Here is a 55,031-nt window from a genome sequence, read left to right as displayed (position 1 = left end):
GGGTACCAGGGGCGGGCAGGGCCCGCAGGGAAGCGGTGAGCCACCCGGTGACCAGCTCGTTCTGGTGGATGCCCTAAGGCGTTCTGAGTTCCACGATTGCATGGTGGGCGGCGATTCTTGCTCGGCGTACTGCGCGGTCGAGGTCGCGGAGGGCCTCGTTGCGGGTGGTGAGTTGGCTGGAGGTGAGGCCGCGTTCGTCGGCGAGGCGGAGGGCGAGGGCGAGGCGGGCGGCCAAGGCGCCCAGGCGGTGGGCGCGGCCGGGGTAGCCGGGGGCGAGGGCCTCGTCGGCGCTGTCTAGGGACGGGAAGCCTTGGGTGGGGCCGTCTACGCCGATCAGGGCGTCGGTTGCGGAGCGCATGGTGAGGGTCAGGGCGCGTTCGGCTTCCGCCAGTTGGGGCACGTCGGCGTCGGTGGTCGCGGCGGGCATGGTCGCCCACCGTACCCCGGAATAGGACGAACCGCGGCGGTCCTCGGCGGGCACCAGGCCGAGCCGCTTCCCGGCCAGTACGGCGATCGCCGCCTGCTCGGCCGCCACCGCCGAGCGGGTGAACGCGGGCGGCCCGGTCAGCCCCAGCGGATCCCCGGGCGCGGGCAGCGCCAGCCGGAACGAGGTCAATCCTTCGCCGCGCAGGTCCGCCAGGAAGCCGCGCAACGGCACGTCGGCCAGCTCGGCGGCGGACGCGGAAACCTCGGCGGGCAGCGGCGAACCGGCCGCCTCGGTGGTGGATGCGGCGTCCACGGGCACGGCCACGAGCTGCGGGCCCGCGGCGCGTTCCACCCGGTCCACGGCCTCGTCAAGACCGACGTGCCCGGTCAGCCAGGCGTTGCCCCAGGCGACAAGGGTGGCGGAGATCGGTGAATCGGTGCGCACCCGATCCACGATATGCGCTCGTCCTCCGTTAGGTTTTGTCTGAGCGTGTTCGAACGGGAGGGGGACTGTCGTGGGCGGTCAGGTGCTTCGGCTGCAGGACGTGGCCGTCCGGAGGGACGGCGCGACGCTCTTGGGCGGCATCGAATGGACCGTGCGCGAGGACGAACGTTGGGTGGTGATCGGTCCCAACGGCGCGGGAAAAACCACGTTGTTGCAGGTCGCCGCCGCGTTGTTGTTCCCCACCGAGGGTTCGGTGGAGATCCTCGGCGAGCGCCTCGGCCAGACCGACGTCTTCGAGCTGCGGCCCAGAATCGGGTTGGCCAGCTCGGCGCTGGCCGAACGGGTGCCGCCCGAGGAGAAGGTCATCGACCTGGTCATCACCGCGTCGTACGCGATTCTCGGGCGCTGGAACGAGGAGTACGACTCCAACGACGTGACCCGCGCGGTCGAATTAATCGATCAACTCGGCTGCGCGCACCTGATCCGGCGGCGGTTCGGCACGTTGTCCGAGGGCGAGCGCAAACGCGTACAGATCGCTCGGGCCCTCATGCCCGACCCGGAGTTGCTACTGCTGGACGAGCCGGCCGCCGGGCTTGACGTGGCCGCCCGGGAAGATCTGGTACGGCGGCTGTCCGCGCTGGCCCTGGACGCGAAGTCGCCGACCATGGTGCTGGTCACGCACCACGTCGAGGAGGTGCCGGCCGGGTTCACCCACGTGATGCTGCTGCGGCATGGATCGGTGGTCGCGCAGGGGCCGCTGGAGCAGGTGATGAACTCCGACAACCTGTCCAAGACGTTCGGGGTGCCGCTCAGCCTCGATCGCGGTGATAACGGCCGGTGGTACGCGCGCCCGTACTGATAGCAATGGCTCGGCCGCTCCGTTAAGCCGCCGCCCTCCTCCGCAACGACGAGGTGATGCAGCCGACCGCGTCACCGTGGGCGACGCCTTTCTCGTCCCCCGGAGCCCGTGTCTTCGCTCGTCTCGCGTTTCCTCGGTACGGACGCAGGCGGCCGAGTCGTTCTGATATGTGGTCTTAATCCACGCGTATGGGCAAAACCAAATAGCATTCCAGCCGGGGTCAAAGACTGGAGTGAGAGCATGGTTGAGCTCATCGCCGCCCTGATCGTGGTCGGTGTCGCGGGATTTGCCCTGGCCAGAACGATCAGAATCGTGCCGCAGGCCACCTCCAGGATCGTGGAGCGTTTCGGTCGCTACCACCGGACCCTCAACGCGGGTCTCAACATCGTGGTGCCGTTCATCGACCGGATCAAGGTTGAGGTCGATCTCCGCGAGCAGGTGGTGACGTTTCCCCCGCAGCCGGTGATCACCTCGGACAACCTGGTCGTCTCCATCGACACGGTCATCTATTTCCAGGTCACCGACCCGAAAGCGGCCACGTACGAGATCGCGAGCTTCATTGTCGCGGTGGAGCAGCTGACCGTGACGACGCTGCGGAACGTGGTCGGCGGGATGGATCTGGAGCGGACGCTCACCTCGCGCGAGGAGATCAACACCGAGCTGCGCGGGGTGCTGGACGACGCGACCGGCAAATGGGGCATCCGCGTCAACCGGGTCGAGCTCAAGGCGATCGATCCGCCTGCCTCCATCCAGGATTCGATGGAGAAGCAGATGCGCGCCGATCGCGACAAACGCGCCGCCATCCTCACCGCGGAAGGCAACAAGCAGTCCGCCATCCTCACCGCGCAGGGCGAACGCGAAGCCGCGGTCCTCAAGGCCCGCGGCGAAGCCGAAGCCGCCGTCCTCCGCGCCCAGGCCGAAGCCGAAGCCAAGGCCATGCGCGCCAAGGGCGAAGCCGACGCCATCGCCATGGTCTTCAAAGCCATCCACGAGGGCGCCCCCGACGACCGCCTCCTCGCCTACCAGTACCTCAAAACCCTCCCCGAAATCGCCAAGGGCGACGCCAACAAACTCTGGATCGTCCCCTCCGAAATGGGCCGCGCCCTCGAAAACCTGGGCGGCCTCTTCAGCCCCCCAAGAGAAGCGGTCGAACCCCCACGCGACGGCGAAATCGGCCGACCCTCCGGCCCTGCCTCCCCTCAGGGGCAGTAACGGACGGCCGAGCTGGCCAGCCCACATCCCGTGAGGTGGACGGAGGAAGCCCGGGCCAGCGTCGCCGCCGAACTCGTCCGCATTCCTCAGGGGTCGTGACGGATGGTCGAGTCGGCCAGGCCCGCATCCCTACGGGATTGAGGCGGACCCGCCGAACTCGTCCGCATTCCTCAGGGTCGTGACGGATGGTCGAGTCGGCCAGGCCCGCATCCCTACGGGATTGAGGCGGACCCGCCGAACTCGTCCGCATTCCTCAGGGTCGTGACGGACGGTCGAGTCGGCCAGGTCCACATCCCACGGGTTGAGGTGGACGGGGGAAGCCCGGGCCAGCGTCGCCAGCGAATTCGTCCCTGACGGAGGGCCGAGCCGTCCGGCCAGCCTTGGCGCCGGTACGGCGAGAAACTGGCTTGGGCGTGAACGGCGCCGGATAACGGCGAGCAACCGGCTTTCCGGCTTAAGCGGCAGGGGTGCCGTCTACCGGGTGCTCGACCAGGGCGAGGATGCGGTTGGACATGAAGCGGGCGGTGCGGACGGGGGTGCCGTTTCGGGTTACTTCGCTTACTTCGACGATGCTGCGGCCGGTGGTTACCTCGACGCGGCGGCCGGCTTTGGTCGCGACGACCTCGTAGGTGCGCGGGGTGCCTCCGGCGTCGATGACGATTTCTACTCGATCCCCTTTCACGCCTTAGTCATACCCACATTCGAGCATTTGTACGCATTTTTCAGGCTGTCAGGAGTTTGACGATGGCCGTGACGCCGACGATGACGATCACGGCGCGCAGGAGGGGAGCGGGGAGTTTCCGGCCGACGCGGGCACCGATGAATCCGCCGAGCGCGGACCCAACCGCGATCAAGGCCACCGCCGTCCAGTCGACCTCAGCGATCACCACGAACAGCACTGCCGCCGATGCGTTGACCAGCAGGGAGAGCAGATTCTTGGCCGCGTTGACCCGCTGCAAGCTCTCATCGAGGAAAACGCCCAGCAGCCCGATCAGCACAACCCCCTGCGCTGCCCCGAAATATCCCCCATACACCCCAGCCCCGAACACTCCCAGCCACAACCACGGCCCTCCATGTGGATGCGCGAGCGGCCGCCGCTCAGCCAGCCACACATTGAGTTTCGGCTGCGCCACCACCATCACACACGCCACCGCGATCAACACCGGCACGATCACCTTGAACGCCTGCTCCGGCAACCACAGCAGCAGCAACCCCCCGACCAGCGCCCCCATCACCGACCCGGCGCCCAACCGCAGCAACCGCTCCAACTGCCCCTGCAACTCGGCCCGATACCCGAGCACGCTGGTAATCCCGCCCGGAACCAGCCCAATGTTGTTGGACACATTCGCCACAACCGGCGGATACCCCACCGCCAGCAACGTCGGAAACGTAATCAACGACCCTGACCCGACCACGGCATTGATCCCCCCGGCCCCAACCCCAGCCGCAAAAACCGCGACCGCTTCCAGCGGTGTCACCAAGATCTCCTCAACATGGCGAGTCGTTCAGTTACGCGCCGTATTCCGGCGCCGTTCACCTCCGACCCCGGTTCTCGCCGTACCGGCGCCAAAAGCGCTCAGCTCAGAGTGGCAGCACCCCAAGAGCCGGCCTTGCCCGCCCCCATCCCAAGCCATGACTACAGATGGTGGTGTATGCCGGAACGCGGCTCCGTCACCGTCCTCGGGGCCGTGGTTACGGCCGTGGAAGGTGGTGGGTCGGGACGTGGCTCTGTCGCTGTCTTCGGGTCCGTGGTTGCGGCCGTGGAAGGTGGTGGGTCGGGACGTGGCTTCGTCGCTGTCTTCGGGTCCGTGGTTGCGGCCGTGGAAGGTGGTGGGTCGGGACGTGGCTCTGTCGCTGTCTTCGGGTCCGTGGTTACGGCCGTCGAAGGCGGTGGGTTGGAACGAGGCTTGTGTCCGTTTCGTGGTCGCGGTCATGTCCGTGGATGGTGGAAGACCGAACGCGGCTGAGGCCAGGGGTTGCCGGTAGCCGCCGCGTACGCCTGTTAGACACAGACCTGGACTATGCCATCCTCGCTCAGGCGGGTTTGCAGGGAGGGTTGGGGAGCGGTGGCGGGCCCGTGGACCACGGAGCCGTCGGTGAGGCGGAAGACGCTGCCGTGCCAGGGGCAGATGACGCAGGGGGTGCCGTTGTCGACGGCGATGCGGCCCTGGTGGAGCGGGCCGGCCAGGTGAGAGCAGCCGTCGGCGAGAATGGCGACCGTTTCGCCCAGGCGGAGGACGAAAAGGTCGATGTAGCCGAGGCGGCGCATGACAGGGCGGCCGTTGGGGAGCTCGCGGAGGGCGCACAGGTCGTGCCAGCCGGTCGGGACCAGATGGGTGACCGATTCGGCGTGATTGGCTCCGGCGGCTTGGCGATGCGCCAGGTGCCCGCCGAGATATCCCGCCAGGCTCGCGGCCCCGAAACCCAGAAAGGACAGGGTCCGGCCGGTTCGGGCACGGCCGGTGAGGCGCATGAGGAGCGAGGTGGTGTAGAGGCTGAGAGCGGTCACATTGGCCACCGCGTGGACGAAGCCGACCCGCTGCTGTTCCCGATGCAGCGACGACCAGTCGGTGATCCCGGCCGCCGCCGTCGGCAGCGCGGCCGCCAGCCCCGTCGCCAGAAGCACGCGCGCCGCCCGTGGATCAGCCGAGGTCAGGTCGAGCACGGCGGTCCCCGCCAGGGACCCCAGCGTGAACGTGGCCAGCGACGGATGAAGCGGATGCCCGATCGGCACTCCGTGCAGAATGTCCCGCAAACGCCCCGGCCGGATCCTGGCTCGTACGGCTTTCGCCAGCGCCCGTATCGGCGGATCAAGCCGACTACTGTGCTCCAACCGGTCCAAGGCCTCCCCAGGCGGAGCGATGAGACGGTTTGCCCGGCGCGGTTCGGTCGATTTATCCATCGATTTCACCCCCTGACCGACCTACCCCCGCCTCCGCAAGGCGAACATCCGGGCCGCCAGACCCCGGAGCCAGGGCGAGAGATGCCCACGTCAGTTGCCCCCCGGGTCCAGGCGTCGAAGTGCGAGATATCCCGGGCGTCAGGGCACCAGGCGTCCCTGCGTCACAGATGTCTCCACGAACTCCACCGCGAACGGCCCCAGGCGTCGAAGTGTGGGATGTCCCGGGTGTCAGGGCGCCAGGTGTCCCCGCGCCACAGATGTCTCCACCAGGTCCACCGCGAACGCTCCCAGCGTCGCCGACCCATCCGAGATGATCGCGACCTTCTCCCGAACCTGCCGCGCCGTCACCTTGTACAACGCCCAGGTGCCGCCCTCATTGTGATGATTGGCCATGATCGGAGCCAGCCGATCGAGCGCCTTCGCGAACCGCGCCTCCGGGGTCTCGCGCGCCTCGAACTCATCCCACAACGCCCGGAACTCGGTGGCCTGATCACCAGGCAGCAGCCCGAAGATGCGATCCGCCGCCGCCCGCTCGGCCGCCTCCTGCGCCTCCACCGCCACCACGTCGTAGATGAACGTGTCCCCGGCGTCGATCTCCACGATGTCGTGCACGAGCAGCATCCGTACCACCCGGTCCAGATTCACCCCAGGCTCGGCATGCTCGGCCATGACCAACGCCAGCATCCCGAGATGCCAGGAATGCTCGGCGTCGTTCTCCCGCCGGGAGCCGTCGATGAGCAGGTTGCGCCGCAGGACGCGTTTCAGCTTGTCGATCTCCAGAATGAACTGGATCTGGCCCGACAGGCGGTCCTCGTGATGCGCGGTGGTCACCTGCGCAAGCCTAATCGGACGTGATCACCCTTAGCGGCCGAGTTGGCAAGATCATCGTATGGCCAAACTCACCGGAACCCCGTTGAACACGGCATTGCCGGACAGCGGGTCGATCACATCCTCGTCGGTGAGCACGTTTACGCTCACCCCCGCGTTCTTGGCCGCGACCGCCTGCGCGCTGCCCTCGTGCCCCCAGCCGTGCGGCAGGCTCACCACCCCTGGCATGATCGTGTCAGTCGGCTCCAGCGGCACGGTCAGCTCGCCCTTCGCCGACCGCACCACCGCCTCCCGCCCAAGCCCCAGCCGTGCCACATCCGCCGGATTGATCTGCAACGTGCACTGATTGCTCCCGCCCACCAGCGGTCCCACGTTGTGCAGCCAGCTGTTGTTGGACCGCAAATGCCGCCGCCCAATCAGCAAAAATTCCGGTATTTCCGCAGAAAGCCGCGCGCGGAGCCGTACCAGATCGGCCATGATCCCCTCCGGGGCCAGCTCGATCATGCCGGAAGCCGTCGCCAGGTTGCCCGGAAGCCGGGGCTCCAGCGGGCCGAGATCGATCCCGTGCGGATGCTCGCGCAGCTTGCGCAAGGACAGGTCACCACCCCCGGACCACTCGCCATACGGGCCCAGCCGCAGCATCGCGTCCAGCCGCAGTTCGGCCCCCGACGAGCCGTCCAGCGCGGCGCGCCGTTCCGGGGACTGACCGAGCAAACCGTCCAGGATGAGCTCGTCCAGCAGCGCCGGATCCGCGTCCGCCCCCTGCCCGGACGCGATCATCGCCAGCCGGGCCAGGATCTCGGTCTCCGGCGGCGCGCCGTCCAGGGGCAGCGCCGCAGGCGAATACCTGACATAGTTGCGCACCGCGAACCCCAGCAACGCGAAGTCGAAATGCCCAGAGTTGAGCATCCGCGGCGGCGGCAGGATCACATGCGCGTGCCGAGTGGTCTCGTTCAGATACGGATCCACGCTCACCATGAACTCGAGCCCCCGGAACGCCCGATCCAGCCGAGCCCCATTGGGCGCCGAAAGCACTGGATTCCCGGCGATCGTGATAAGCGCCCTGACCTGCCCCTCACCCGGCGTCTCGATCTCATCGGCCAGCGTCGCCACCGGCAACTCGCCGTTGGCCTCCGGCAGCCCGCGCACCCTGCTGTGCCACCGCCCCGTCCGGTACGGCTTGCGCCGCCCGGCCTTTTCGGTAGCCGGCCGAGCGAACATGGCCCCACCAGGCCGATCCAGGTTGCCGGTCAGCACGTTGAGCACGTCCACCAGCCACTGGGTGATCGTCCCGAACTCGGCCGTACAGGTGCCAAGGCGGGCGTACACGGCGGCGCTCGGAGCGGCGGCAAGCTCACGCGCCAGCCGTACGATCACGGCGGCGGGCACCCCGCACGCCCGCGCGGCGATCTCGGCGGGGAAGTCGCGGAGCGCGGCCTCCACCTCGGCCAGGCCGTTGACCGGCGTGTCCACCGTGACCAGACCCTCGGCGAACAGCGTGTGGGCGATCCCCGCCAGCAGGTACGCATCCGTGCCGGGCAGCACGAAGACATGCTCGTCGGCCAGGTCGGCGGTGCGGGTCCGGCGCGGGTCGACCACGACCAGACGCCCGCCCCGCTTCCTGATCGCCTTCAGGCGGCCGGGGAAGTCGGGCGCGGTGCAGAGCGAGCCGTTGGACTCCAGCGGGTTGGCGCCCAGCATGAGCAGATAGGCGGTGCGGTCCAGGTCGGGCACCGGGATGGCCAGCGGGTTGCCGAACATCAGGCCGCAGGAGACGTGCTTGGGCATCTGGTCGGCGGTGCTGGCGGAGAAGACGGCGCGGGTGCCGAGGCTACGGGCGACCGCCGAGCCGTACAGCGCGCCGGCCATCGTGTGCGCGCTCGGGTTGCCCAGGTAGATGGCCCTCGCCGGGCCGGGCACGGCGGCCAGGCCGCGTTCGACGGCGGCGAACGCCTCCGGCCAGGAGACCTCGCGCCACTGGTCGCCGTCCCGGACGAGCGGGGCGCGCAGGCGGTCGGGGTCCTCGTCGAGGCGGCCGAGCGAGGCGCCTTTGGGACAGATGAATCCCCGGCTGAAGGGGTCCTCCCGGTCGCCGCGCACATCGGTGACATGTCCGGCATCGTCGAGGGTGATCTTCAGGCCGCACACGGCCTCGCAGAGCGGACAGGTTCGATACACGACGCTCATGTGCACTCCTGAAGGGAATGGCGGAAGCCCCAGAACCGAATATAGCTCTGTTCCGGGGCTTCCCGGCGCCCTGACGCCCCCGCGGACCGCCAAGGCGCCCTTCTGAACCCTTTCCAGCGGGGAGGCGCGGAAACGGCTCAGCTCATCAGGGCCATTCGGCCGGCCGCTTCTACCTCCTGCACGAGGTCGAAGCGGGGATCGCGGTACTGCCGGGCGCCGAAGCCGGCCCGCGTTATGGTCCATTCCAGCTCGTAGGCCCAACGGTCCTGGTCCGCGCAGAGCCGCCGGTCCGCACCGTCAAGAAGCAGTATGAGCTGGGCCTTGCATAGCAAGAGGGCATTGGTACCGTGGAAGTGCATAGGAGACTCCTTCTCGGTGGCTTCGACTGGAGCTCTCAGGCCGGGTCGTCGGTGGCAGCCTTCGACCCGGCCTTTTCCTTGCTTCGTCGCAAGGACATCTACGGGGTTGGGGAACGGCGCCTTTGCCGGATTGCGTAGCCGTACGCCGGACGATCATCGGCTGGCCTGGTGATCTTCGATGTACCTTCCTGTCTTGATGGTCGCTCAGAAGAGAATTGTCTGCAAGACGTGACGCAAGAAAAACCTTCGAATGCGTGCAATGGCTTGTGCAATTTGCATACGATAGGGGAGGTCCCTCCGATAGGGGCCGTCCAGCCCAGCGCGCGAGTTGTAGGGGACGGTGGTTGGGATGGCAGAGGTCGATGCGCCCAACCCCCGGCGCCGACGCCTCGCGCAGGAGCTACGCCGACTTCGTGAGGCCACCGACCTCAACGGTGAAGACGCGGCGAAGCGGGTGGGCTGGTCAGCCGCGAAGCTCAGCCGTATCGAAACTGCTAAGACACTCCCCACGGAGAGTGACGTCACGACCTTGCTCAACCTGTACGAGGTCGGTGACGGCGTATTTGGGAATGTGCAGAAACTCCGCCTGACCGCCGCTCAAAAAGGCTGGTGGGAGAAAGAGAGCGCTGCCCTCGACCAGGGCTATGTCGCCTACATTGGTTTTGAAGCGGAAGCCACTGTGATGCGAAACTGGGAACCCCATGTGGTGCCCGGTCTGCTCCAAACCGAGGAGTACGCACGGGCGCTTCTGGGGCACCTCGTCCAGCCGATCAACCAGATTCCCCCGATCTGGTCGCATAGCAGGGTCGAAGCGCGAATGCGGCGCCAGCGAACGCACCTGTTCGCTCCGGAGCCCCTGACCCTGCAGGTGATTATCGACGAGCCGGTGCTCCACCGCCCCGTCGGAGACGGGGCCATCATGCGGAATCAGCTTCAGTACCTGGATGACATCGCTACCAGGGATAATGTGGAGATTCGAATCACTCCCGAGGCGACGCAAGTGCCGATGACCACCGGACCTTTCGTCCATTTCACGTTCCGCGACTTCCCTGACATCGTCTATCTGGAAGACCTCACAGGTGGACGTTTCATCGAAGGTGTGGAAGCTGTCTTTTCTTATGAGCGGGCCTTCGAGCATCTGGCGAAGGGAGCACGAGACGAGTCGGATTCGCGGCGTCTAATTCAGGAAGCAATAGTGCAATGGCAGACCTGAGGTATGCCGGCCGCGCGGATATGGATAGATCGCCCAAATGAGTAACAGCATTGGAGTCTGGCAGAAGAGTTCGTTCAGCACGAACGGCAACTGCGTGGAGGTCGCCCGCCTTGACGGCGGGAATATCGGCGTCCGCGACAGCAAGGACCCACACGGTCACGCCCTCGTCTTCACTCCGAGTGAGTGGGATGCGTTCGTCCGGGGCGTGAAGGGCGCCGAGTTCGATCTGTAGCAAAACGGCCCCAGTGCGCCAACACCGGAGCCGTCTTCCGCATGCCCCAGGCCGCACCTGGGGAGTGAATCCGATTTGTCCGAAATGTCTGACTGCTAGATCATTCTTGAACCACACGATGTTAGCGCGTAAGGAGCCAGCGACGATCATCGGATCGCAATGCTCGCCGACTTGGGCGAAACATGGTCAAAACGGCGTTTGATGGTGGTTGGACCAGGTTTATAGTCTTGAGGGATTGCACGCGTGCCTTCATCCTTATAGTAGATTCGACGAAAAGGGGTGGGCAGTGCTGGATTTCGACCTGTCCAAGGCCGACTGGCGTAAGAGCCGCCACAGCTCTAATGGGAACTGCCTTGAGGTGGCCCGGCTGGGTCTCAGGCACGTGGGGATCAGGGACAGCAACGATTTGAGCGGGGTGGCTCTGATCGTTTCTGTGGAAGACTGGCGGGCTCTAGCCGCCGGGATCAAGGATGGGGAGTTTGACCTGTAAGGGCCCGTGAGGGCCCTTTCGTATGAAAGGCCCGCGTCCTCCCGGAGGGGGCGCAGGCCTTTCGCGTCGCCATGGAGTCACGGACACTAAGCTGAGTTGTTCAAGTAAAGGAATAGTTCCAGCGTGGCGTGGGGAACTGCCTGGGAGACCGTCCGAGATGGCATGCTCAGGTGCGTGAAGAGCAATTTGGTGGCCGTCCTCGTCTTTGCCGTGCTTGCGATCGGATGCAGTGCGGCCGAGGGGGAGCCGGTCTCCGAGTCGGTGGATGAGCCCGAGGCCACGGCCACGGTGCCGCCGAAACCGACGCGCCAGCCGTACACGATCGCGTTCGGGGGGGACGTGCACTTCGAGGGGGTGCTGCGGACCCGGCTCAACGCCAATCCGCGGACCGCGCTTGGGCCGATCGCGAAGGTGCTCAGGCGGGCCGACCTGGCCATGGTCAACCTGGAGACGGCGGTGACCACGGGTGGCACGCCCGCGCCCGGCAAGCAGTACACGTTCCGGGCACCGCCCAGCGCGTTCACGGCGCTGAAGGCGGCCGGGGTGGATGTCGCCTCGATGGCGAACAACCACGGCATGGACTACATGGACACCGGGCTGCAGGATTCGCTGGCGGCGATCAAGCGCACCAAGTATCCGATCGTGGGGATCGGGAAGAACGCGGCGGAGGCGTACCGGCCGTGGCGGACCACGGTGAACGGGAACCGGGTCGCGATCATCGGGGCGACGCAGGTGCTGGACGCCGAGTTCATCTCGGCCTGGACGGCCACCAGCACGAAGGGCGGTCTCGCGTCGGCGAAGGAGGAGGGGCGGCTCTTACAGGCGGTCCGGAACGCGCGCAAGAACTCCGACACCGTGATCGTGCACCTGCACTGGGGGACCGAACTGCAGAAATGCCCCAACGACGCGCAGCGCGCGCTGGCGCCGAAGCTGGTCGAGGCGGGCGCCGACGTGATCGTGGGCGGGCACGCGCACATCCTGCTGGGCGCCGGCTACCTCGACAAGAGCTACGTCAGCTACGGGCTCGGCAACTTCGTCTTCTACAACTGGGGGCCGGAAACCGGGCAGACCGGGGTGCTCACCCTGACCATCAACGGCCGCCGGGTGCTGAAAGACCAGTGGACTCCCGCGCGGATCAACGGCGGCGTGCCCGTGCCGGTCACCGGGTCCGCGGGCAAGCAGGCGACCGCCAATTGGCGGGCTCTGCGGTCCTGTACGGGCCTGACAGCGAAACCGTCCTAGCTGGAGTCACCAGAATTTCCCCGACCTGTCATGGTGCAAGACGCGGCCACGGCATTAACGTCCACTCATGACGCAGCGGTCTCAGTACATTCTCGACGTTCTCCTGGCCGAGTTCGGGGACTCGATCGCCCGGGAACCGGCGGCTTTCCAGCGGAAGTTCCGCAAGATGGCGGCGACGCCGTTCGCGTTCTATCGCGGCAGCGCGTGCCTGTTCTACGCGGATCTGTCCACGGAACTGGCCGACGACTCCTATCTCGACGATCTCACCCGCCGCGTCTGGATCCACGGCGACCTGCATGCCGAGAACTTCGGCACGTACATGAACGCCTCCGGGGTGCTGGTGTTCAACGTCAACGACTTCGACGAGGCGTATGTCGGGCCGTACACGTGGGATTTGAAGAGGTTCGTGGCGAGTGTCGCCTTGATCGGGTATGCCAAGGCGCTCTCCGATGAGGTGATCAGCAGGTTGGTGGGGGACTTCGCGCATTCCTACCTGGGGGAACTGCTCGGGATCGCGCACGGCGGGGACGACGCGATCGGGTCGCTCACGCTGGACACCACCGCCGGGGTGCTGCACCGGGTGCTGCAGACCGCGCGGCTGAACACTCGGGTGTCGATGCTCGACCAGGAGACCACGATCGACGACTTCGAGCGCCGGTTCACGCTCACCGAGAGCCGGCTGCCGGTGGACGCGATCACCCGGGGCACGGTGATCGAGGCGTTCCAGGACTATCTGGGCACGTTGCCCGCGCCGCTCAACCCGGTCGAGCACGTGATCAAGGATGTGGCGCTGCGCAAGGGCATCGGGATCGGGTCGGCGGGGCTGCCGTCCTACAACCTGCTGCTCGAAGGGCACACGCAGGCGCTGGAGAACGACGTGATCCTGTACATGAAGCAGGCGCAGGTCCCGGCGGTGGCGCGCTACATCACCGACGAGAAGGTGCACAGATATTTCCAGCATCAGGGGCATCGCACGGCGGAGTCGCAGCGGGCGTTGCAGGCCTACGCCGATCCGTGGCTCGGCTACACGGTGCTCAACGGGGTGGGGCAGCTGGTCGCGGAGGTGTCGCCGTACTCGGCGGATCTGGACTGGAGCGACGTCAACGAGCCGGGCGACCTGTCGTCGGTGGTGCGCGATCTCGGGCGAGCGGTCGCGCGCATGCACTCGGTCGCCGACGACGAGTCCAGCCACGACCTGGTCGACTTCTCCACCGAGGAGGCGATCGCGGGCGCGGTCAACGGAGACCACGACGGCTTCGTCGCGATGCTCGTGGATTTCGCCCACGCCTACGGCGCGCGAGCCCGCCAGGACCACCAGCTTTTCGTGGACCTGTTCCGCAACGGGCGATTCCCGGGGTTGTAACCGACGCAAAATGCGGAACTAGCCGGTAAGACCTGACCCGTGCTGGGAAGAACGGGTAAAAATGGAGGCGTGTCCAGCCAGCCACTTGACGACTTCGACGACCTGGAAACCTCCTCGTTACGCCGTCGGCCCACGCAGCGCCGCAGCGCGCGACGCGTCGAACGCATGCTCGACGCCTGCGCCTCACTCCTGGACGAATTCGGCTACGACTCGTTGTCGACCACGCGCATCGCCGAACGCGCCGGGGTCGCGATCGGCTCGGTCTACCAGTTCTTCCCCGACAAACGCGCGATCAGCCAGGCCCTGACCCGGCGCAACGTGGAGCTGTTCGTGTCCCGGGTCGGCCGCCGGTTCATGTCAGAAGATTTCGACGGATGGTGGGGCGCGGTCGACACCATCATCGACGAGTACGTCGACATGCACCGAACCGTGCCCGGCTTCCGCTCCCTGCACTTCAGCGACGCGGTCGACCTCAACCTGCTCGACTCGGTCTCCGACAACAACACGGTGATCGCCGGACGCCTGCGCGGCATGCTCCTCAAGGAGTACGGCATGGCCGACAGCGAACGCATCGACCTGGCGGTCCTGGTCGCCGTGGAAGCCGGGGACGCGGTGCTCAAGCTCGCGTTCCGCCGCGACCCGAACGGCGCCCCCGAGATCATCGCTCAGGCCAAAGAGCTGATCCGCAGCTATCTCTCCCGCCAACTCCAGGAACGCCCATGAAATATCCGGCAATGGCGGGATCGGATGGTTCCGGGGAGTTCGTGGGTTCCGCCACACCCGGCCCCTGAATTCTCGGTCCCTGGATCTTCCGCCCCTGGATGGTGGGCTCGTCGAGCTGGGCGCGCAACCTGGCCAGTTCCCTCTTTGTCTGGTCATAGGCCTCGAACTTTGCGGACGCGTACCCCGCGAACCCCGGCAGTGCCACGGACAGCACGGCCGCACACAGGAGCGTGAAGGTCGTCTGCTTGGATTTCGCCACCGCAGCCCCCTCGCCCTCGACGCACCTCAGGCGAGGGAAATATGCCCGTCCGGCTCACCAGCAGACGCGGCTGAACTGATCCTGGACCAATCGTGGACAGACGAATGCCTGCCGTTGTCCAGTCAAAGACCCCCCTCTCTAGATAGCCTCATCCTTGTGGCACATGTGACGCGGGAGCAGCTTGATCGTCTGCTCGAACAGGCACTCCTTCTCGACGACCACGGTGCCCTCGCCCGTCAGCTGGACGTGCTCGCCCAGTCGTACGAGACGGGCGAGGTGTCGAGGGCGGCGATCCTCGTTCTGGCGGCGGAGGAGTGGCGGCAGTCGGGCCAACCGGCGGCCGCCCTCGACCGGTTCCAGCAGGCGGCGGACGACGGCGGTGAGGCGCCGGTGGACCCGCGCGCGGGCATCGCCGACACCCTTTTCGAACTGGAACGCCCCGATGAGGCGGTCGACATGATCGCCACCATCAGAAGGGCCGGCTGGACTCCCGCGACCGCCCTCACCATCGCAGAGACCCTCGCCGCGTACGGTGACCTGAACGGCGCGCACGAATGGGCCACCGACGGCGTGGACGCCTGCCCGCCCGGCCTGCTCCGCGAGGCCCTGCTCCGCACCCGCTACCGGATCCGCATCGACCTGGGCCTCCCCGAGGACGACCTCGACGCCCTGCTCGACGTCTCCCGCTGACGCGAGAGAAGGGGCCGCGCGGGTGCGCGGCCCCTTCTCGTGGTCCCCGGCTCAGGGAACCAGGGTGTCGCCCAGCAGGCTCTTGGCGATCTTGGTGACCGTGCCGGGCGCGTCCGGCAGGGCCTTCGGCAGCAGCGACGCCGCGGGCAGCAGCTCGTCGTCGGGTACGGCGGGCACCGCCGGAACCGCGGGAGCCTCCGGCAGCCCGGACGTGGCCGGGATCCCGGCGGCCATCCCGCTCAGCTCGCCGGTCATGGTCTTGGCGAGCACCAGATTGGGCGCGGGCGACTTCGGCGTCCCCGGGAGCGGCGGCACGCCCGGCAGCTCGGGCAGTGTGACCAGCGAGCTCGCATCCCGCAGCCCCGGCACGTCCGGAAGATCCGCCAGTCCCGGCAGCGCGGCCCGGCCGGAACCGGCCGCCACGCCCGCCGCGTCGGCCACGCTGAGCACCCCCGACGCCGCCGACAGGCCCGGCAGCCCGGCGATGGCGGCCAGCCGGTAGCTTGCCCGCGAACGCGGATCCACGCCGCACGGCAGCACGGTGAACACGCCGGTGCGGCCCACGGCCACCAGCGCCGTGCCGACGGCGGCCCGGCCGTTCCGCCCGGCCACGGCTCCGGTCGTCGCCGTGACCTTGTTGGCGACCTTGTTCGCTAGCCCGACCACAGCCGACCGGGCGCAGCGGTCGGCCGCCCCCGGATGAACCCGAACCTGAGCCTGGGCTTGGCCGGCCCAGGCGACTCCCACGACGGTGACCGCCGCCAGCACGGCACCGCACCGCCCGATGTTGCGTGACACGCATGTCCCCCTGTTCGCTTACGGTAGTCCGACAAGCGCCGAACGTAGCCCGCAGTCCCAGGGGGAGAGGCCGCCTTGCCTCAAGCGTGGCAAGAACCTTACGCGGCAGTGCTTGGTTGTTCGGCGGGTCGGACCACGAGGCTGTCGGCGCCTTCGTCCAGATCGACGACGACCTCCTCGCCGTCCCTGACCTGCCCGGCCAGCAGCTCCTTGGCCAGCTGGTCGCCGATGGCCGACTGCACCAGCCGCCGGAGCGGGCGCGCGCCGTACATCGGGTCGTAGCCGGTCAGCGAGAGCCAGTCCCGCGCGGCCGCGGTCACCGTCAGCGTGAGCCGCCGGGCGGACAGCCGCCGGGCCAGGTGCTCCACCTGCAGGTCCACGATCTGGGACAGCTCCTCGGAGCCGAGCGCGTCGAACAGGATCACGTCGTCGAGCCGGTTCAGGAACTCCGGCTTGAACGCGGTCCGCACGGCCGCCATCACGGCCTCCCGCTTGGCCCCGTTCTCCAGCTTCGGATCCACCAGGAACTGCGACCCGATGTTCGAGGTCAGGATGAGGATGGTGTTCCGGAAGTCGACCGTGCGCCCCTGCCCGTCGGTCAGCCGCCCGTCGTCGAGCACCTGCAGCAGGATGTCGAACACCTCCGGATGCGCCTTCTCCACCTCATCCAGCAGCACCACCGTGTACGGCCGCCGCCGCACCGCCTCGGTCAGCTGCCCGCCCTCCTCATACCCGACATATCCGGGCGGCGCCCCGACCAGCCGGGCCACGCTGTGCTTCTCGCTGTATTCGCTCATGTCGATGCGGGTCATCGCCCGCTCGTCGTCGAACAGGAAGTCGGCCAGCGCCTTGGCCAGCTCGGTCTTGCCGACGCCGGTCGGGCCGAGGAACAGGAACGAGCCGGTCGGCCGGTCGGGGTCGGAGACGCCCGCTCTGGCGCGCCGTACCGCGTCGGAGACGGCCTGGACGGCGGCGCGCTGGCCGATCAGGCGTTTGCCCAGTTCCTCTTCCATCCGGAGCAGCTTGGCGGTTTCGCCTTCCAGCAGCCGTCCGGCGGGGATGCCGGTCCAGGCGGAGATGACCTCGGCGATGTCGTCGGGGCCGACCTCCTCCTTGACCATGGTCTGCTCGCGCTGCGCCGCGTGGGTGGCCTCGGCCAGCTCCTTCTCCAGGCGGGGCACCTCGCCGTACATGAGCCGGGCGGCTTCCTCGAACTTGCCGTCACGCTGGGCCCGCTCGGCCGTGCTGCGGCTGTCGTCCAGCTGCTTCTTCAGGTCGCCGACCCGGTTGAGCCCGGCCTTCTCCTGCTCCCACCGCCCGACCAGGCCGTTCAGGTCCTCCTGCCGGTTGGCCAGCTCCTCGCGCAACTTCTCCAGGCGCTGCAGGCTGGCCTCGTCGGTCTCCTTGGCGAGAGCCAGCTCCTCCATCTTCATCCGGTCCACCACGCGCTGCAGCGCGTCGATCTCGACCGGCCGGGAGTCGATCTCCATGCGCAGCCGGCTGGCCGCCTCGTCCACCAGGTCGATGGCCTTGTCCGGCAGGAAGCGCGCAGTGATGTAGCGGTCGGAGAGGGTGGCGGCGGCGACCAGCGCGCCATCGGAGATCTGCACCTGGTGGTGGGCCTCATAACGGCCCTTCAGCCCGCGCAGGATGGCGATCGTGTCCTCCGCGCTCGGCTCGCCCACGTAGACCTGCTGGAACCGCCGCTCCAGCGCCGGATCCTTCTCGATGCGCTCGCGGTATTCGTCCAGGGTGGTCGCGCCGATCATGCGCAGCTCGCCGCGGGCCAGCATCGGCTTGAGCATGTTGCCCGCGTCCATCGCGCCCTCGGCCGCGCCTGCCCCGACCATGGTGTGCAGCTCGTCGATGAACGTGACGATCTGCCCGTCGCTCTCCTTGATCTCGTTCAGCACGGCCTTGAGCCGCTCCTCGAACTCGCCCCGGTATTTGGCGCCCGCCACCATCGCGCCCAGGTCCAGCGAGACCAGGCGCTTGTTGCGCAGGCTCTCCGGCACGTCACCCGCGACCATCCGCTGGGCCAGGCCCTCCACCACGGCGGTCTTGCCCACCCCCGGCTCGCCGATCAGCACCGGGTTGTTCTTGGTACGGCGGCTGAGCACCTGCACCACCCGGCGGATCTCGGCGTCCCGGCCGATCACCGGGTCGAGCTTGCCGTTCCTGGCCCGCTCGGTCAGGTCGACGCCGTACTTCTCCAGGGCCTGGTAGGTGTCCTCAGGGGTCTCGCTGGTCACCCGGGCGTGGCCGCGCACCTTCTCGAACGCGTCGAGCAGCGCGTTCGCCGTCGCGCCCTGGGCCTTCAGCAGGTCGGCGATCGGGCCGCCGTCGGTGGCCAGGCCGACCAGCAGGTGCTCGGTCGAGACGTAGTCGTCCTCCAGCCGCTTGGCCCGCTGCGCCGCGGTGTTGAGCACGGTCAGCAGCTGCCGCGAGGTGGCGGGCGCGCTGACCGTCGCCCCCTGCGCCTTCGGCAGCCCGGCCAGCAGGTGCTCGGCCTGGGTGCGCAACACCTTCCAGTCCGCGCCCACAGCCTCCAGCAGCGGCACGGCCGTGCCCCCGGTCTGCGCCAGTAACGTGGTCAGCAAGTGCGCGGGCGAAATTTCGGGATTTCCTTCCGCCGCCGCACGGCGCATCGCCCCCGCGAGGGCTTCCTGACTCTTCTGTGTGAGCTTGTAGTCCATTTTCGTGGCCCCCAGTACAAGAAAAGAGAGAAGTTAGGCGGGGGGAAGCTGGTAGCGGATCAGCGCCCTGATCATCGTGAGCTCGCTGCGCAGGCGGGACAGCTCGTCCCGCTGGCGGAGGTTCTCGGTTTCGAGCTCCAGGATCCGCTTGATCCCGGCGAGGTTGATGCCCTCCTCCTGGGAGAGGCGCTGCACCTCGCGCAGCAGGATGATGTCCCGGGTCGAGTAGAGGCGGCCACGCCCGGCCGTGCGGCCGGGGCTGACCAGCCCGAGGCGGTCATACTGCCGGAGCGTCTGCGGGTGCAGGCCCGACAGCTGGGCCGCCACGGAGATCACGTAGACGGGCGTTTCATCGGACAGGTCGAAGAAATTGGCGTCCATCGGCTACTCGCTTCTGGCCTGCTTGATCAGTTCCTCGCGTAGGTCCACACCCTCGGTCGCGTCGCGGAACTCCTCCAGCGCGGCCCTGGCCTTGTCGTTCAGGTGTTCCGGCACGGTGACCTGGACGGAGACGAGCAGGTCGCCCTTGGTGCCGTCCTTGCGGGCCGCGCCGCGGCCGCGGACCCGGAAGGTGCGGCCGTTCGGCGTGCTCTCCGGGATGCGGAGCGTGACCGGCATGCCGCGCAGTGTCGGGACCTTGATCTCGGCGCCCAGCGCGGCCTCCGGGAACGTCACCGGGACCGACACGGTCAGGTTCTCGCCGCTGCGGCCGAACACCGGGTGCGGCTGCACGTGCACCACCACGTAGAGGTCTCCGGCGGGGCCGCCGTTCTCGCCGGGCGCGCCCTTGGCCTTGAGCTTGATCCGCTGGCCGTCGCTCACCCCGGCGGGCACCCGGGCCTGGATGTTCCTGGTGCTCTTGCCCCGCCCGCTGCCGTCGCAGACCGGGCACGGGTCGTCCACCAGCAGGCCCCGGCCGCGGCAGTCGCGGCACGGCTCGGAGAAGGCGAAGTTGCCCAGGTTGCGGCTGGCCGCCCCGGTGCCCTCGCAGGTCGGGCAGACCCGCGGCGTGGTGCCCGCCTTGGCCCCCGTGCCCGCGCAGGCCGCGCAGGCCGAGGAGCTGGTCAGCCGGAGCGAGACGGTCGCGCCGTCCACCGCCTCGGCGAACGACAGCGTCACCTCGGACTCGATGTCCTGGCCGCGCCTGGCCCGGCCGGCCGAGCTGGGGCGCTGGCTGCCGCTCCGGTTGAAGATGCCGCCGAACAGGTCGCCGATGCGGTCCCCCGCGCCCTGCTGGCCGCTGCCCCCGAACAGGTCGCCGAAGTCGAAGCCGCCCCGGCCGCCGCCCTGGTTGCGGGCGAAGCCGCCCAGGCCGGAGCCGAACAGCGTGCGGGCCTCGTCATACTCCTTGCGGCGTTTGGTGTCGGACAGCACGTCGTAGGCCTCGGAGACCTCCTTGAACTTCTCCTCGGTCTCGGTGTTGCCCTTGTTCGCGTCCGGGTGATACTGCCGGGCGAGCTTGCGGTAGGCCTTCTTGATGTCGTCGGGGGTCGCGGTCTTGGGCACACCAAGGACGGCGTAGTAGTCCTTCTCCAGGTAGTCCTTGGTGCTCATCTACCGCTTCCTCCGGTTGTGCTGCCGCATATGTGATCGGGTCCCCTCCCGGCGTGCGGGAGGGGGCTCCCGGGGGATTTTCAGTCTTTTTCCGGCTCGTCGTCGAGCAGGTCTCCACCGGTGACGACCTCGTCCGCCGGCACGTCCGCGGCGGCCGGCGGGATGGTGACCTCGCCGCCGTCCTCCGGTTCGGCCACGGCCACCCGCGCGGGGCGCAGGATCCGCTCGCCGATCCGGTATCCCGGCTGGAGGATCTCCACGCAGGTCGGCTCGGTCACCTCGGGGGAGTAGCTGTGGATCAGCGCCTCGTGCACGGTCGGGTCGAACGGGTCGCCCTTCACGCCGAAGGTGGTCAGGCCCAGCTTGCCGACGGCCGCCTCCAGCGACTCGCTCACCTTGGCGAAACCGCCGGTGAGCTCGCCGTGGTCGCGGGCCCGGCCGATGTCGTCGAGCACCGGCAGCAGCTCGGTCAGCGCGCTGGCCACCGCGTGCTCCCGGACGAGGGTCCTGTCCCGCTCGACACGCTTGCGATAGTTGGCGTATTCGGCCTGCAGCCGCTGCAGGTCGGCCGTGCGTTCCGCGAGCATCTCCGCGGCCACCCCGCCGAGCGCGGCGGTGTCGGCGGGGGAGGTCTCCTCGGGCGCGGCCTCCCGCGCCTCCAGGGTCTCCGGGTCGATCTTCCGGTTGTCGCGGATCACCGGCTCCTGCTCGGAACCGTTCTCGCGCGGTGTCACTTGGCGCCGCCCTCCCGCTTCGGTTCGTCGTCGACGATCTCGGCGTCCACGACATCCTCGTCGGCCTTGGCCTGCTGCTGCTCACCGCCGGGGTTGCCCCCCGGGTTGCCGCCCTCGGCGCCGGACGCGGCGGCGGACTGGGCGTAGATCGCCGAGCCCATCTTCTGGCTGACCGTGGCCAGCTTCTCCGCGGCGGCCCGGATGGCGGGCGTGTCGGTGCCCTCCAGGGTCTTCTTCAGCTCAGCCAGCGCGTCGTTGACCTCGGTCTTGATGTCGGCCGGGACCTTGTCGTCGTTCTCCCGGAGGAACTTGTCGGTCTGGTAGGCCAGCGAGTCGGCGTTGTTGCGGACCTCGGCCTCCTCCCGGCGGTTCTTGTCCTCCTCGGCGTAGGACTCCGCCTCCCGCATCATGCGGTCGATGTCGTCCTTGGCCAGCGCGGAGCCGCCGGTGATGGTCATCGTCTGCTCCTTGCCGGTGCCCAGGTCCTTGGCGCCGACGTTGACGATGCCGTTGGCGTCGATGTCGAAGGTGACCTCGATCTGCGGGATGCCGCGCGGCGCCGGGGCGATGCCGGTCAGCTCGAAGGTGGCCAGCTTCTTGTTGTACGCCGCGATCTCGCGCTCGCCCTGGTAGACCTGGATCTGCACGGACGGCTGGTTGTCCTCGGCGGTGGTGAACACCTCCGAGCGCTTGGTCGGGATCGTGGTGTTCCGCTCGATGATCTTGGTGAAGATGCCGCCCTTGGTCTCGATGCCCAGCGACAGCGGGGTCACGTCCAGCAGCAGGACGTCCTTGACCTCGCCCTTGAGCACGCCGGCCTGGAGCGCGGCGCCGATCGCGACGACCTCGTCCGGGTTGACGCCCTTGTTGGGCTCCTTGCCGCCGGTCAGCTCCTTGACCAGGTCGCTGACGGCCGGCATCCGGGTGGAACCGCCGACCAGCACCACGTGGGCGATGTCGGCGACCTTGATCCCCGCGTCCTTGATGACCTGGTGGAACGGGCCCTTGCAGCGCTCGAGCAGGTCGGCGGTGATGCGCTGGAACTCGGCGCGGGTCAGCTTCTCCTCAAGGTGCAGCGGACCCTCGGCCGAGGCGGTGATGTAGGGCAGGTTGATCGAGGTCTCGGTCTGCGAGGACAGCTCGATCTTGGCCTTCTCGGCCGCCTCGCGGAGGCGCTGGGTGGCCATCTTGTCCTTGGACAGGTCCACGCCGTGCGCGTTCTTGAACCGGGTCACCAGCTCGTCCACGACCCGCTGGTCCCAGTCGTCGCCGCCCAGGTGGTTGTCACCCGAGGTGGCCTTGACCTCGACGAAGCCGTGCCCGTCCTCGGAGCCGACGTCCAGCAGGGACACGTCGAAGGTGCCGCCGCCGAGGTCGAAGACGAGGATGGTCTGGTCCTGGTCCTTGTCGAGCCCGTAGGCCAGAGCGGCCGAGGTAGGCTCGTTGATGATGCGCAGGACGTTGAGGCCCGCGATGGTGCCGGCTTCCTTGGTGGCCTGGCGCTGCGCGTCGTTGAAGTAGGCCGGGACGGTGATCACCGCGTCGGTGATCTTCTCGCCCAGGTAGGCCTCCGCGTCCTGCTTGAGCTTCTGCAGCACGAAGGCGCTGATCTGCTGGGGCGTGAACTTCTTGCCGTCGATCTCGACCGACCAGTTGGTGCCGATCTCGCGCTTGACCGACCGGATGGTCCGGTCGACGTTGGTCACGGCCTGGCGTTTGGCCACCTCGCCGACCAGCACTTCACCGTTCTTGGCGAAGGCCACCACGGACGGCGTGGTCCGCGAGCCTTGGGCGTTCGCGATGACGGTGGGCTCACCGCCCTCAAGGATCGAGACGACGGAGTTGGTCGTCCCCAGGTCGATACCTACCGCACGTGCCATGAGTACGTCCTTGTAGTCAAAGTTGAGTCAGACAGACTCAATATTGGGATGGGCTTCCCGCCCTTGTCAAGCGCGGGGCTGTCAAACAGCTTGAGTCTAATGCGCTCAACCCTTGAGCTGCGCGAAAAGTTCCCAAACCCGCACATGCCGACGGCCCGCGCCGGTATCAGCGCGGGCCGTCCCCAACGTCACTTCGCGCCGTCGACCACCTTGCGCTTGCCCAGCGGAGCCTTGAGCTTGACCAGGGTGGTCTTCTTGACCGCGATCGCGATGCAGAAGCCGTTGTCCTTCACCGAGCCCTCATACAGGGTGACGGTGACCTTCTTACGCGTCTCCTTGACCTTGACGTGGTCCAGCGCGTAGCACTGCTGCGGCCCGGACCACCAGGTCACCTTGAGGTACTTGCCCTTCTTGTACGGCTTCGCCGACGTCCACTTGACCTTGTGCGGGTTGATCGTCCCCCGCTGCGGCTTCACGATGGGATCGGCCGCCACGGCCTGGGCCGGGAGAGCCCCCGCGCCCACGCTCAGCGTGAGCGCCGCGGCGAGGGCCACAGCTGCCCGTCGAATGGTCATTTCGCACCGTCCACGATCTTCCGGTCGCCGACCGGTTCGGAGAGCTTGACGATCGTCTTCTTCTCGATGGCGATCTCGATGCAGATCGCGTCCTTGTCGGTGGTGCCTTCCCACAGCGTGACCGTCACCTTGGTGGCGGAATACGTCACGTCCACACGGTCAAGGCTGTTGCAGGGTTCCACGCCCGACCACCAGAAGATCTCCAGGCCGTCGGCCACGGGCTTGACCTCGGTCCACGGGATCTTGCGGGGGTTGATGGTGTTCCCCACGGCGACGGCCATGGAAGGGCCGGTGGTCGGGACGCCCGAACTCGCCGGCGTGCTGACCGGCTGTTCCGGGTTGACCGGTTGGCCAGTGGTCACAGAGGTCCCCTCTCCACACGCGACCGCCGTAAGCAGGAGCGCGATCAGCCAGATCCGTCTCATGTCCCTATGACGGCCGAGTCCCGGCGCGGGTTCATAAAACCATTGACTCTGGTATGGCCCGGAGTTAAATTCACCGCATGATGAATTTAGCTCAGCCTGCGATCTCCGTACGGGATCTGCGGGTCACCCGGGGCGGCAAAGAGGTGCTGCACAGGGTTTCGTTCGAGGTGCCGCGAGGCCAGGTCACCGGCCTGCTCGGCCCGAGCGGCTGTGGCAAGACGACGCTGATCCGGTCCATCGTCGGCGTGCAGGTCGTCGCCGGGGGCGAGGTCACCGTGCTCGGCGAGCCCGCCGGCAGCCCGAACCTGCGCCGCACGATCGGCTACTCGACCCAAAATCCCGCCATATATCGGGACCTGTCCGTGCAGGAGAACCTGCGCTACTTCGCCGCCGTGCTCGGCGCGCCCAGGAGCGACGTGGACCGGGTGCTGGACGAGGTCGGTCTCACCGAACAGCGCCGCCAGCTCGGCGGCACGCTGTCCGGCGGGCAGCTCAGCCGGGCCAGCCTGGCGGTCTCCCTGCTCGGCAGCCCGGAGCTGCTGCTCCTGGACGAGCCGACCGTCGGCCTCGACCCGGTGCTCCGCAAGGAGCTGTGGACGCTGTTCCAGGGCCTGGCCGACCGGGGCGTCACCCTGGTCGTGTCCAGCCACGTGATGGACGAGGCGGCCCGCTGCCAGCGGCTGCTCATCCTCCGCGACGGGGAGATCCTCGCCGACGACAGCCCGGAGGCTCTGCGCGACCGGACCAGGACGACGGATCTGGAACAGGCGTTCCTGCGCCTGATCGAGGAGAGGCTGGCGGCATGAACGCGACGATCACCCTGGCCACCGCCCGCCGGATCATGAGCCAGCTCCGCAACGACCGCCGCACGGTGGCGCTGATGGTGCTGGTGCCGACGCTGGTCATCGTGCTGCTCTACTACGTGATGGACGACGAGCGGTCGTTCGCGGCCTGGGCGCCCGTGCTGCTGTGCGTGTTCCCGTTCCTGGTGATGTTCCTGGTCACCTCCATCGGCACCCTCCGGGAGCGCACGTCGGGCACGCTGGAACGGCTGATGGCCTCCCCGCTCGGGCAGCTCGACCTGCTGCTCGGCTACGGCCTGGCGTTCGGCGTCATGGCCTGCCTGCAGGTGGCGCTGGCGCTGACGGTCTCGCTCACCTGGCTGGGCATGGAGCTGGCCGGGGCGCTCTGGCCGCTGATCCTGGTGGCGCTGCTCAACGCGCTGCTGGGCACCGCGCTCGGCCTGCTGTGCAGCGCGTTCGCCCGGACCGAGTTCCAGGCCGTGCAGTTCATGCCGGTGGTCATGATCCCGCAGATCCTGCTCGGCGGGATCCTGGTCCCGCGCGACCAGATGGCCACCGTGCTGGAGTGGATCTCCAACGTGCTCCCCATGTCGTACGCGATCGAGGCCATGAAACTGGCGGTCATGGGCGCGGACCTGAACGGCGACTTCTGGCGCGACGTGATCGTGGTCGTCGGATCGATCCTGCTCGCGCTCGGCCTGGGCGCGGCCACCCTGCGCCGCAGGACGCCGTAAACTGCGGCCGTCCCCTAAGTGCGAGGTGTACGGCATGATCGCGATTCTCGGAACCGGAAAGATGGGCGAGGCCCTGCTGTCCGGTCTCGTCCGTGCCGGGCGGCGGCCAAACGAGATCATGGCCACCGCCCGCCGCCGGGACCGCGGCGAGGCCCTGCGGGAGCGTTACGGCGTGCGCGTGGTCAGCAACGCCGAAGCCGCCAAGACCGCGGACACCCTGATCCTGGCGGTCAAACCGCAGGACATGGCCACCCTGCTCGCCGAGATCGCCCCGTACGTGCCCGCCGATCGGCTGGTCATCTCAGTGGCGGCGGGCATCACCACCGCGTTCGTGGAGTCCCGCCTGGGCGCGTCCGTCCCGGTGGTCCGGGTGATGTCCAACACGCCGGTGCTGGTGGACGAGGCGATGAGCGTGATCTCGGCGGGCGCGCACGCGGCCGAGGAGCACATGAAGCAGGCCGAGGCGCTGCTGAGCCCGGTGGGCAAGGTGCTGCGCATCCCGGAGTCCCAGCAGGACGCGGCGACCGCGCTGTCCGGCAGCGGGCCGGCCTACTTTTTCTATCTGGTCGAGGCGATGGTGGACGCGGGCATCCTGCTCGGGATGCCGCGGGCGGCCGCGCTCGACATGGTGACCCAGTCGATCGTGGGTGCGGCGATCATGCTCAGGGATTCCGGGGAGCATCCGGTGATCCTGCGCGAGGCCGTCACCTCCCCGGGCGGCACCACGATTTCGGCGATCGCCGAGCTGGAGCGGCACCGGGTGCGGGCCGCGTTCCTGGACGCCATCGAGGCGGCCAGGGACCGCAGCCGCCAGCTCGCCTCCGGGTAATCAGCTAGCCAAGCTGCCCCGATGTAGGGAATCATAAAGAATCTTTCCTATAGTACGGGGCGGGTCGGGGTGACGGTCGTCGTAGCGCGTCGTGCGCTGTGGTCGCGGGATTTTTCTCTCTATTTCGTGGCCCGGTCGGTCGCGCTCATGGGCGACGCGATGTTGCCCATCGCGGTGACGCTGGGCGTTTTACGGCTCTACGGCCCGGTCGGCGTGGGCGTCGTGCTCGCCGCGTGGATGGCCGCCTTCGGCGGGCTCGTCCTGTTCGGTGGCGTGTTCGCCGACTGGTTCACCGCCAGGAAGATGATGATCGGCGCCGACCTGCTGCGGGTCGTCACCCACCTCGTCATCGCGTTCGCGTTCTTCGCCGGACGCCCTGCGCTCTGGCTGCTGATCGTCATGTCCGCGCTCAGCGGCGTCGGCGCCGCCCTGTTCCAGCCCGGCGTGAACAGCATGATCCCGCAGATCGCCGACGACCCGCAGCGGGCCAACGCGATCCTGCGGGTGGCCGACGCCGTCGCCCGCCTGGTCGGCCCCGGCTTGGCGGGTGTGATCGTGCTGCTCGGCGGCGCCGGGGTCGTGTACGCGGTGAACGCCGGCACCTTCGCGATCAGTGCGGTCTGCCTGCTCGCCCTGCGCGTGCGCCTGGCGCCCGTCACCGGCAGCAAACTGATCAAGGACCTGCGTGCGGGCTGGCGCGAGTTCCGCTCCCGCACCTGGATGTGGTCGGTGATCCTGGTCTGGTCGGTGTACGGCATCACGCTGTTCGGCCCGAGCTGGCCCCTGGGCGCGGAACTGGTCACCAAGAGCCTCGGCGAGAGCGCGTTCGTGATCGGGGTCACCGGTGAAGGGGTCGGCAGCATCCTCGGCGGCCTGATCGCCATGCGGTACCGCCCGTCCAGGCCGCTGTTCTCCGGGGCCGTCGCGATGATCGCGTTCATGGCGATGCCGCTGGTCATCGCGTTGCGGCTGCCGTTGCCGTACATCGTCTCGGCGATGATCCTGGCCGGGGCGGCCTGGGCGTTCTGGTCGGTGATGTGGGCGACCAGCGTGCAGACGCAGGTGCCGGGGGAGGTGCTCAACCGGGTCACCGCCTACGAGGTGGCGGGTTCGGTGCTGAGCATTCCGATCGGGCAGTCGCTGGCTCCGGCGGTGGGGGCGCGGGTGGGCGCCGACACCGTGCTGCTGTTCGGCTGCGCGACGGGGCTGCTGGGCATTGTCGTGCTGCTCGCGACCCCTGCCGTACGAAACCTGAGAGCTGTCACAAAGGCCGAGTAAGCATCACATTACGATGGGTCGAGTGACGATTCGTCGCGGCATCCCCCCGCTTCTCATCCTGACCTTCCTGCTCACCGGGTGCACCGGCGACGAGCCCCCGAACGTCCAGATCGCGCAGGTGACCAGGGCGTCGGTGAGCGAGGTCGTGGAGGCTCCGGGAACCGTCGGCGCGCGGGCGACCGCCACGCTCACCTCCCCGGCCGCCGGCACGGTCGGCAAGCTCTACGTGAGCGACGGCGACACGGTGAAGAAGGGCCAGATCCTGGCCAAGATCACCTCCAAGCAGGCCCGAGACCAGCTGGACCAGGCGCGCAAGGCCGACGCCCAGGCGGCCAAGAGCGTCTCCTCGGGCGGGGCCGCGCCGTCGATCCAGCTGCCGAAGCTGCAGCTCTCCGGCAAGCTCGACGCGAAGGTACGGCGCAACTTCGCGAAGGCCCGTACCTCCGCCAAGAAGATCGAGGACCGCGTGATCCGGGAGCAGCTGCTCAGCGCCCTGGACGCCGCGGAAGCCCAGCACGACGCCCTAGGCGAGCTCGTGAACGGCCTCAACACCTCGGTCAACCGGAGCCTCTCCCAGGTGACCGGGCAGCTCGGCGCGGGTCTCGGTGGCCTGACCGAGTCGATGAGCTCCCTGCAGGCCGCGTCCAGAACCCAGACCAAAGCGGCCGTGAAGACGGCCAAGTCCACCGTGGACGCGCTGACCATCAAAGCCCCCTTCGGCGGCGTGGTCACCCTCGGCGGAGCCGGTTCCAGCGGAGCTCAGCCTGATCTCAGCGCGCTGTTGCCCGCGGGCATGGCCCTGCCCTCCAGCGGCTCCACCGGCCGATCAGCGGGCGTGATCGCCACCGGCGTCCCCGTCGCCACCGGCGACGCGATCGTGACAATCACCGATATTTCCAAACTCAGCCTCGCCGCCGACGTGGACGAGACCGACGTCCTGCTCGTCACGGACGGCACCGAGGCCACCGTCGAGTTCGACGCCGTCCCCGGCGCCAGCTACGCCGCCCGCGTCACCGGCGTCGGCGTCACCCCGAAGGAGGGCGCCACCGGCGGCGTCAGCTACCCGGTCCGCCTCTCCCTCGGCGACGGCCTGTACGACGACGGCAGCGAAGCCCCCGCCCCCAAACCCGGCATGAGCGCCGTCATCCGCCTCACCGTCCGCGACTCCCCTGACACGGTCGCCGTGCCCGCCTCCGCGATCGTCTCCAGCGGCCGGGAGAGCATGGTCTGGCTGGTACGCGACGGCAAAGCCCAGCGCAGAACCGTCAAGCTCGGCGCCCAGGGCGACACCATGGTGGAGATCCTCACCGGCCTCCAGGTCGGCGACCGGATCGTGGTCAAGGGCGCCGACACCGTACGCGAAGGACAGGAGCTCGGGTGACCCCGGCCTTCGAGGCGGTCGCCCTGACCCGCTCCTACCAGCTGGAAGGCGTCTCGGTGGAGGCGCTCAGAGGCGTCGACCTGACCGTCGGCCCCGGCGAGTTCGCCGCCATCATCGGCCCGTCCGGTTCCGGCAAATCCACCCTCATGCACCTGCTCGGCTGCCTGGACCGCCCCACCTCCGGCACCCTCCGCGTGGGCGGCGTCGACGTCGCCACGCTCAACGACACCGAACTGGCCGAGTTACGCAACCAGACCATCGGCTTCGTCTTCCAGTCCTTCCACCTGCTGGCCAGAACCTCGGCCCTGGACAACGTGGCCCTCCCGCTCGTCTACCGCGGCGTGCCCCGCGCCGAACGCCGGAGCCGAGCCAAGGCCGCCCTGGAAGCGGTCGGCCTGGCGCACCGGCTCGCCCACCGCCCCGCCCAGATGTCCGGCGGCGAGCAGCAGCGGGTCGCCATCGCCCGCGCCCTCGTCGGCGACCCCAAGGTGGTGCTCGCCGACGAGCCGACCGGCAACCTGGACTCCCGCAACGGCGCCGAGGTGATGAACCTGCTGCAACGCCTCAACGCCGACAGCGGTGTGGCCGTCATCCTGGTCACCCACGAACCCGAGGTCGCGGGCCGGGCCCGCCGCCAGATCCACGTCAGGGACGGCGTCATCGAGCTCGACTCGGGAGCGTCGTGAGAACCGCGGAAGCGCTGCGGATGGCGCTGGAAGCCCTGCGCGTCAACCGGCTCCGCAGCGGGCTGACCATGCTGGGCGTGATCATCGGCGTGGCCGCCGTGGTGGTCCTGGTCGCCATCGGCACCGGCGCCAAGAACGCCATCGAACAGGAGATCGCCGGGCTCGGCAGCAACATCATCCTGGTCGTGCCCGGCCAGCTGAACTTCGCCGCCGCCCCCACCCAGAGCCGCCTCGACCTCACCGACGTCGCCTACGTGCGCCGGGTCGTCGGCGACGAATCCCGGGTGACCGTCTCCGTGCAGTCCGGCGAGACGATCAGGGTCGGCCGGGACGAGGCGTTCGTGACCGTGCTCGGCACCGACCAGTTCCTGCCCAACATCTTCGACCGGCCGCTGCGGCGCGGCAGATACCTCACCGAGACCGACGTGGACACCCGCCGCCGGGTGGTGATCCTCGGCTCCGAGGTCGCCGCCCGGCTGTTCGGCGACGTGGACCCGGTCGGCCGCCAGGCCACCATCTCCGGGGTGCGGTTCCGGGTCATCGGCGTCTACGAGAAGGTCGGCGCGACCTTCGGAGTGGCCCGCGACCAGGAGGTGCACGTCCCGGTCACCACCGCGCAGCGCCTGATCGGAGTGGCCAGGATCAACGGCATCGCGGTCGGAGCGTCCGGACCCGACGAGATCGAGCCGCTCCAGCGCAAGGTGGTGGACGCGCTGGTCCAGCGTTACCCGGGCGAGAAGTTCTCGGCCGTCACCCAGACCCAGCTGCTGGGCACCATCGGCACCGTGCTCGGCATGCTGACCGGCGTGCTGGCCGCCATCGCGGGCATCTCGCTGCTGGTCGGCGGGGTCGGCGTCTCCAACATCATGCTGGTCAGCGTGCGCGAGCGGACCAAGGAGATCGGGCTGCGCAAGGCGCTGGGGGCGCGGCAGCGCGACATCCTGGGCCAGTTCCTGATCGAGGCCGTGCTGCTGACCACCATCGGCGGGGTGATCGGCATCCTGCTCGGGGTCGGCGGGGCGCTGCTGATCGCGGCGCTCTCGCCGGTCCCGGCCGCGATCACCTGGTGGTCGATCTCGCTGGCGTTCGGCGTGTCGGTCGGGGTCGGGGTGTTCTTCGGGGTGGCTCCGGCGCGGCGGGCCGGCAAGCTCGATCCGGTGGTGGCGCTGCGGGCCGAATGAGCTGATGCGGTAATTTCATGGCATGAGCGACGCGGTGCGGGTGGTTTGGGATGACGCGCTGACGTCGTACGACTTCGGGCCACGGCATCCGCTCGCGCCGGTCCGGGTCGAGCTCACCATGGCGCTGGCCCGCGAGCTCGGCGTGCTGGACGCGGTGGAGCTGGTCGGATGCGCTCCCGCCGCGGACGACGAGCTCGGCCTGGTGCACGAGCGGCATTACATCGACGCGGTCAAGCGGGTCTCCAAGACCGGCAGGCCCGACCTGAACGCCGGGCTCGGCACGTCGGACAATCCCGCCTTCGCGGGCGTGCACGAGGCCTCCGCGCTCGTCGCCGGGGCCACGCTGGCCGCCGCCAGGGCGGTCTGGGCGGGGGAGGCGGAGCACGCGATCAACGTGGCGGGCGGGCTGCATCATGCGATGCCCGCGAACGCGAGCGGCTTCTGCGTCTACAACGATCCCGGGCTCGCGATCGCGTGGCTGCTGGAGCAGGGGGCGTCGAAGGTCGCGTACGTGGACGTGGACGTGCACCACGGTGACGGGGTGCAGGCGATGTTCTACGACGACCCCCGGGTGCTGACGATCAGCCTGCACGAGTCGCCGCGCACCCTCTTTCCGGGCACCGGATATCCGGAGGAGACCGGCATCGCGGGCACCGCGGTGAACGTGGCGCTGCCGGCGGGCTGTGGCGATCAGGGGTGGCTGCGGGCCTTTCACGCGGTGGTGCCGCCGCTGCTGCGGGAGTTCGACGCGCAGATCCTGGTGAGCCAGCAGGGGTGCGACAGCCATGCGCTGGATCCGCTGGCCAATCTGATGCTGAGCCTGGACGGGCAGCGCACGGCGTACCAGGAGCTGCACAAGCTGGCGCACGAGACGGCCGGCGGGCGGTGGGTGGCGACCGGGGGCGGTGGCTACGAGCTGGTCCAGGTGGTGCCCCGGGCCTGGACCCATCTGATCGCCGAGGCCGCCGGAGTGCCGGTGGACCCCGAGACGCGGACGCCGGACGAGTGGCGCGCGTTCGTGCGGCAGCGGACCGGTGAGGTCCCGCCGCTCACGATGACCGACGGCCGAAATCCGGAATATCGTGATATCGCTCAGGGTTTCGACCCGGCGGACCCCATCGACCGCGCCATCATGGCCACCCGGAACGCGGTCTTCCCCCTCCACGGTCTGGACCCGATGCCATGACGAATGCCCCCACGCGCGACGAACTGATCGAACAGCTCGTCCACACCCGAGTCGCCGGGGACGTGGCGACGCCCCGGGACAACAATCTCGACCATTACCGCTCGCTGGCCGTCGGGGACCCGCACTACCTGCTCGGGCTCACCTTCGAGAGCACCTGGAGCTACCGGGACGTGCTGGCGCTGATGGCCAAGTCGGCCGGGGTGATCGCCGACCCGGAACACCGCTACGGCCAGGACACCATCGACCCCGAGCGCACGGTCGCCGCCATCGAGGCGATGGGCGACCGCATCGCGGCCGCCCTCAGCCGGCCGGACAGCCGGTTCACCCTGGCCACCGGGCACCCCACCGGCATCATGGTCATCCACCTGGCCCTGGCCCGGTTTCTCGCCGCGCACGGCGCCACCCTGGTCACCCCGGCCGAGGGCTGGATGTACCAGCCCGGCTCGTACGGCCGCCGCAGGCGGATCAGGTACATCGAGGACGTCGCCCTGCTGGACGACGGCGGCGCGCTGGTGCACACCCACGACGCCGCCCCGATGCAGGCGATGCTGGCCGAGGATCGGCCGGACTTCGTGATCGCCGACCACGGCTGGGCCGGGGCGGCCGGCGAGGCCGGAATTGAGACGGTGGCCTTCGCGGACAGTAACGACCCCGGCCTCTTCGTAGGCGAGGCAGAGGGGAAAATCGCGGTGACTGTGCCGCTTGATGACAATGTGCTCCCCAGATATTACGGTCCGTTGACCCGCTACCTGCTGGCTTGGATCACCGCTGGGCTTTAGGACCTCCCTTTTGGGGTATTTCGCGCCCGCTTTTGCACCAGTGTGTCGACCGGTTGCCAACTTTTTTGTGGGCCTGGGCGACTCTAATGTGAGAGAAGTTGGTCCGTTCCAAGATCTTGGCGAGGGGCACGGTCCGGCTGCTGGCCAGCGATTTTCCCGGTTTCGGCCGCGCGAGCCCCCGGGGACTGATGAAATGGGGGGTTTGCCTTCTCGGGGTCGCGACTTACGCTGACGGCAGTACACGTGCGTGAGCAATGGCACCAGTGGGGATAACCCGTAAACACGTGCGGAAGAGGCGTCCGATGGGTGCAGGCGAAAGACCTCTCAGCGAGGTGAAGTTCCTGACGGTGGCTGAAGTGGCCACGGTCATGCGGGTGTCCAAGATGACGGTGTACCGGCTCGTGCACTCGGGTGAGTTGCCGGCCATCAGGGTAGGCCGATCCTTCAGAGTGCCCGAACAGGCGGTCCACGACTATCTGAGGGATGCTTTCATCGAGGCTGGATGAAGTAACCAGGCGGCGGAACCAACGCTCACCAGGCGATGGTTCATTAGTGGCTCAATGGGATCCCCCCGGGGGAGCGATCGACGGTCGATCGCCGGTAGTCTGTTGAGCCGGTGTGCGAGCGCGCACCGGCTCGGCAACCGACTCCTGGGGGTCCCGTGGGCTCTGTCATCAAGAAGCGTCGTAAGCGCATGGCGAAGAAGAAGCACCGCAAGCTGCTGAAGAAGACGCGCATCCAGCGCAGAAACAAGAAGTAACCGACGGAGCCGCTCGCCCGTGGTCAGATATGGGCGAGCGACCGTGCACCATCCTGCGAGGCGGCAATGACCCACACCGTGCTGGTCACTGGGGTCGGCCGACACGTCGGCGCCCGTGTGGCCGCCGTGCTCGCAGCCGACCCGGGCATCCGGGTCATCGGAGTCGATACGGTGCCGCCGACGTCGCCTGAGCGGGATGGCGGCGCCCAACTCCGTGATTGGCTGGAATTCGTCCATGTCGATCTGCGCAGCCCGGATATCACCCGGGTGATCGCCGCGTGCGACATCGACACTGTGGTGCACATGAGCCTGCTCAGCGGACCCGCCCTGAGCCGGTCGGCCATGAAAGAGCACAACGTCATCGGCACCCTGCAGCTGCTGGCCGCCTGCCAGCGGTCGGACACGGTGCGCCGGGTCGTGGTGCGTTCCAGCACGGTCGTGTACGGCTCCTCGCCGCTGGATCCGGCCGTCTTCACCGAGAGCAGCGAGCCCGCCGAGCCGCCCACGTCCGGGTACGGCAAGGACACCGTCGAGGTGGAAGGCTTCGTGCGCGGGTTCGCCCGGCGGCGTCCGGATGTGGCCGTGACGACCTTGCGATTCGCCAACCTGATGGGTCCGGGGGTGGATTCGCCGCTGACCCGGTTCTTCACCCAGCCGGTGCTGCCGACCGTGCTCGGCTTCGATCCCCGGCTGCAGTTCATCCACGAGGACGACGCGGTCGAGGTGCTGCGCAGAACCGCCACCGAGGATCATCCCGGCACGTTCAACGCGGCCGGGGACGGGGTGCTGCTGCTGTCGCAGTGCGTGCGGCGGGCGGGGCGGCCCACGCTGCCGCTGCCCGGTCCCGCGTTCCGGCTCCTCGGCGAGCTGGCCCGGGGGCTCGAGCAGGTGGACTACTCGCCCGAGCAGGTGGCGCTGATGAGTCACGGGCGGGCGGTGGACTCCTCCCGCCTGGTCGCCGAGCTCGGCTGGACCTTCGGCTATGACACGGCTGCGGCCTACGCCGACTTCCTGCGCTCCCGTGGGCTGACCGGTAACCTGCCGCTCGCCGTGGTGGACGCGCTCGCGGGTCTGGTCCGGTGAAGGATCTGCTCGCGTTCGTCCGGCGGCGGGTTTCGGGCGACTACGAGGTGGACGAGTTCGGCTACGACCCCGAACTCACCGACACCGTCCTGCTGGAGCTGCTTCGCCCGCTCTACCGGCACTGGTTCCGGGTGGAGACCTCCGGCCTCGAACACCTGCCCGCCGACGGTGCCCTCATCGTCGCCAACCACTCCGGCACCCTTCCCCTGGACGCGCTCATGCTCCAGGTCTGCCTCCACGACGAAGCCCACCGCGCCGTCCGGCTCCTGGCCGCCGACCTCGTCTACCGCCTGCCGACCCTGAGCCACCTGTCCAGGAAGTGCGGCCACACCCTCGCCTGCCCCGAAGACGCCGACCGCCTGCTCCGCAAGGGCGAACTCGTCGGCGTCTTCCCGGAAGGCTTCAAAGGCGTCGGCAAACCCTTCACCCACCGCTACCGCCTGCAACGCTTCGGCCGCGGCGGCTTCGTCTCCACCGCCATGCGCGCCGGCGTCCCCATCGTCCCCTGCGCGATCGTCGGCGCCGAGGAGATCTACCCGAAGATCGGCGACTTCACCTTGCTCGCCCGCATGCTCGGCCTCCCCTACCTGCCGATAACCCCCTTCTTCCCCTGGCTGGGAGCCTTCGGCCTGATCCCCCTCCCCTCCAAATGGATGATCGAGTTCGGCGAACCCATCAAAACCACCCCCGGCGACGCCGACGACCCCATGACCGTCTTCAACCTCACCGACCAGGTACGCGAAACCCTCCAACACCAGCTAGACGCCCTACGCGACCGCCGAGGCTCCGCGTTCTAGTGAGTTCTGTAGTGCTTGCGGAGGGCTATTCCGGCGGCGACGCCGCCTGCTACCGCGCCTGCGGCGGCGGCTACGGGGAGGCCGATCATGGTGGCTTTGCGGCCGGTGCGGAAGTCTTTGATGGCCCAGCCCTGGGCTTTGGCGTGGTCGCGGAGTTCTGAGTCGGGGTTGATGGCGTAGGGGTGGCCGACGATGGAGAGCATGGGGAGGTCGTTGGCGGAGTCGCTGTAGGCGGAGCAGCGGGTCAGGTCGAGGCCTTCCTGGCGGGCCAGGGCGCGGACGGCGTCGGCTTTGGCGGGGCCGTGCAGGAGGTCGCCGACGAGGCGGCCGGTGTAGGCGCCGGAGTCGGTTTCCGCGACCGTGCCGAGGGCGCCGGTGAGGCCGAGGCGACGGGCGATCACCTGGGCCAGCTCCACGGGGGTGGCGGTGACCAGCCAGACCCGCTGGCCGGCGTCCAGGTGGGCCTGGGCGAGGGCGCGGGCGCCCGACCAGATGCGGTCGGCCATCACCTCGTCGTAGATCTCCTCGCCGAGCCGGACCACTTCCTCCACCTTGAGGCCCGCGACGAAGGCGAGGGCCATCTCCTTGGCCTTGGCCACGTGCTCCGGATTCTCGTTCCCCCTGACCCGGAACATCGCCTGCCCGAGCGCGAAACGCACCAGATCCTGGGTGGTGAACAGGCCACGGGAGGCCAGCCCCCGGGCGAAATGGTAGATCGACGCGCCACGGATCATCGTGTTGTCCACGTCGAAGAACGCCGCCGCCGTGAGGTCAGGTTCGACGGGCGGGGCCGCCGCGGGTGCCATCGCGCCCGCCGCTTCGGCCGCGATCTCCGCCGGGTCCTGCCGTCTCAGTAGCCGCTTCATAGCCCATCAGCTTAACCGCCGAGACGGACGAGATCGGGTACGCACTGTTAGCGGCGTATGACGGTTCAGTATTGATGGGAAAGTCGTGATCTGGACATCCGCAGCGTGGGGCTAGTAGCCGCCGACCGTGTATCCGTCGATGAAGACCAGATACTCGCTGGCCCGCTCCCGGTTCTCCTCGTCCAGCTTGGGAAGCATGACCTCGACGCGATTGCGCTGCTCGCGCGCGAACGTCCGTACCTTCGCCTGGGCTCGGGCGTCTGCTTTGGCGCGTGGCTTGACCCGCTTGAGGGCTGCCCGGGTGGTGGTGTCCATGTCCTGCAAGGTCTCTTTGAGTAACTCCTGGCGGTTGGGCGTGGCCGCCTGTAAGAGCGCCGCCGCCTCCCCGGCCCGCGCCTTGGCCGCCGTCATCTGCCGGTCGGCCAACTCGGCGTCGCTGGTGGTCAGCGTCAGCAGGGTCGACTCGGCCGCCCGCTTGAGCGGGTAGAGCAGGTCACCGGGGACGGTCGAGTAGGTCACCATGGCCGTGACCACCGTGGCCACGATCATCGCGCTCAGCCCGGCCCACGGCCGCATCCGCATCCAGCCCGGCACGGCCGGAATCGACGGGCGGTCGTGCGGCGGCTGCCCGGCGGGAACACGCTCGCTCTGGTGGGTTCTGAGCAGTTCGTCCCGCAGCCGGGCGCGGAACTCGGCCCGCGGCCCGCTGCCCAGCAGGTGGCCGAAGCCGCCGAGGCGGGACACCACGTCGGCCGAGAAGCGACCGGCGCGCCACCGACGCCACCACCCCATGAACGCTCCCGCGTTTCGTCAGCCCCCGGACAACCCGGATGATCCCCGCCCTGCCTCCTGCCCAACGACGCGCAGGCGGCCTAGGTTACGGCACGTGTCTTAACCGAGATCCTTGGGCAGCGCCCGGGCCAGCGCCTTGATGGCACGGAACTGCAACGCCTTGATCGCCCCGGCTTTCTTGCCCATCACGAGCGCGGTCTCGGCCAGCGACATGCCGTACAGGAAGCGGAGGATGACGCATTCCTGCTGCTCCGGGCCGAGTTGCTGGACGGCGCGCATCACGTGCTCGTTCACCATATTGGTGACGACGGCGTTCTCCGGGATGTGCGGCCCGTCGAGCGGGGTGTCGAGGACCTCGGCCGTGGAGACTTCTAAGCGGTTTCGGCCTGATTTGAAATGATCGGTCACCAGGTTCCGGGCGATCGTCACGAGCCACGCGCCGAAGTCCCGGCCCTGCCAGGTGAAGTCGGCGATGCCGCGCAGCGCGCGCAGGAAGGTGTCGCTGGTCAGGTCCTCGGCTAAAGGATGCGAGCCGACCCGGAAGAAAACGTAGCGGTAGACAAGCTCCACGTAACGGTCGTAAAGCATGCCGAACGCCTCGGTGTCGCCGGTCTTGGCGCGCAGGACCAGCGTGCGCATCTCGTCGTGTTCCGGCGAGAGCGTGATCGTGCTTGGCTCGATGGGCGCGGTCTGCACCGCTCCAGCGGAAGCCGGAGGAGCGATCCCGGCGAACGGCCACGTGTTCGGCATCCGGATATCCCATGCGGGGAAGGGGAAGTCGGCGTGCTTGCACACTCTAGAAATCAACGCGGCTTATGTCCATCGTGCTGGAGATCCGGTTTGGCACAGGGGTGAAGCGCCTATGGGCAACCTCCGCGCCGTAGGTCAAGCCCGCCGCGCCGGAGGCGTGGCCATAATAAGGACACCATGGAAGTTCTAGTTGCTGTCATTGCCTTCGCCGGAGCCCTGCTGGCCGCCATCACCACGGGCGCGCTGATCGGGCGGTTGCGGGAGGAGGCGTCCGGGTGGCTGACCGCCTGGAGCATCACGACCTTCTCGCTCTGCCTGGCCCTCGGCGCGATCGGGGTCGGGCACCTGCTCGGCTTCGCGCCGCTCACGTTCCGGATCTACCAGATCGGCGGGGCGCTGCTGGCGCCGCTCTGGCTGGCCATCGGGCTGATCCAGCTGCTGGCGGAGAAACGTTCGGCCCAGTTCTCCGGGTGGGCGCTCGGCGTGGGTCTCACCCTCGTCGGCGGCGTCATCATGCTGATCGACCCGGTCGCGAATCCGGACGACTTCGGGAAAGAGCTGCCGATCGGGAACACGTTCTGGGACCTCTGGCCGGAGCAGCTGCTGCGCGTCGTGCACGTCGTCGTGCTGCTGATCCTGTTCATCTCGCTGATGGTGGCGGTGGTGCGCTGGCGTGGCGGGGACGACTACGACGCCGACAACATGAACGCCACCGTGGTGCTGGCCCCGACCGGCATGGCCGTGGTGGGCGCGTTCCTGTTCCCCGTGCCCGGCCCGTTCGTGGCCGTCCTGCTGGGCGGCCTGTCCGGCGCGATCTGGTACGCGGTGGCCCGGCCGCTCGCTCCGTACGAGGACGAGGAGGACGAACCCGCACCACCCCCGCCTCCTCCGCCCCAGCAGGACTGGCAGGACTACGGCCGCCGGCGTGCCCCGGAACCCGAACCGGAGCTCCCGCCGCTGCGCTCCGGCCTCGGCGACCTGGTGGCCGAATACCGCGCCGGCGAGACCGGCGAGGTCGACTACGCGGCCAGGATGCAGACCGGCGGCTTCGGCGCCCCGGTCGGCCCCAGCGGCCCCGACGCGTTCGGCGGCCCGATGACGGGCACGATGATGCCCGCCGACCGCTTCGGCGGCGGCACCCCCGAGTACGGCATGCCCGTCCCCCAGCCCGCCGTCCCCGAATACAACATGCCGGCCACCGGCGTCGTCTACGCGGGCGCGGCCTCGATCGGCGCGACCGCCAAGCCGGCCCCGAACATCTACGGCCTGCTGACGGTCTTCACCCTCCTGGACGGCTCCGGCGAGGCGTTCGACAAGCTGGCCGAGGAGACCGTCGAAGCGGTCCAGGCGGCCGAGCCGGACACGCTGGTCTTCGTCTGCCACGGCGTTAAGTCGGCGCCGCTGCAGCGCATCGTCTACGAGCTCTACCGGGACGAGGTGGCCTTCTCCGAACACCAGCGGCAGCCGCACATGGAACGGTTCGCCACCGAACGCCAGGTGCTGGTCCTGGCGACCAATGTCATCGAACTGAGCGTGAACGCGGCGAAGGTGGTGCCGCTGCCCTCGGCGTTCCGGATCTAGGCGAGTGCCGCGCGCAGCCGCGCTTCGTCGACCCGCCAGAAGTCGTGCTGCACCCCGTCGATCAGCGTCACCGGGATCATCTCGCCGTATTTCTCCAGGTCCTCGGCGGAGGCGGTGATGTCATGTTCCTCCCACGGCACGCCCAGCTCCCCGGCCACCCGGGCGATGATCTCGCGGGCGTCCGCGCAGAGGTGGCAGCCTGGCTTGCCGTACAGGGTGATCGAATGAGCCATGCGTTCCACAGTACGGGGGGCGAATTGGAGACCGGCCCCTCCGGCTGGCACAGTTGTTGAGCACGGACGGATAAGCCTCGACTTTGTGCATGGCTTCACAAAGGCACTAACCTGGGGTTTGTTCTCAACGTCCGTCTCATTCCCCCCGGGAGCTCCGGCTAGTGATCCGCCGTATTCCGCAAGCTCGTGAGCGTGGCATCCCCGACGCGACCGTCGCGCGGCTGCCGCTCTACCTGCGTGCCCTGAACGGCCTGGCCGAGCGTGGCACCGCGACCGTGAGCTCGGAGGATCTGGCCCTGGCCGCGGGCGTGAACTCCGCCAAACTCCGCAAGGACCTCTCCCACCTGGGGTCGTACGGCACCCGCGGCGTCGGCTACGACGTGCAGTACCTGATCTACCAGATCTCCCGCGAGCTCGGCCTCACCCAGGACTGGGCGGTGGCCATCGTGGGCGTCGGAAACCTGGGTCGGGCGCTGGCCAACTACGGCGGCTTCGTGTCCAGGGGATTCCGGGTGGCCGGGCTGCTGGACGCCGACCCCGCCGTGGTCGGGGACCACATCGCGGGCCTGACGGTGGAACATTCCGACGGCCTGGAGGCCGTCATCCGCAAGCGCGGCGTGTCGATCGTGGTGATCGCCACACCCGCGACGGCGGCGCAGCAGGTCTGCGACCGGGTCATCGCCGCCGGTGTCACGAGTATCTTGAATTTCGCCCCCGTCGTGCTCACGGTGCCAGACGGTGTCGATGTCCGTAAGGTCGATCTATCCATTGAACTGCAGATCCTCGCGTTTCATGAGCAGCGCAAGGTGAGTGGGGGGCCCATGATGGCCGAGGACTGGGCCGGGGAGGCCGGATGACCATGCTCATCGTCGGGCTCAGCCACCGGACCGCTCCGGTGGCTCTGCTGGAGTGTGTGACCGTCTCGGGTGACGCGCTGCTGAAGCTGCTGCACGACGTGCGCCAGGACGCGCACGTGTCGGAGGCCATGGTCGTCTCCACCTGCAACCGGGTCGAGCTTTACGCCGACGTGGACAAGTTCCACGGCGGGGTCACCGCGCTGACCGACCTGCTGGCCACCCACTCCGGCGTCCCGCAGGAGCAGCTGACCCGGCACCTCTACGTGCACTACGAGGAGCGCGCGGTCCACCACCTGTTCTCGGTCGCCTGCGGCCTGGACTCCATGGTCGTCGGCGAGGGCCAGATCCTCGGCCAGATCAGAACGGCGCTGCGGACCGCCCAGCACGAGGGCAGCGTCGGCCCGACGCTGAACGAGCTGGTCCAGCACGCGCTGCGGGCGGGCAAGCGCGCGCACAGCGAGACCGGCATCGACCGCGCGGGCGCCTCCCTGGTCGGCGTCGGCCTGGACCTGGCCGGGCGGGTGCTCGGCCCGATCGCGGGCCGCCGCGCCCTGGTCGTCGGCGCGGGCTCGATGAGCGCCCTGTCCGCCGCCACCCTGGCCCGCGCGGGCGTCACCAACATCGTCATCGCCAACCGCACCTACGAGCGCGCCGTACGGCTCGCCGAGACGGTCGGCGGCCGGGCGGTCGAACTCACCGGCGTCCCCGCCGAGATGGCCCAGGCCGACCTGGTGGTCTCCTGCGTGGGGGCGGGCAATCGCGCGATCACCACGGATATGGTGCTGGCGGCGATGGCGGGCCGGAGCCGGCCGCTGTTCCTGCTGGACCTGGCGCTGCCGCACGACGTGGACCCGGGCGTGCGCACGTTCCCCGGCGTCACCCTGGTCGACCTGGACTCCATGCAGCAGGCCGGGATCGGCGGCGACGGCGGGCGCGGGGCCGAGATCGACGCGGTCCGGGGGATCGTGGCCGAGGAGGTCGCCGCCTACCTGGACCAGACCCGCGCGGCCCGGGTCACGCCGACGGTGATCGCGCTGCGCAGCCGGGCGGCGGCCGTGGTCGAGGCCGAGATGGGCCGGTTGACGGCGCGAGTACCCGAACTCGATGGCAAGCTGAAAGACGAGGTCGCGCACATGGTCAGGCGCGTGGTGGACAAACTCCTCCATGAGCCGACTGTGCGTGTCAAGCAGCTCGCGGCGTCCCCGGCAGGCGATCATTATGCCGAGGCGCTCCGCGAACTGTTCAATCTGGACCCGAAGGCGCCAGGCGCCGTATCCAGGATGGAGCTCGAACAGTGAAGCTGAGGCTGGGCACCCGCAAGAGCCTGATGGCGACCACGCAGTCGCAGCAGGTGGCGGACCGGCTGACCGCGCTCACCGGCCGGGCGGTCGAACTCGTCGGCATCACTACCTTGGGCGACGTGAGCAAGGCGCAGCTCAGCCAGCTCGGCGGCACCGGCGTGTTCGTCAGCGAGCTGCGCACCCACCTGATCGAGGGCGACATCGACTTCGCCGTGCACTCGCTCAAGGATCTGCCCACCGCCGCCGACCCGCAGATCACCATCGCGGCCATTCCGCTCCGCGACGACCCCAGGGACGCCCTGGTGGGCGCGGTCAAGCTGGCCGACCTGGCGCCAGGGGCCAGGGTCGGCACCGGCTCGCCGCGCCGGATCGCCCAGCTGCGCGCGCTCCGCGCCGACCTGGAGTATGTGCCGATTCGCGGCAACGCCGACACCCGGATCGGCAAGGTCGCCGCCGGCGAGCTGGACGGGGTGGTGCTGGCCGCCGCCGGGCTCACCCGCCTGGGCCGCGACGGCGAGATCGCCCAGCTGTTCGACACCGACGAGATGTTGCCCGCCCCCGGGCAGGGCGCGCTCGCGGTGGAGTGCCTGACCGGGCGCCCCGACCTGGTCGAGCTGCTGTCCGTGCTCGACGACGCCAGGACCAGGGCCGCCGTCACCGCCGAGCGGGCGGTGCTGGCCGCCCTGGAGGCGGGCTGCTCCGCGCCGGTGGGCGCGTATGCGGCAGATGACGGGCACACGTTGAATTTGACCGCCACCGTCGTCGCGATCGACGGCGCGCGAGCGGTCCGCAAGTCCGCCTCCGGACCCCGGACGGCAGCCATGGACCTCGGGCGCGAGCTCGCGGCCGCCATGATCGCGCAAGGGGCCGGCACGTTGATGGGGTCCCATTGAGCAATACCGAGTCTGGATTCGTGGCATTTGTCGGAGCTGGGCCCGGCGACGAGAACCTGCTCACGCTTCGCGGAGCCGACCTGCTGTCGCGCGCCGATGTCGTCGTGCTGGACCAGGAGGCGTACGGCGCGCTGCTACGCCACTGCCCCCCCAACGTGATCGTCATGACCGCCGCCGAGGGCTTCGTCGCCGCGGCCAAGGCGGGCAAGCGGATCGTCCGGGTCTGCCCCGGCGATCCTTCGCTGTTCTCCTCGGTCGCCGAGGAGGTCGCGGCCTGCGCCAAGGCCGAGGTGGAGTTCGAGATCGTGCCCGGCGTGCCGCCCGCGACCGCGGTGCTCACCTATGCCGGCATCCCGGCCGCCTCGTCGGGGCCGGAGTTCCGGATCGTGGACGCCACGCAGGTCACCGAATGGGGACCGCACGCCGCCTGCCAGGGCACTCTGGTGATCTACAACGGGCTGGCCGAGGCGGTCCCGATCGCCAAGGCGCTCATCGCCGGCGGCAAATCCGACCACACGCCGGTCGCGGTGACCAGCGACGGCACCACCACCGAGCAGTACACCGTGGTGTCCTCGCTCGGGCGGCTCGGCCACGACCTGAAGCACGCCGGGATGACCGAGCCTGCGGTCATCGTGGTCGGCGACGCGGTCGGCCAGCGGGACAAGCTCTCCTGGTTCGAGACCCGGGCGCTGTTCGGCTGGCGGGTGCTGGTGCCGCGCACCAAGGAGCAGGCGGCCGGGCTGTCCGAGCAGCTCCGCTCGTACGGCGCGGTGCCCGAGGAGGTGCCCACCATCTCGGTGGAACCCCCGCGGACGCCGCAGCAGATGGACCGCGCCATCAAGGGCCTGGTCACCGGACGCTACGAGTGGGTGGCCTTCACCAGCGCCAACGCCGTCAAGGCGGTCCGCGAGAAGTTCGAGGAATACGGCCTGGACGCGCGCGCCTTCGCCGGGCTGAAGGTGGCCGCCGTGGGCGACGCCACCGCGCGGGCCCTGGTCGAGTTCGGGGTCCGGCCGGATCTGATGCCGACCGGCGAGCAGTCCTCGGAAGGTTTGCTGGCCGAGTGGCCGCCGTACGACTCGATGCTGGACCCGATCAACCGGGTGCTGCTGCCGCGCGCCGACATCGCCACCGAGACACTGGTGGCGGGGCTGACCGAGCTTGGCTGGGAGTGCGACGACGTGACCGCCTACCGCACGGTCCGGGCCGCGCCGCCGCCCGCGCCGATCCGGGAAGCGATCAAGAGCGGCGGGTTCGACGCTGTACTTTTCACGTCTTCTTCGACTGTGCGGAATCTGGTGGGGATCGCCGGGAAACCGCACAATGTCACCGTTATCGCGGTCATCGGCCCGCAGACCGCCAGAACGGCGGAGGAGTTCGGGCTGCGGGTGGACGTGATGGCCGACAAACCTTCGGCTTTCGCCCTCGCGGCGGCGCTGGCGGAGTACGGTGCGAAGCAGCGCCAGGCGGCTGTCTCCGCCGGTGAGATTCCGCGTCGTCCGTCACAGACGCGAAGGGGTGCCCGTCGTCGGGCCAAATAGCTTGGGGTGAGGGAATGACCGCTGAGTTTCCGGTCGCTAGGCCGCGCCGGTTGCGCCGGACCGCGCCGCTGCGCCGCATGGTGGCCGGGACCCGGCTGCATCCGGCCGAGCTGATCCTGCCGCTCTTCGTCAAGGAGGGCATCGCCGAGCCGAACCCGGTCGGGTCGATGCCCGGCGTGATGCAGCACACGCGCGACTCGCTCCGCAAGGCCGCGCACGAGGCCGCCGAGGCGGGTGTCGGCGGGCTCATCCTGTTCGGCATCCCGCTGCACAAGGACGGCCGGGGTTCGGCCGCCGACGACCCGGACGGCATCGTGCAGCTCGCCCTGGCCGACCTGGCTGCGGAGGTGGGCGACGCGCTGGTGCTGATCGCGGACACCTGCCTGGATGAATACACCGATCATGGCCACTGCGGGCTGCTCACCGCGACCGGCGAGGTCGACAACGACGCCACGCTGGAGCGTTACGCCGCCGCCGCCGTCGCGCAGGCGCGGGCGGGCGCGCAGGTGATCGCGCCGAGCGGCATGATGGACGGCCAGGTCGCGGCCATCCGGACGGCGCTGGACGCGGATGGCTTCGCGGAGATTCCGATCCTGGCCTACTCGGCGAAGTTCGCGTCCGGGTTCTACGGCCCGTTCCGGGAGGCGGCCGAGTGCGCGCCGCAGTTCGGCGACCGGAACGCGTACCAGCAGGATCCGGCCGGGCCGATCGGGGAGTCGCTGCGGGAGATCCGGCTGGACCTGGACGAGGGCGCGGACGCGGTCATGGTGAAGCCCGCGCTGGCCTACCTGGACATCCTGCGGCAGGTCCGCGACATGGTGGACGTGCCCGTGGCCGCCTACCAGGTGAGCGGGGAGTACGCGATGGTGGAGGCCGCCGCCGCGAACGGCTGGATCGACCGGGATCGAGTGATCATGGAGTCGCTGATCGCCATTCGGCGGGCCGGTGCTGATCTCATCCTCACCTACTGGGCCACGGAAATCGCGCGCCGTTTGGCCTAACCGGGCCATATCCGGGGGTCGCCCTGCGAAGGTCATCTTGTAACAGGCATTATCGGGTGCAACACCAGCCACCCCCGTGGTGGCTGTTTTCCGTCGGGGAGGGAGCGCCATGGTGGGGGTACCGCTGGCTCGGAGATCGAGGCGGCGCGCGCACCGGACGCCGCGCCCCATCACCTCGGTGCTGCACTATGCCGCGCTCGGCTGGGCCAGCTGTATGGGGGCGCACCCGCTCCGCGAGGGCGGGCGCGCCTGCTCGTGCGATCGGGTCGGCTGTCCCGATCCCGGCACGCATCCGCTGTCGCCCGCCTGGCAGATGCAGGCCACGCTGGACACCGCCCAGCTCACCCGCTGGTGGGGGCAGAACCCCGAGGCGAACGTGATCCTGCCCACCGGCCGGGTATTCGACGTGTTCGACGTCCCCGCCGCCGCGGGGATCACCGCGCTGGCGGCCATGGACGCCGCCGGTTTCGCCACTGGCCCGGTCTCCGCTAACGGTGACCGGGTTCTTTTTTATGTGGCTACGCGAGGTGCGCCCGACGATGAGGACGAGTGGTGGTCCTGCCACCTCGACTACGGGCCCGAGACGATCGACTCCTCGCCGGGGCTGCGCTGGCACTGCCGCGACAGCTACGTGCTCGCGCCGCCGTCGACGCTTCCCGGCGGCTCGGTGGTGACCTGGCTGCGCCCGCCGGACGGGCGTCCGCTGCCCGATCCCCTTCGCGTGCTCGACCTGATTGCCGACTAATCTCGTGGGCGTGGAATTTACCCAGCAATCCGCGAAACTGTTCGCCCGGGCCAAGGAGCTCGTGCCCGGCGGGGTGAACTCCCCGGTCCGCGCCTTCGGGGCGGTGGGCGGGACACCGAGGTTCATGGCCTCCGGTCAGGGGCCGTACCTCACGGATGTGGACGGCAACCAGTATGTGGACCTGGTCTGCTCGTGGGGGCCGATGATCCTCGGCCACCGGCATCCCGCCGTGGTGCAGGCCGTCTCGGACGCGCTCGCCCACGGCCTCTCCTACGGCACCGCCACCGAGGGCGAGGTGCTGCTTGCCGAGGAGATCGTCAACCGGATGAGCCCGGCCGTGGAAAAGGTGCGGCTGGTCAGCTCCGGCACCGAGGCCACCATGAGTGCGGTACGGCTCGCGCGCGGCTTCACCGGCCGATCGAAAATCATCAAGTTCGCCGGGTGCTACCACGGGCACGTGGACGCGCTGCTGGCCTCGGCGGGGTCCGGTGTCGTCACCTTCGGCCTGCCGGACACGCCGGGGGTGACGGGCGCGTCGGCGGCGGACACGATCGTGTTGCCGTACAACGATCTGGAGGCGGTGGAGGAGGCGTTCGCGGCCGGTGAGATCGCGTGCGTGATCACTGAGGCGTGCCCGGCGAACATGGGTGTCGTCCCGCCGCTGGACGGCTTCAACCGGCGGCTGCGCGAGCTGTGCACCGCGCATGGCGCGCTGCTCATCGTGGACGAGGTGCTGACCGGCTTCCGGGTAAGCGCGTCCGGCTGGTACGGCCTCGACCCCGTGGACGCCGACCTGATGACCTTCGGCAAGGTGATGGGCGGCGGCCTCCCGGCGGCGGCCTTCGGCGGCCGGGCCGACGTGATGGCGTACCTCGCTCCGGAGGGGCCGGTCTACCAGGCGGGCACGCTGTCGGGGAACCCGCTCGCGTGCGCCGCCGGACTGGCCACGCTGAACGCCTGCGATGACGACGTCTACGACCGGGTCGACGCCTCGGCCCTGATCATCGGCCGCGCGGCCTCGGACGCGCTGGCCGCAGCGGGGGTGCCGCATCGGCTCCAGCGCGCCGGGAACCTCTTCTCCATTTTCTTCACCGATCAGCCGGTGACGGACTTCGCGTCGGCGAAGACCCAGAACACGGCGGCCTACACGGCGTTCTTCCACTCGATGTTGGATCAGGGCGTTTACCTGCCGCCGTCCGCGTACGAGGCGTGGTTCCTTTCCGCCTCGCACGACGACGACGCATTGACCCGGATCGCCGAAGCCCTACCGGCTGCCGCAAGAGCAGCAGCTTCAGGTTGATCGACTCAGCTTCTTGGAGCGGGACTGGCGGGCCTGACGGGCCAGGGTCTCCAGGTAGGAGAGCTCGGCGGGGCGGTTGGTCTTCGTGAAGATGTTGTTTAGGATTCTCATGTCTTCATTTTCTGGTGCTTAACAGTTGAGCACAAGCGAGATTTTCTTAGGTGCATGGTTTAGACTAGCTACATGTTGGACTTGCACCGGTTGAAGGCTCTGCACGCGGTCGCGACCTACGGTTCGGTGGGCGCGGCGGCGGAAGCGTTGATGGTGACCCCGTCCGCCATCTCCCAGCAGCTCGCCAAGTTGGAGCGGGAGACCGGTGCCGTGCTGGTCGAGCGGAACGGGCGCGGGGTCAAGCTGACCGACGCCGCCGGGCTGCTGGCCGACCATGCCGAGAAGATCCTCGCGCTGGTGGAGACCGCCGAGGCGGACTTCGAGGCGCTGCGTGGCGCGGTCGTCGGGAAGCTGTCCATGGCGGCTTTCGCGACCGCCGCGCGCGGCATCATGCCGAACGCGCTGACCCTGCTCAAGGATCGGCACCCGGACCTGGACCTGCTCGTCTTCGAGCGCGAGCCGGACCGCATGGTGCGCGAGGTCACCCGGGGCGAGATCGACCTGGCCGTGGTGCAGGACTGGGTCAACCGGCCGATAGCCATTCCGGACGGTCTGTCCCGGGCCGCGCTGCTCGAAGATGTGGCCGATGTCGCGGTGCCGGCCGATCATCCGCTGGCCGACCAGCGTGAGGTGGCCCTGGCGGACCTGCCCGGCGATCAGTGGATCATCTCCTCGCCGGGGACGGTCTGCCACGATTTCCTGATGTTCCTGATCCGGTCGTCGGAGAAGGAGCCCCAGGTGGTGTGCTACGCCGATGAGTATCCGTCGCAGGTGGCCATGGTCGCGGCCGGGCACGGCTACGCGCTCATCCCGCGCCTGGGCCGGGGCGCGGTGCCCGACGAGGTGCGGATGGTCCCGATCCTTCCCCGCCCGATTCGCCGCGTTTATGCGCTGTGGCGAACCGACGCGGCCCGCCGTCCCGCGATCCGGGCAGCCGTGGAGGCGCTGCGCACCGCATGTGCTCCGCTGGCGCTTGAGCCGGGCGCGGCGAGTCTGAGCACGCCGGTTATTAACCAGAAACCCGTCCCATAGACAGCCGCATAGCCGCCGACCACGCGACTCACCGCCGCGGCTGTCCAGATCACGACTTTCTAATTAATAGCGCAGTAGGCTGGCGCCACCATGACTGAGACCACCGTTGTTCATCTGCTGCGCCACGGTGAGGTGTATAACCCCGCGGGCGTCCTCTACGGCAGACTGCCGGGATATCATCTGTCGGACAATGGCCGGGCGATGGCCGACATGGTGGCCAAGTCCATCGCGGGGCGGGACATCGTGGCGATCTGGAGTTCGCCGATGGAGCGCGCCCAGGAGACGGCCGCGCCGTCCGCGGAGGCCCTGGGCGGGCTCGCGGTCACCCTGGACGATCGGTTGACCGAGGCGACGAACGTCTTCGAGGGCAAGCGGCTGGCGGGCGCGGTGTTCAAGGATCCGCGCAACTTCTGGCACATCAGGGATCCGAGGCGGCCTTCCTGGGGGGAGGCGTATCTGGATGTGGTGGCCCGGATGAAGTCCGTCATCGACTCCGCGAAGTCGGCGGTGCGCGGGCACGAGATCCTGATGGTCAGCCATCAGCTGCCGATCTGGATCATCCGGTTGGCGGCGGAGAATCGGCGGCTCTGGCATGATCCGCGGCGGCGCCAGTGTTCGCTGGCCAGCTTGACGAGCTTCACCTTCGAGGACGACCGGCTGGTCACGGTCGGCTATACGGAACCGGCTGCGATCCTGCTCAAGAGCAATCCCCTGGCCGGAGCTTAGGCCGAGCTATCCCCGTGAGGGCGCGCCTGTGTCTGGACTGAGGAACGCAGGTCGCGGAGTGGCCGGAGTGACGAGGGAAGACGCAGGCTGAAGGCGCCCGAGCCCCCGTGCCGGAGGCGCGGGCATAACGCAGTAGAGTAATTTTGCTCTACTGGCCGTAGTACTAGGAGATCGTTCTCCGATGCCCATCAAACCTCTCGTCTTCGTGCTCGCCGTCCTTGTGTTGGCGGGCTGTGCGGGTTCGCAGAGTTCGGGGCAGCCGGAGTCCGGAGATACGCGGTTTATCCCCGGTGACGGAAAAATCCAGATCTTTCAACCGGGGGAGCGCAAGGACGCGCCCGTGGTTGAAGGTCAGTCGCTGGATGGTTCGACTGCGGGGTTGGCCAAGGGCAAGGTCGTTGTGCTCAACTTCTGGGCGTCCTGGTGTGCGCCCTGCCGGGCTGAGGGGCCGATCCTGAAAGATGTCGCCGCCCGTACCAAATCGGGGGGTGTGGAGTTTCTCGGGGTGAACTTCAAGGATCAGAAGACGGCGGCGCTCGCCTATGACCGGGCCATGGAGCCGGGCTATCCGAGCATTCACGACCAGCAGGGGCAGGTGCTGCTCGGGTTCCAAGGGACCGTGCCGCCTGCCGCGATTCCGTCCACGCTGATCATCGACAGGAACGGCAAGATCGCCGCGCGGGCCCTCGGCGGGGTCAAGTACCAGGCGCTGCTCGACGCCGTCACCAAGGTCAACAGTGAACCTCGCTGAGACGGTCGCCTCCGGTTCGCTGCTGATCGCCCTGCCGATCGCGCTGCTGGCCGGTCTCGTCTCGTTCCTCTCGCCGTGCGTGCTGCCGCTGGTGCCGGGCTACCTGTCGTACGTCACGGGCATGAGCGCCGACCCGCGCCGGCGCACGCTCGTGCTCGGCAGCGGGCTTTTCGTGCTCGGATTCGCCCTGGTCTTCGTGCTGGGCGGCGCGCTCTTCGGCGGTCTCGGCGCGGCGCTGCTCGGCAACGCCCAGGTCATCACGAAAGTGCTCGGCGCGCTCACGATCGTGCTCGGGGTCGCGTTTCTCGGCCTCATCCCCGGGTTGCAGCGCGACTTCCGCTTCCACAAGCTCCCCGCCGCCGGGCTGGCGGGCGCGCCGCTGCTCGGCGTCGTCTTCGGCCTCGGCTGGACGCCGTGCATCGGCCCCACCCTGGCCGTCGTGCTCACCCTCTCCGTCGACCAGGGCAGCGCCGCCCGTGGCGCGCTCCTGGCCTTTGGGTACGCCCTCGGCCTGGGCCTGCCGTTCATCGTCGCCGGGCTCGCCTACCGCAGGGCGTTGCACACCTTCCGGGCGGTTCGCCGCCATTCCCAACTCATCACCCGGGTCGGCGGCGCGATGCTGGTGGCCGTGGGGCTGCTGCTCGTCACCGGCCTGTGGGGTGAGCTCATCGCGGGCCTGCAGGGCTGGGTGGGCGGATTCGAGCCGGTGATCTGATGACACTGACCGAAGAGAAGCAGATCGCCAAGCCGGTCGGCCTGGGCGTGATCGGCTGGCTGCGGTGGGGGTGGCGCACGCTCACCTCGATGCGGACCGCGCTCATCCTGCTGTTCCTGTTCGCGCTCGCCTCGGTGCCCGGCTCGGTCTTCCCGCAACGCAACGTCGATGCCAGCCTGGTGGCCCGCTACTACGCGAACGACCCGGTCAAGGCCGAATGGCTGGACCGGTTCTGGCTGTTCGACGTGTTCCGCTCGCCCTGGTTCGCGGCCATCTACCTGCTGCTGTTCCTGTCGCTGGTCGGCTGCGTGCTGCCGCGCACGCTGGCCCACCTCAAGGAGATCCGCCGCAAACCCCCGGCCGCGCCGCGCAACCTGCTCCGCCTGCCGCACCACGACGAGTTCACGGCGGACCTCACGATCGCCGAAGCCGCGGCCACGCTCAGGAAGCGCCGCTTCCGGGTCGAAACCGGCCCTGACTGGGTGGCGGCCGAGAAGGGCCACCTCCGGGAGACCGGCAACCTGGTATTCCACGTCGCGCTGCTGGTCTTGCTGATCGCGGTCGGCGCCGGCGGGCTGTACGGCTACAAGGGCAACGTTCTGGTGGTCGAAGGCGACGGCTTCGCCAACACCGTCGCGGCCTATGACCGTTATGTCCCCGGTGCATCCGTCTCGGCCGAGTCGCTGGAACCGTTCTCGTTCAAGCTCACCGACTTCCAGGCCACCTATATCGGGCCAGGGCACGAGAAGGTGGGCCAGCCGCTCACTTTCTCCGCCACGTTGAGCGTCAAGGACGCCCCCGGCGCGGCGGATCGGGTGGTCGACCTGCGCGTCAACGAGCCGCTGGACGTCAACGGCACGCTGACCTACCTGATCGGCCACGGCTACGCGCCCGTCTTCAAGGTGACCGACGGGAAGGGGCAGGTCGCGTACGAAGGGCCGGTGCCGTGCCTGACCTCCAACACCTCGACGTACGAATCCGAGTGCGTCATCAAGGTGCCGGACGCGCGGCCGCAGCAGCTGGCCTTCCTGGGGCGGTTCCTGCCGTCCACGCTTCCGGTCGGGGAGGAGTGGATCTCGGTCTTCCCCGGGGCCGCCAACCCGACCGTGCAGGTCTGGCCGTTCGCGGGCGACCTCGGGCTGGACTCAGGCGAGCCGCAGTCGGTCTACGACCTGAGCGCGCACAAGAACCTCAAACCGCTGGGCACGATGACCGTGCAGCCGCGCCCGCTGGCCGTCGGCGAGGCCCTCGACCTGCCGGGCGGCGCCGGGAAGATCGAGTTCACCGGCGTCAAGGAGTGGATCTCCTTGCAGACCACGTACGACCCCGGGCGGATGCCCGCGCTGGTGGCCTCCATCGCCGCCGTGCTCGGCCTGGTGCTCTCGCTGACCATCCGCCGCCGCCGGGTCTGGGTCCGGATGACGGACGGAAGGGTCACGGTGGGAGGATTGTCCCGCACCGAGGGGTCGAATTTCACCGACGAGTTCGCCGAGATCGTCGCCTCGCTCAACCCCCGTTCAGGAGTCTCGGATGACCGCTGACACACTGGCCACCCTGAGCGACCAGCTCATCCTGGCCGCCATCCTGCTCTACCTGGCCGCGATGGTCGGGTACGCCCTTGAGCTGGCCTTCGCCACCCGACCGGCACAGGTCAGAGAACTCGTCGCCGCCGACGGCAGCACGGTGACCGAGACTCAGGAAGCTGAGCCCATTGCTTGGGCGATGCGCGCCGGGCGGATCGCGGTCGGCTTGACCTGGGTCGGCTGGGCCGCCAACGTGACCGCCACGCTGACCCGGGGGCTCGCGGTCGAACGGTGGCCGTGGGGCAACATGTACGAGTTCGTGGTGGCGATGATCCTCGCCGCCGTGACCGTGTACCTGTTCATGCAGCTGCGTTACCCCGTCCGGTTCCTGGGCGCGTTCGTGAGCGTGATCGCCGCGATCGGGCTCGGGTTCAGCGTCCGGGTGCTGTACACGCAGGCCGGTCCAGTGGTTCCGGCGCTGGACTCGTACTGGGTGGCCATTCACGTGAGCGCCGCCATCGCCGCCAGCGGGCTGTTCACCGTGGGCGGGGTGGCCGCCGCCCTCTACCTGTTCCGGGGCGCGGGCCAGTCCCGGCTGCCCGCTCTCGCGGACCTGGAGCGGATCGCGCACCGGGTGATCGTGATCGGCTTCCCGATCTGGACGTTCGCCGTCATCTCCGGCGCGCTCTGGGCCGACAAGGCGTGGGGACGCTACTGGAACTGGGACCCCAAAGAGGTCTGGGCGTTCATCACCTGGGTGGCGTACGCGGCCTACCTGCACGCCCGGGCCACCGCCGGCTGGAAGGGCAAGGCCGCCCTGATCGTCTCCCTGGTGGCCTTCGGCTGCCTGCTGTTCAACCTGGTCGGCGTGAACATCTTCTTCGGCGGCCTGCACTCCTACGCCGACGTGAACTAATCGTCGTCAACTAGTCATCGTCTCTGAGCCGCCGCTCCAGGTTCCGCAAGAACTCCGGGTCATCGTCGGGCCCGCGCGGAGCCGGGGGCGGCTCCTCGGCCTGCTCATCCGGTACGGCAGGCGCCAGCGGTGGCCGCCCCGCCAGCAACCAGAGCACACCACCAATGGCCGGCACGGCCGTAATGAGCACCCACACGCCTTTCGGCAGGCCCCGAATGTATTCGGCCGGGGTCGTGATCACGTCGAAGAGGCAGTAGAGCCAGAAGGCCAGTAACGCCAGACCGACTATCACGTTCGCCATGCCCACACGGTAAACGATGTGAGCAGGTGATCGTGTTTTCATCGCGATAGCCGTACATCATTAGGGATGACTCTCGCGAAACGACATCGTACGGTAGTTCGGTACAAGCACCTTCCCGACAAAGAGAGAGGTGCGATGGCGCAGCAGGGCGATAGAGGCCGTCACCGGCGAGGGACTCGGTGGTGGCAGCGGGGCCAGGTGGGGGCCACCTATGCGTCGCCTTACCGTGGGGTGGAGACCGCTGAACAGCGGCCTGAGATGCACCCAGAGATGCATGTTGAGCGCAGGATGGCGGTGACCGCCCCCGTGGTGGATCGGCCGCAGTACACCTGGCGCGACTTCGAGTTGGACGACCAGCCGGCCAGGGCCACGCCGCATCGGCCCGACCGGCCGGACACGAGGGATGGGAGGCGGCACTGCGGGGCGCTGGAACGTGTCATGTACCGCCAGTGGGACGGTCAGGACGGGCCGCCGTCGCCGGACGCCGTACGGGCGGTGGACAGCCTGGCGCGGTTACCCGACCGGCTCAAGGATCTGCTGGCCGACGGTCTTGACGGGATCTACATCGGACGGGGAGGGGTGCCGGATCTTGACGACATGGGGTACCTGCGGGGTGCGCCGTTGCCGTCGGGGCGGGCGACGTGGGACATCTGCGCCGGCGCGTACGGCGATCGCAAGATCGTTGTGGGGGATCGGCCATCTCCGACACCCGATGTGATGATGCACGAAGTCGGGCATGCGCTGGACGATGTGGACGCCCGTCCGGGAGAGTGGGTTTCGGACTCACCAGAGTTCGCCGCACTCTACGAGGAATGCCGACCGTTACTCGCCTCGGCCTTCCACAAACAACCAGGCACGCTCGGTCGTAAGGAGTTCTTCGCCGACGCGTTCGCGGCCATCGCGTCGCGGCAGCGTCCCGCCCTGGTGGACATGCTCGGCGGAAACACCCGGACCGCATTGAACGTCATGCTCTTCTTCAACAGGCGCTACGGAATCTAGGTGGTCTAGCAATGTTCGTGATCCGGCTCGCTGACGGGACACTGCGCGTGCCGCAGTCGTTGACCAGCGATGACGGGCGCCTGATCGGCAACGCGTACGTCGAGATCGCGCCAGGCGAGCCGGACTACGATCAATGGCTCCCCGAATCCATCACCGAGGAAGAGGAGGCTTCGCGCCGCCGCCGCTGGCAGGAGGAGAACGACGCCTTGGAGCAGGAGTTCCTGGCCTACAAATCCGAACTGGAATAAACGTTCTGCTTTTTTCCCCACCCACCCGCCCTTTGGGTCGCTGGCGCTCAGCCTCATGCGCTGGCCTGGCTTCGCCGGCCTAGCGCAGCCGCAGATCGGCTCAGCCGCTGGTGGAGCGTGGCCCTGGGAGTACGGGCGCCCTTGGTAGGGCGTGGTCCGGAGGAGGGTGCGTGTCCTTGGTAGGGCGTGGTCCTGGGCGTCTGCGGTGCGTGGCAATCGTTGGTGGGTGCCACGGCGTTGGCGGGGGCGGGCGGAGCCCG

The 55,031-nt window shown here is 68.7% G+C and carries 57 protein-coding genes and 1 pseudogene; 38 read left to right on the top strand and 20 right to left on the bottom strand.

Annotated elements, in window-relative coordinates; translation table 11 throughout:
• Window positions 1–73: 73 nt before the first annotated feature.
• Window positions 74–871 carry an Rv1486c family protein gene (locus Aple_RS42280; protein WP_155350403.1) on the bottom strand — a complete coding sequence of 266 codons (798 nt, stop codon included), beginning with the start codon at window positions 869–871 and terminating at the stop codon, window positions 74–76.
• Between the two features lie 70 nt (window positions 872–941).
• Here Aple_RS42280 and Aple_RS42275 point away from each other — a divergent pair, with 70 nt between their 5' ends.
• Together Aple_RS42275 and Aple_RS42270 are read left to right on the top strand one after the other, a co-directional pair.
• Window positions 942–1,730: an ABC transporter ATP-binding protein gene (locus Aple_RS42275; RefSeq protein WP_155350402.1), complete on the top strand. Its 789-nt coding sequence runs from the start codon at window positions 942–944 to the stop codon at window positions 1,728–1,730.
• A gap of 240 nt (window positions 1,731–1,970) precedes the next feature.
• A complete protein-coding gene (locus Aple_RS42270; protein WP_155350401.1) occupies window positions 1,971–2,942 on the top strand; it encodes an SPFH domain-containing protein in 972 nt (323 codons plus the stop codon).
• Window positions 2,943–3,396: 454 nt separating this feature from the next.
• Here the strand turns inward: Aple_RS42270 and Aple_RS42265 are convergent, their stop codons facing one another.
• The 6 genes from Aple_RS42265 to Aple_RS42240 form a co-directional block, all read right to left on the bottom strand.
• A complete protein-coding gene (locus Aple_RS42265; protein WP_155350400.1) occupies window positions 3,397–3,624 on the bottom strand; it encodes a DUF8836 family protein in 228 nt (75 codons plus the stop codon).
• Window positions 3,625–3,664: 40 nt separating this feature from the next.
• On the bottom strand, window positions 3,665–4,420 hold the full coding sequence (locus Aple_RS42260) for a sulfite exporter TauE/SafE family protein (protein ID WP_155350399.1): 756 nt from the start codon (window positions 4,418–4,420) through the stop codon (window positions 3,665–3,667).
• A gap of 524 nt (window positions 4,421–4,944) precedes the next feature.
• Window positions 4,945–5,775, bottom strand: a complete 831-nt coding sequence (locus Aple_RS42255; RefSeq protein ID WP_246265156.1) for a Rieske (2Fe-2S) protein — start codon at window positions 5,773–5,775, stop codon at window positions 4,945–4,947.
• Window positions 5,776–6,072: 297 nt separating this feature from the next.
• Window positions 6,073–6,675, bottom strand: coding sequence for an HD domain-containing protein (locus Aple_RS42250; RefSeq protein ID WP_155350397.1), 603 nt, complete (start codon window positions 6,673–6,675; stop codon window positions 6,073–6,075).
• 51 nt (window positions 6,676–6,726) lie between these two features.
• On the bottom strand, window positions 6,727–8,859 hold the full coding sequence (locus Aple_RS42245) for a molybdopterin-dependent oxidoreductase (RefSeq protein WP_155350396.1): 2,133 nt from the start codon (window positions 8,857–8,859) through the stop codon (window positions 6,727–6,729).
• Window positions 8,860–8,996: 137 nt separating this feature from the next.
• The gene (locus Aple_RS42240) at window positions 8,997–9,218 is read right to left on the bottom strand and encodes a hypothetical protein (protein WP_155350395.1); all 222 of its coding nucleotides are present in this window, start codon (window positions 9,216–9,218) and stop codon (window positions 8,997–8,999) included.
• Window positions 9,219–9,567: 349 nt separating this feature from the next.
• Between Aple_RS42240 and Aple_RS42235 the strand changes: the two genes are divergently transcribed.
• The 7 genes from Aple_RS42235 to Aple_RS42205 all read left to right on the top strand — a co-directional run bounded on the left by Aple_RS42235 (window position 9,568) and on the right by Aple_RS42205 (window position 15,430).
• The gene (locus Aple_RS42235) at window positions 9,568–10,431 is read left to right on the top strand and encodes a helix-turn-helix domain-containing protein (protein ID WP_155350394.1); all 864 of its coding nucleotides are present in this window, start codon (window positions 9,568–9,570) and stop codon (window positions 10,429–10,431) included.
• A gap of 37 nt (window positions 10,432–10,468) precedes the next feature.
• A complete protein-coding gene (locus Aple_RS42230; RefSeq protein ID WP_155350393.1) occupies window positions 10,469–10,663 on the top strand; it encodes a DUF397 domain-containing protein in 195 nt (64 codons plus the stop codon).
• A 286-nt stretch (window positions 10,664–10,949) separates the two neighbouring features.
• Window positions 10,950–11,153 carry a DUF397 domain-containing protein gene (locus Aple_RS42225; protein ID WP_155350392.1) on the top strand — a complete coding sequence of 68 codons (204 nt, stop codon included), beginning with the start codon at window positions 10,950–10,952 and terminating at the stop codon, window positions 11,151–11,153.
• Between the two features lie 174 nt (window positions 11,154–11,327).
• Window positions 11,328–12,395, top strand: a complete 1,068-nt coding sequence (locus tag Aple_RS42220) for a CapA family protein (protein WP_246265155.1) — start codon at window positions 11,328–11,330, stop codon at window positions 12,393–12,395.
• Window positions 12,396–12,462: 67 nt separating this feature from the next.
• Complete coding sequence (locus Aple_RS42215; RefSeq protein ID WP_155350391.1) at window positions 12,463–13,758, top strand: DUF2252 domain-containing protein; 1,296 nt, start codon at window positions 12,463–12,465, stop codon at window positions 13,756–13,758.
• A 165-nt stretch (window positions 13,759–13,923) separates the two neighbouring features.
• Window positions 13,924–14,481 carry a TetR/AcrR family transcriptional regulator gene (locus tag Aple_RS42210; RefSeq protein WP_155350408.1) on the top strand — a complete coding sequence of 186 codons (558 nt, stop codon included), beginning with the start codon at window positions 13,924–13,926 and terminating at the stop codon, window positions 14,479–14,481.
• A 415-nt stretch (window positions 14,482–14,896) separates the two neighbouring features.
• A complete protein-coding gene (locus tag Aple_RS42205) occupies window positions 14,897–15,430 on the top strand; it encodes a YfgM family protein (RefSeq protein WP_246265150.1) in 534 nt (177 codons plus the stop codon).
• Window positions 15,431–15,481: 51 nt separating this feature from the next.
• Here the strand turns inward: Aple_RS42205 and Aple_RS42200 are convergent, their stop codons facing one another.
• The 8 genes and pseudogenes from Aple_RS42200 to Aple_RS42165 form a co-directional block, all read right to left on the bottom strand.
• Window positions 15,482–16,228: a hypothetical protein gene (locus Aple_RS42200; protein WP_155350390.1), complete on the bottom strand. Its 747-nt coding sequence runs from the start codon at window positions 16,226–16,228 to the stop codon at window positions 15,482–15,484.
• A 98-nt stretch (window positions 16,229–16,326) separates the two neighbouring features.
• On the bottom strand, window positions 16,327–18,924 hold the full coding sequence (clpB, locus tag Aple_RS42195; protein ID WP_155350389.1) for an ATP-dependent chaperone ClpB: 2,598 nt from the start codon (window positions 18,922–18,924) through the stop codon (window positions 16,327–16,329).
• Between the two features lie 122 nt (window positions 18,925–19,046).
• A pseudogene (locus Aple_RS42190) lies at window positions 19,047–19,305 on the bottom strand (heat shock protein transcriptional repressor HspR); the annotation flags it as partial.
• Window positions 19,306–19,308: 3 nt separating this feature from the next.
• Entirely contained in the window at window positions 19,309–20,478 is a 1,170-nt protein-coding gene (gene dnaJ / locus Aple_RS42185; protein WP_155350387.1) for a molecular chaperone DnaJ, read from the bottom strand.
• 80 nt (window positions 20,479–20,558) lie between these two features.
• Window positions 20,559–21,212, bottom strand: a complete 654-nt coding sequence (gene grpE, locus Aple_RS42180; RefSeq protein WP_155350386.1) for a nucleotide exchange factor GrpE — start codon at window positions 21,210–21,212, stop codon at window positions 20,559–20,561.
• Window positions 21,209–23,092 (bottom strand): molecular chaperone DnaK, encoded by a 1,884-nt coding sequence (gene dnaK, locus Aple_RS42175; RefSeq protein ID WP_155350385.1) that lies wholly within the window; start codon window positions 23,090–23,092, stop codon window positions 21,209–21,211. The genes grpE and dnaK overlap by 4 nt, the downstream gene beginning before the upstream one ends.
• 188 nt (window positions 23,093–23,280) lie before the next feature.
• A complete protein-coding gene (locus Aple_RS42170; RefSeq protein WP_155350384.1) occupies window positions 23,281–23,667 on the bottom strand; it encodes a hypothetical protein in 387 nt (128 codons plus the stop codon).
• Entirely contained in the window at window positions 23,664–24,029 is a 366-nt protein-coding gene (locus tag Aple_RS42165; protein WP_246265148.1) for a hypothetical protein, read from the bottom strand. Before Aple_RS42165 ends, Aple_RS42170 begins: the two co-directional genes overlap by 4 nt.
• 140 nt (window positions 24,030–24,169) lie before the next feature.
• Here Aple_RS42165 and Aple_RS42160 point away from each other — a divergent pair, with 140 nt between their 5' ends.
• The 13 genes from Aple_RS42160 (at window position 24,170) to Aple_RS42100 (ending at window position 35,589) form a co-directional block, all read left to right on the top strand.
• A complete protein-coding gene (locus tag Aple_RS42160; RefSeq protein WP_218038778.1) occupies window positions 24,170–24,898 on the top strand; it encodes an ABC transporter ATP-binding protein in 729 nt (242 codons plus the stop codon).
• Window positions 24,895–25,629, top strand: a complete 735-nt coding sequence (locus tag Aple_RS42155; protein ID WP_155350382.1) for an ABC transporter permease — start codon at window positions 24,895–24,897, stop codon at window positions 25,627–25,629. The genes Aple_RS42160 and Aple_RS42155 overlap by 4 nt, the downstream gene beginning before the upstream one ends.
• 34 nt (window positions 25,630–25,663) lie before the next feature.
• Window positions 25,664–26,458 carry a pyrroline-5-carboxylate reductase gene (gene proC / locus Aple_RS42150; protein WP_218038777.1) on the top strand — a complete coding sequence of 265 codons (795 nt, stop codon included), beginning with the start codon at window positions 25,664–25,666 and terminating at the stop codon, window positions 26,456–26,458.
• A gap of 69 nt (window positions 26,459–26,527) precedes the next feature.
• Complete coding sequence (locus Aple_RS42145) at window positions 26,528–27,736, top strand: MFS transporter (protein WP_246265145.1); 1,209 nt, start codon at window positions 26,528–26,530, stop codon at window positions 27,734–27,736.
• Between the two features lie 22 nt (window positions 27,737–27,758).
• Window positions 27,759–29,117, top strand: a complete 1,359-nt coding sequence (locus Aple_RS42140) for an efflux RND transporter periplasmic adaptor subunit (RefSeq protein WP_170321942.1) — start codon at window positions 27,759–27,761, stop codon at window positions 29,115–29,117.
• Entirely contained in the window at window positions 29,114–29,803 is a 690-nt protein-coding gene (locus Aple_RS42135) for an ABC transporter ATP-binding protein (RefSeq protein WP_155350379.1), read from the top strand. The genes Aple_RS42140 and Aple_RS42135 overlap by 4 nt, the downstream gene beginning before the upstream one ends.
• Complete coding sequence (locus Aple_RS42130) at window positions 29,800–30,984, top strand: ABC transporter permease (RefSeq protein ID WP_155350378.1); 1,185 nt, start codon at window positions 29,800–29,802, stop codon at window positions 30,982–30,984. The genes Aple_RS42135 and Aple_RS42130 overlap by 4 nt, the downstream gene beginning before the upstream one ends.
• 22 nt (window positions 30,985–31,006) lie before the next feature.
• Window positions 31,007–32,170 (top strand): acetoin utilization protein AcuC, encoded by a 1,164-nt coding sequence (locus Aple_RS42125; RefSeq protein ID WP_155350377.1) that lies wholly within the window; start codon window positions 31,007–31,009, stop codon window positions 32,168–32,170.
• On the top strand, window positions 32,167–32,949 hold the full coding sequence (locus Aple_RS42120; protein ID WP_155350376.1) for a phosphatase: 783 nt from the start codon (window positions 32,167–32,169) through the stop codon (window positions 32,947–32,949). Before Aple_RS42125 ends, Aple_RS42120 begins: the two co-directional genes overlap by 4 nt.
• 302 nt (window positions 32,950–33,251) lie before the next feature.
• Window positions 33,252–33,455 carry a helix-turn-helix domain-containing protein gene (locus Aple_RS42115; protein ID WP_030456159.1) on the top strand — a complete coding sequence of 68 codons (204 nt, stop codon included), beginning with the start codon at window positions 33,252–33,254 and terminating at the stop codon, window positions 33,453–33,455.
• A 155-nt stretch (window positions 33,456–33,610) separates the two neighbouring features.
• On the top strand, window positions 33,611–33,709 hold the full coding sequence (locus tag Aple_RS42110; RefSeq protein ID WP_018654693.1) for a 30S ribosomal protein bS22: 99 nt from the start codon (window positions 33,611–33,613) through the stop codon (window positions 33,707–33,709).
• Between the two features lie 66 nt (window positions 33,710–33,775).
• Complete coding sequence (locus Aple_RS42105; protein ID WP_155350375.1) at window positions 33,776–34,792, top strand: NAD-dependent epimerase/dehydratase family protein; 1,017 nt, start codon at window positions 33,776–33,778, stop codon at window positions 34,790–34,792.
• On the top strand, window positions 34,789–35,589 hold the full coding sequence (locus Aple_RS42100) for a lysophospholipid acyltransferase family protein (RefSeq protein ID WP_155350374.1): 801 nt from the start codon (window positions 34,789–34,791) through the stop codon (window positions 35,587–35,589). The genes Aple_RS42105 and Aple_RS42100 overlap by 4 nt, the downstream gene beginning before the upstream one ends.
• Here the strand turns inward: Aple_RS42100 and Aple_RS42095 are convergent.
• From Aple_RS42095 to Aple_RS42085, 3 genes are all read right to left on the bottom strand, one after another.
• Complete coding sequence (locus Aple_RS42095; RefSeq protein WP_155350373.1) at window positions 35,586–36,455, bottom strand: HAD family hydrolase; 870 nt, start codon at window positions 36,453–36,455, stop codon at window positions 35,586–35,588. The two genes, Aple_RS42100 and Aple_RS42095, sit on opposite strands and share 4 nt — an antisense overlap.
• Window positions 36,456–36,566: 111 nt before the next feature.
• Window positions 36,567–37,247 carry a DUF5667 domain-containing protein gene (locus Aple_RS42090; protein WP_155350372.1) on the bottom strand — a complete coding sequence of 227 codons (681 nt, stop codon included), beginning with the start codon at window positions 37,245–37,247 and terminating at the stop codon, window positions 36,567–36,569.
• A gap of 99 nt (window positions 37,248–37,346) precedes the next feature.
• Window positions 37,347–37,997 (bottom strand): sigma-70 family RNA polymerase sigma factor, encoded by a 651-nt coding sequence (locus tag Aple_RS42085; RefSeq protein WP_155350371.1) that lies wholly within the window; start codon window positions 37,995–37,997, stop codon window positions 37,347–37,349.
• Window positions 37,998–38,174: 177 nt separating this feature from the next.
• Here Aple_RS42085 and Aple_RS42080 point away from each other — a divergent pair, with 177 nt between their 5' ends.
• On the top strand, window positions 38,175–39,578 hold the full coding sequence (locus tag Aple_RS42080) for a putative quinol monooxygenase (protein ID WP_155350370.1): 1,404 nt from the start codon (window positions 38,175–38,177) through the stop codon (window positions 39,576–39,578).
• On the opposite strand, the gene Aple_RS42075 is transcribed toward Aple_RS42080, so the two are convergent.
• On the bottom strand, window positions 39,575–39,811 hold the full coding sequence (locus tag Aple_RS42075; protein WP_155350369.1) for a glutaredoxin family protein: 237 nt from the start codon (window positions 39,809–39,811) through the stop codon (window positions 39,575–39,577). The genes Aple_RS42080 and Aple_RS42075 overlap by 4 nt on opposite strands.
• A gap of 161 nt (window positions 39,812–39,972) precedes the next feature.
• Here Aple_RS42075 and Aple_RS42070 point away from each other — a divergent pair, with 161 nt between their 5' ends.
• The 13 genes from Aple_RS42070 (at window position 39,973) to ccsA (ending at window position 53,223) form a co-directional block, all read left to right on the top strand.
• Entirely contained in the window at window positions 39,973–40,668 is a 696-nt protein-coding gene (locus tag Aple_RS42070; protein ID WP_155350368.1) for a redox-sensing transcriptional repressor Rex, read from the top strand.
• Window positions 40,665–41,966, top strand: a complete 1,302-nt coding sequence (locus Aple_RS42065) for a glutamyl-tRNA reductase (protein ID WP_155350367.1) — start codon at window positions 40,665–40,667, stop codon at window positions 41,964–41,966. Before Aple_RS42070 ends, Aple_RS42065 begins: the two co-directional genes overlap by 4 nt.
• Complete coding sequence (gene hemC, locus Aple_RS42060; protein WP_281361692.1) at window positions 41,963–42,862, top strand: hydroxymethylbilane synthase; 900 nt, start codon at window positions 41,963–41,965, stop codon at window positions 42,860–42,862. The genes Aple_RS42065 and hemC overlap by 4 nt, the downstream gene beginning before the upstream one ends.
• 20 nt (window positions 42,863–42,882) lie before the next feature.
• Entirely contained in the window at window positions 42,883–44,403 is a 1,521-nt protein-coding gene (locus tag Aple_RS42055; protein WP_218038776.1) for a bifunctional uroporphyrinogen-III C-methyltransferase/uroporphyrinogen-III synthase, read from the top strand.
• Window positions 44,404–44,417: 14 nt separating this feature from the next.
• On the top strand, window positions 44,418–45,404 hold the full coding sequence (gene hemB / locus Aple_RS42050; RefSeq protein ID WP_155350365.1) for a porphobilinogen synthase: 987 nt from the start codon (window positions 44,418–44,420) through the stop codon (window positions 45,402–45,404).
• Between the two features lie 109 nt (window positions 45,405–45,513).
• Window positions 45,514–46,149, top strand: coding sequence for a bifunctional DNA primase/polymerase (locus Aple_RS42045; protein ID WP_155350364.1), 636 nt, complete (start codon window positions 45,514–45,516; stop codon window positions 46,147–46,149).
• A 10-nt stretch (window positions 46,150–46,159) separates the two neighbouring features.
• Window positions 46,160–47,449, top strand: a complete 1,290-nt coding sequence (hemL, locus tag Aple_RS42040) for a glutamate-1-semialdehyde 2,1-aminomutase (RefSeq protein ID WP_155350363.1) — start codon at window positions 46,160–46,162, stop codon at window positions 47,447–47,449.
• Window positions 47,450–47,632: 183 nt separating this feature from the next.
• Window positions 47,633–48,592 (top strand): LysR family transcriptional regulator, encoded by a 960-nt coding sequence (locus tag Aple_RS42035; protein WP_155350362.1) that lies wholly within the window; start codon window positions 47,633–47,635, stop codon window positions 48,590–48,592.
• A 90-nt stretch (window positions 48,593–48,682) separates the two neighbouring features.
• Window positions 48,683–49,318 (top strand): histidine phosphatase family protein, encoded by a 636-nt coding sequence (locus Aple_RS42030; protein WP_155350361.1) that lies wholly within the window; start codon window positions 48,683–48,685, stop codon window positions 49,316–49,318.
• A 181-nt stretch (window positions 49,319–49,499) separates the two neighbouring features.
• The gene (locus tag Aple_RS42025; RefSeq protein WP_155350360.1) at window positions 49,500–50,069 is read left to right on the top strand and encodes a TlpA family protein disulfide reductase; all 570 of its coding nucleotides are present in this window, start codon (window positions 49,500–49,502) and stop codon (window positions 50,067–50,069) included.
• Window positions 50,056–50,784 (top strand): cytochrome c biogenesis CcdA family protein, encoded by a 729-nt coding sequence (locus tag Aple_RS42020; RefSeq protein WP_155350359.1) that lies wholly within the window; start codon window positions 50,056–50,058, stop codon window positions 50,782–50,784. Before Aple_RS42025 ends, Aple_RS42020 begins: the two co-directional genes overlap by 14 nt.
• Window positions 50,784–52,325: a cytochrome c biogenesis protein ResB gene (gene resB, locus Aple_RS42015; protein ID WP_155350358.1), complete on the top strand. Its 1,542-nt coding sequence runs from the start codon at window positions 50,784–50,786 to the stop codon at window positions 52,323–52,325. Before Aple_RS42020 ends, resB begins: the two co-directional genes overlap by 1 nt.
• On the top strand, window positions 52,315–53,223 hold the full coding sequence (gene ccsA, locus Aple_RS42010) for a cytochrome c biogenesis protein CcsA (protein ID WP_155350357.1): 909 nt from the start codon (window positions 52,315–52,317) through the stop codon (window positions 53,221–53,223). The genes resB and ccsA overlap by 11 nt, the downstream gene beginning before the upstream one ends.
• A 10-nt stretch (window positions 53,224–53,233) precedes the next feature.
• On the opposite strand, the gene Aple_RS42005 is transcribed toward ccsA, so the two are convergent.
• Complete coding sequence (locus Aple_RS42005) at window positions 53,234–53,524, bottom strand: PLDc N-terminal domain-containing protein (RefSeq protein WP_155350356.1); 291 nt, start codon at window positions 53,522–53,524, stop codon at window positions 53,234–53,236.
• A 288-nt stretch (window positions 53,525–53,812) separates the two neighbouring features.
• Here Aple_RS42005 and Aple_RS42000 point away from each other — a divergent pair, with 288 nt between their 5' ends.
• Entirely contained in the window at window positions 53,813–54,523 is a 711-nt protein-coding gene (locus Aple_RS42000; protein WP_246265141.1) for a hypothetical protein, read from the top strand.
• 11 nt (window positions 54,524–54,534) lie between these two features.
• Window positions 54,535–54,771, top strand: coding sequence for a hypothetical protein (locus Aple_RS41995; RefSeq protein ID WP_155350354.1), 237 nt, complete (start codon window positions 54,535–54,537; stop codon window positions 54,769–54,771).
• Window positions 54,772–55,031 lie beyond the last annotated feature (260 nt).

Source organism: Acrocarpospora pleiomorpha, from assembly GCF_009687885.1.
In the GTDB taxonomy this organism is placed as follows: domain Bacteria; phylum Actinomycetota; class Actinomycetes; order Streptosporangiales; family Streptosporangiaceae; genus Acrocarpospora; species Acrocarpospora pleiomorpha.
This window is presented reverse-complemented; position numbering and strand designations above follow the sequence as displayed.

Coding starts and splice junctions, on each gene's coding strand:
- Aple_RS42035 (WP_155350362.1), top strand. CDS start 47,633: ATGTTGGACTTGCACCGGTTGAAGGCTCTGCACGCGGTCGCGACCTAC.
- Aple_RS42270 (WP_155350401.1), top strand. CDS start 1,971: ATGGTTGAGCTCATCGCCGCCCTGATCGTGGTCGGTGTCGCGGGATTT.
- Aple_RS42085 (WP_155350371.1), bottom strand. CDS start 37,997: ATGCCGAACACGTGGCCGTTCGCCGGGATCGCTCCTCCGGCTTCCGCT.
- Aple_RS42210 (WP_155350408.1), top strand. CDS start 13,924: ATGCTCGACGCCTGCGCCTCACTCCTGGACGAATTCGGCTACGACTCG.
- Aple_RS42045 (WP_155350364.1), top strand. CDS start 45,514: ATGGTGGGGGTACCGCTGGCTCGGAGATCGAGGCGGCGCGCGCACCGG.
- Aple_RS42005 (WP_155350356.1), bottom strand. CDS start 53,524: ATGGCGAACGTGATAGTCGGTCTGGCGTTACTGGCCTTCTGGCTCTAC.
- proC (WP_218038777.1), top strand. CDS start 25,664: ATGATCGCGATTCTCGGAACCGGAAAGATGGGCGAGGCCCTGCTGTCC.
- Aple_RS42170 (WP_155350384.1), bottom strand. CDS start 23,667: ATGACCATTCGACGGGCAGCTGTGGCCCTCGCCGCGGCGCTCACGCTG.
- Aple_RS42065 (WP_155350367.1), top strand. CDS start 40,665: ATGACCATGCTCATCGTCGGGCTCAGCCACCGGACCGCTCCGGTGGCT.
- resB (WP_155350358.1), top strand. CDS start 50,784: ATGACACTGACCGAAGAGAAGCAGATCGCCAAGCCGGTCGGCCTGGGC.
- hemB (WP_155350365.1), top strand. CDS start 44,418: ATGACCGCTGAGTTTCCGGTCGCTAGGCCGCGCCGGTTGCGCCGGACC.
- Aple_RS42080 (WP_155350370.1), top strand. CDS start 38,175: ATGGAAGTTCTAGTTGCTGTCATTGCCTTCGCCGGAGCCCTGCTGGCC.
- Aple_RS42105 (WP_155350375.1), top strand. CDS start 33,776: ATGACCCACACCGTGCTGGTCACTGGGGTCGGCCGACACGTCGGCGCC.
- Aple_RS42235 (WP_155350394.1), top strand. CDS start 9,568: ATGGCAGAGGTCGATGCGCCCAACCCCCGGCGCCGACGCCTCGCGCAG.
- Aple_RS41995 (WP_155350354.1), top strand. CDS start 54,535: ATGTTCGTGATCCGGCTCGCTGACGGGACACTGCGCGTGCCGCAGTCG.
- Aple_RS42095 (WP_155350373.1), bottom strand. CDS start 36,455: ATGAAGCGGCTACTGAGACGGCAGGACCCGGCGGAGATCGCGGCCGAA.
- Aple_RS42115 (WP_030456159.1), top strand. CDS start 33,252: ATGGGTGCAGGCGAAAGACCTCTCAGCGAGGTGAAGTTCCTGACGGTG.
- Aple_RS42230 (WP_155350393.1), top strand. CDS start 10,469: ATGAGTAACAGCATTGGAGTCTGGCAGAAGAGTTCGTTCAGCACGAAC.
- Aple_RS42030 (WP_155350361.1), top strand. CDS start 48,683: ATGACTGAGACCACCGTTGTTCATCTGCTGCGCCACGGTGAGGTGTAT.
- Aple_RS42090 (WP_155350372.1), bottom strand. CDS start 37,247: ATGGGGTGGTGGCGTCGGTGGCGCGCCGGTCGCTTCTCGGCCGACGTG.
- dnaK (WP_155350385.1), bottom strand. CDS start 23,092: ATGGCACGTGCGGTAGGTATCGACCTGGGGACGACCAACTCCGTCGTC.
- Aple_RS42245 (WP_155350396.1), bottom strand. CDS start 8,859: ATGAGCGTCGTGTATCGAACCTGTCCGCTCTGCGAGGCCGTGTGCGGC.
- Aple_RS42160 (WP_218038778.1), top strand. CDS start 24,170: ATGATGAATTTAGCTCAGCCTGCGATCTCCGTACGGGATCTGCGGGTC.
- Aple_RS42120 (WP_155350376.1), top strand. CDS start 32,167: ATGACGAATGCCCCCACGCGCGACGAACTGATCGAACAGCTCGTCCAC.
- Aple_RS42240 (WP_155350395.1), bottom strand. CDS start 9,218: ATGCACTTCCACGGTACCAATGCCCTCTTGCTATGCAAGGCCCAGCTC.
- Aple_RS42075 (WP_155350369.1), bottom strand. CDS start 39,811: ATGGCTCATTCGATCACCCTGTACGGCAAGCCAGGCTGCCACCTCTGC.
- Aple_RS42025 (WP_155350360.1), top strand. CDS start 49,500: ATGCCCATCAAACCTCTCGTCTTCGTGCTCGCCGTCCTTGTGTTGGCG.
- dnaJ (WP_155350387.1), bottom strand. CDS start 20,478: ATGAGCACCAAGGACTACCTGGAGAAGGACTACTACGCCGTCCTTGGT.
- Aple_RS42215 (WP_155350391.1), top strand. CDS start 12,463: ATGACGCAGCGGTCTCAGTACATTCTCGACGTTCTCCTGGCCGAGTTC.
- clpB (WP_155350389.1), bottom strand. CDS start 18,924: ATGGACTACAAGCTCACACAGAAGAGTCAGGAAGCCCTCGCGGGGGCG.
- Aple_RS42155 (WP_155350382.1), top strand. CDS start 24,895: ATGAACGCGACGATCACCCTGGCCACCGCCCGCCGGATCATGAGCCAG.
- ccsA (WP_155350357.1), top strand. CDS start 52,315: ATGACCGCTGACACACTGGCCACCCTGAGCGACCAGCTCATCCTGGCC.
- Aple_RS42125 (WP_155350377.1), top strand. CDS start 31,007: ATGAGCGACGCGGTGCGGGTGGTTTGGGATGACGCGCTGACGTCGTAC.
- Aple_RS42000 (WP_246265141.1), top strand. CDS start 53,813: ATGGCGGTGACCGCCCCCGTGGTGGATCGGCCGCAGTACACCTGGCGC.